The sequence below is a fragment of the Mycolicibacterium helvum genome, from assembly GCF_010731895.1.
Taxonomy (GTDB): Bacteria; Actinomycetota; Actinomycetes; order Mycobacteriales; family Mycobacteriaceae; genus Mycobacterium; species Mycobacterium helvum.
Genome location: NZ_AP022596.1, coordinates 806,056 through 863,726 on the forward strand (window position 1 = coordinate 806,056; position 57,671 = coordinate 863,726).

Here is a 57,671-nt window from a genome sequence, read left to right on the forward strand (position 1 = left end):
GGCACCGCGTAGTTACTCTTGGGTTGTTTCGGCTTCTCCTCCAGCGACACCACCATTCCGCCGGGGTCGAATTCCACGACGCCGTACGCGGACGGCTCCGCCACCCAGTACGCGAAGATCGCGCCACCGTCGATATCGGTGAAGCTCTTGAGCTGGTTGCCCATTCCCGGTCCATAAATCAGGTTGTCGCCCAACACCAGTGCGACCTTCTCGCCCCCGATGAAATCGGCGCCGATGGTGAACGCTTGAGCCAGCCCATCCGGCGACGGCTGTTGGGCGAAGGTGATCGACACGCCGAACCGAGATCCATCACCCAGCAGCCGCTCGAAGCTCTCCGCGTCGTGGGGTGTGGTGATCACCAAGATGTCCTGGATGCCCGCCAGCATCAGCGTCGACAGCGGGTAGTACACCATCGGCTTGTCATACACCGGGATCAGCTGCTTTGAGACACCCAGCGTGATCGGGTGCAGGCGGGTCCCCGAGCCGCCAGCGAGGATGATTCCCTTCATGATGCCGCGGTGATGACGCGGACGCCCATCCCGCGTGTCTCGTAGATGCACAGATCGTCCACCCAGAACCGGCCGTCGAAAACGATCAGCACGCCCCGCTCATCTCGCTCCGTGGAGAGGATCTCGATTTCGGATCGGGTGCGCTTGTTGGTCGGGGTCACTTGCCCACGGAACTTCCAGCTAAATGTCTGGTCCAAAGCAACAGGCTCGAATGCGATTCCGCCGTCGGCCAATCCCGACAACTTGACCGCCGCGCGAGCCGCCTGCTGCATGGCCTCCAGACCGAGCGAGCCCGGCTGCACCGGGTCCTGGAAGAAGTGGGCCTTGAAGAACCATGCTTCGGGTGTGACGTCGTACTCGGCGACCAGTCGGCCCAGACCGGCTTCTCCCCCACCCGGCCAGAAGTTGACTCGGTCGAGAACTTGAAGGCGACCCTGGTCCAGCCATGGGGCACCGGCGAGCTCCGGGGAGGTGTAGGACAGTGCGACCGGAGCCGGCTGTGACAGTGCCTCCAGCGCACCCGGTTTCGTCCGCAAGCCGACCTGGTTCTTCAGCGCCTCCGGGCTGAAGAACCCGAAGGCCGTCGTCATCGTCATGACGACTTCGTGGTCTTGGGTGCAGATGACGTCGAAGAACACGATCGTCGAGCCGGCTCCGTCGGCGAACCGCTCCAGCGTCGACGTCACCCGCAGCGTCCCGACTCGAGCGGGACGGCGTTGCACGACCTCACCACCGTCGAGGTTGCGGAACACCACGTCGTCAGCGCGATTGGCGGCGAACCCGTTATAGGAGGACAGCCAGCCGCACGGCTGCAGCAGGATCTCGATCAGCACCGGCATCGGGACCGCATCGACGTGCGCGTCCGCGAAATACCACTCGCCTTCCGGCACATCGTATTCCGCGACGACGGTGCCACCCTTGGTCGGCACACCCGGCGGGCTGGACACGCTGAGCACCCGCGACATGAAGTGGTAGGGCTCGTCCGGCAGCCGCGGCGCCCGGCGAGTGCCGTCGAACGGTGCGTACAACGCGCCGAACGCATCCGACGGCATGCCACGGCCGCAGGCCAGCAGGGCGCCCTGATCACCGCGAACATCGTTGGTACCGGCCAGGATCTGCACCGGGCCGGGCGCGCCGGGGGGCATCGGCCAGTCCGGCACCAGGCGCATACCGAAGCGCCGGGCGTGGAAGACCTTGAAACCGTCACTGCGGCAGAGCAATGCGGCGAAGACAGTCGGTGTCGGGCCATCGATGATCTCTTCGATGAACACCTCGTAGTCGAGCATGTGGTCGGCGTCCGGAGTCACCTGCCCGCGGCACACGAAGCGCGCCATATCGTCGGGCACCGGCTCGAATCGCCAACCATCGCGCTCGATGGTGAAACCGTAGGCAGCCATTGCGAAGGACAGCGCCTGGGTGGCCGCGTCCGCCATCAACGTCCCTGGCATGCAGGGGTCGTTCTTGAAATGCCCGTCGTAGAACCACATGTCCTTGGGCACCGCGGCGGTCGCGCGCAAATAGCCGCGGCCCCAGGGGCCACCATTGGGATCGAACTCGGCGATCTCGTCGATCAACCGCAGCTTCCCGGTCGGAAGGGACGGTGTCCGCGTGTGGGCGGCCGCCCGCTCGAACCCAGCGCCGAAGCACCGATACGCGTGCCCCTGGGTGAAGGCGTCGAGATCGTCGCGGCTGAATGAACGCTTTTCGGTGACGACGGGGGGTTCGTCACGCACTGCGCCGTCCCGCGGTGCATCGTCGGCGGCATCCCACAACACCCCGTCGGACTCGGCAAGCTCGGCATCGGAGAAGAACCCGGCCTGTCCGTTACGCACCGAGATCATCAGCCGATCACCGATGTAGCAGTCGTAGTGGAAGAAGAACAGACGCGTATCACCGGTTTTCGCGTGGCCGTCGATGTGGATCTCGTAGTGCAGCGTGTCGCCACCTTTGGGCAGCTCGCCCATGAATGTCAGATCGCAACCGAGCAGGCGGTAGACCCGCTCACTGCGGTTGCTGAAATCCGCACCCAACCACGAGGCGAGCAGCAGGTCCGCCTGGCCGCTCTCGATCACCACACCCGGCGACATCCGACCGTTGTGGATGTACCAGGCGTTCGGATCGACATCGGTCTCGGTGACGATGAGGCCGGTACCCATCGTGCCGGGTTCGCCCTCGATGCTCATCACCCGATCCGCCAGGAGCAGCGGTGGCTCCGGCATCCGGACCAGGCGCTCGTACTGGTCGTACTCGGCGAACTTCGGTCCCATGACCTCCGAAACATTGCCTCCTGCAAGGATTTCCAGCTGGTCGCGGGACCACAGCGGTTCCTTGACCGGCGCCGGGCGCTTGGTCGGCGCCGGAGTGGGAGCGCTCCGCGCGGGTGCGGGCTTGACCGTCACCGGCGGTGGCGGCGGTGGCGGCGGTGCACTCGGTGCCGCGGCCGCCGGCGTGGGCGCACTCGCCACGGGTGCGGGTGCGGGTGCGTAAATCACTGGAGCACTGGCCGCGGCCGCAGACACTGATCCCCGCCGCCCAGACACCAGCGCAAGAAGATCGCCGCGCGACTTCAGGAATGACGCGTGGGCCTCTGCTTGCCGATCGAGGAACGCCGAATGCGCATCACTCACCGAGGCAACCAGATTCAGCGCCGCGGCCGTCTGATCGCTGAACGCCGCGGCGGCAGGGACGACCGGTCGGGCGATCGCGGTCCTGGTGTCGGGCACAGACTGCACGACGACCTCCTGGGCGACCACCAGTGGCCCGGGGTGGACCGGCGCGGGCGGCATGACTTGAACATTTCCGTGGTCCACTTCTGGCATGGGCGCGCTTCCATTCTTGGACGCCTCAGGCGTCGGTGCATTCCGGGACGTTTGGGGAGTCGGCACGATATCCGGCCAATGGGCGGCCAACGTCAGCGTGCGGGTGTTCTCCGACGACGCCACCTGGCCCTGGTCACGCAATTGCTGGATGCGCATGTCGAATGCATCGATGTCGACCGGCAGCCCGTGAGCCCACAGCTTGCCGACGGACTCGGCCAGGGCGCGCAGCCCGCGGCGTTCCTGGGGGTCCAGCGCGACTGCCAGATGGGGGCGATCCCCGAGGATTTTTGAGACCGCCGCGGTCAAGATCGCGCGGGGCCCGTGCTCGACGAAGACGCGAACGCCGTCCTCCCACGCTTGAAGCACCGTCGCGGGGAAATCGATCGGTTCGAGGGCTTGCCGGGTGATCGCCTCGGCGGCCGCCTCCCGGGTGGGCACATAGGCACGGTTGACCGCGTTGGTGTAGAACCGGATGTCCGGCACCTCGTGCGTCTCCCGGGTGTGGATGTTGCGCCAGGTGTCGGCGAACGGTGCCATTGCTTCGCAATGGATGACCATGTCCAGGCCAAGGGGTATCGCCGTCGCTCCAGGGACGGCGTCGATCACCCGTCGGCACGCCGCGGGATCCCCGCCGATGACGCAATCGTCGGGTGCCTGAACGATCGTCATGTAGGCGCGCGGCTCGACGGCCAGCGCCGCATCAACCAAGGATCTGGGCGCCGTAATACGCCAGCACTCCCACGGGGCCGGTTGGTCACCCAGCCCCCAGTCGGCCGCCGCCACCCGACATTCGCCGGTCAGCTCATCGCCATACATACCCGACGCCTCGATCTCATCGAGCATCGGTTCCAGGTCGCTCCAGACCCCAAAGGCCATCAGCGAGTTCGTTTCGCCCGACGAAAGGCCGATGGCAGCAGTGGGTTTGAGGCCAAGGACGGTGCGGGAGAACTCGGCCTGCGACTGACAGACCAGAGCACAACCGGTCAGCTGGGTGCGCGGGTCCAGGGTGGTAATCCCGGCACCGTGCAAAGCGCGAGCAAGATCGCCAACACCGGAGAAGCGTTGGGTGAGTGCATCGCCGATCTCGGGCCACGCGAACAACAGATCACGCCCGGCACCCGGGTACGCCGCAGCCGCACCAGTGAACGTGAACGCCAGTTCGCCGGACATCGGTGCGTCGGCGAACGCGATGCCCGGGATGACCGGTAGCTCGCCACGTTCCAGGCGCTGTATGGCCTGCTGCCGAAGCGTGTCCACTCCTGCCTGGCTGTCCCCCACCAACGAACACCGCACCGGCCCGCTGCCACCGGATTCGCCGCGCTGCATCCGGCTCAGCACATCAGCCCTGCTGGCACCGGCGTAACGCTCCGATACCGGGACGACGCCGAGAGCCAGCGGCTTTGGTGCGCCACCGGCGGCAGACACGGTAATACCGTCGGCGCGTCCGCCCAACGCCTCGACCCACACCGCGGCCGCTGTGCCACCCGGTGCCGGCTGCGCACCGGCCCGGTCCACCCGTACCCGCGCCCGCACCGCCTCCGCGCGCGCTGCGATCTCAACGGCAGCGCTGGCCGCATGGGTGCGGCCGAACCGCCCGGAAGCGAAGTTCGGATCCTCAGCGGTCGATACAACGTCAGTATCGATGACGGCGATGATCTCGTCGCCGGCGGCTTCGGCATCGGCGCGCCGCTTGAGGACGAAGGCCACCGCCGCGTCGCCGTGGGCCACGCTGGTGTCTTCAGCCAGTGCGTCCGCCGCTCGTGAATGTGCTGGCTCACAACACATGTCGACCGCGCCGGCGACCACAGTATCGAGTTCGCGATGCCGCAACGCCCGGATGCCGATCTGCAGCGCGGTGATCGCGGACAGTTCCTCGGTGGATACGGTGAAGCCGAATCCGCGGAAGTCGCGCTGCGCGTGGATGCGGTTGGCGGGAATATTCGGCATGGTCCCGATCACACCGTCGGCAGTCAGTTTCGGGGCGGCCTCTTTGTTGGCCTCCAGCCAACGGTCATTGTCGGTGTTCAGCACCCGCAACCGTTGCCGGGCAATGGTGGCATCGCAGCCCATGCCGACGAAGACGCCGGTCCGCTCCGGATCGGTGTTCACGTTACGCAACGCCTGCCCTGCGGCCGCCAGCATCACCGTCTGCTGGCTCAGGCTCCCGGCGAGCTCGTTGGGCGGAAAACCAAGTCCGGCAAGCTCAAGCGCAACGACATCGAGTGGGATGGGCTGCGCCTCTGGCCCCAGCACCCGGCGACGGAACGCGTCTGCGTCGCGTGCGTCGCCAGTGACCACACCAATTCCACAGATCACGATCTCGTCGGTGGGCGGTTGTTGCCGAACGACTGAATCGCGTGGTCCCCGGTAATTCTCGACGATCAAATGAGCGTTGTTTCCACCGAACCCGAAGTTGCTGACCGCGGCGCGCTTGACCGGGCCGTCCCACGCCGTTGGCGTGGTGACCAATGTGAACGGCGTACCGCCGAGCTTGTCGGTCGGCTTCTCGCACAACGTCGGTGGAATGGTCGAGGCCTGCATAGCGGACAGCACATTCACCAAGCTGGCCGCGCCGGACACCGTGATGGTGTGGCCCAGATTTCCTTTCAGCGCACCCAGCTTCAGCGGAACGTCGCCGTAGGCAGCCGCGATGCTCTGCAGCTCCGTAGCGTCGCCCAGCGGTGTGCCGGTGGCGTGACAGTCCACATAGTCGATATCGGCCGGCGTCAGCCCCGCCTGCTCGAGGGCCGACAGCATCGCACGAGTCTGACCTCCCACAGCCGGTGCCAAGAAGCCGCTCTGGCGCCCGTCGTTCGAGAGCCCGACCCCCATGATCACACCAAGGATGTCGTCACCATCGCGTTCGGCGTCGCCGAGGCGCTTCAGCGCGACCAGCGCGGCACCTTGTGCGGGAACCAGGCCGTCGGCTTCCGCGTGGAAGGGACGGGACCGACCCGACGGGCTGAGCGCTTGCAGCGATGTGAAACCCAGATGCAGGAACAGGTCGTCCGAGCCGTTGACCCCGCCCGCGAGCATCAGGTCGGCACCACCGTCGTGCAGGGCATCGCACGCGAGTTTGATGGCGTAAAGCGATGATGCGCAGGCCGCGTCGAGCGCATAGACCGGTCCGGTCATCTCCATCGCACCGGCAACCAGGTGTATCGGCAGCCCCGACGAGAAGCGGTTGCGCGGATCGTCGTTTCCTTGGCCTGTCCAGACAGCCTCGACAAACGCAGTCCCCATCGTGCTGGGATACGACAGGTTGCCGACGATCAGACCGGTCCGCGGCGCCGCGATCGGCCCGCCCAGCGCCTGCTGCGCGCACTGGGCAAGCCAGGCAACGATCGGGTCAAGCTGGTCGAAATCGGGCATTCGCGAGGCGAATTGAGTCAGGTCAAACGATGTCTCGACATAGCCCCCGGTGGCTGACGAAACCCGCAGCCCCTGTTTGTCGCTGGCCAACAGCATTCCGGGATCCACCCCACACCACCGGTCGCGCGGGGTGGGTGTCAGCAGGCAGCGTCCACCCAGCGAGGCATCGAACAGCTCCTCCGGCGTGGCTGCACCAGGCAGTACGCAACTGCGTCCGACGATCGCGACGGGGTCGAACCCGCTCACGCCGACGTGTCCGCGGCGGCGCCCGCAGCGTAGAACTCCACACCCTCGAGCGTTGCGAAGAGCGCACCGTCGGAGGTTTCGTACGCGATATCGAAGTCGACGCGCTTGTCGTTCACCGGATGCGCAGCCAACCGGCAACGCCCGATACGGCCGTCACCGAAGGCACGGTGCAGCAGGACACGACCGATCCGCACCGGCAGCACCAGGGGACGGCCCTGCGCGCTCGCCCATATGATGCCCAGCTGCAGGCCGCCATCGATGCTGGCGGCGTCGATCGCCCAGCCGTTCTGCGGCCAGCCGAGGCCGTCGAGGCTGTTGAGAGTTGCTGTACCACCCGCAGTTCCGAAGCTGCCAAGTTGTTCGATGACGGCGAACTGCGGCCCGTGGAACAGCGGGCCGGCGTATGCCTCGTCGACACCCAGTGGCCAGTCCGACCCCGTTATCTGCGGAACCGACAGTTCTGGTTCGGCGACAGCCGCGGTGTCCACCGTGGCGCGGTAGCGGGCCCGGCCCTCACAATCACTGATCGAGACGGTGTAGGACGAGCCGGCCGGCTCGAAATCGATGGTGAGAGATTGCCGTTCGTGTTCGGCGAACGTGACTCCCGAGAGCACCTGGAAGTCACGGACCACCGGACACGCATCGGCAACGAGCCCACGTGCCGCGCGCAGCATCGCATCCAGCGCGATCACCACCGGCACCACAACCCGGCCGCGGACCTGGTGATCGGTCAGCACCGGCAGGTCCTCGGCCGACACCTCCCATTCCAGGCGTGCCGCGCGAAGCCGCGGCTCGGCCGGTGCGGCTACGACGACCGCGCTTGCCGACGACCGGCACAACGCGTGGTCAGCGAAGAACTGTGCACCCTCGGCGATCGGGATGACACCAACGCCGCCGGCGAGGAACCGGCTCTTCAGCGTCGCGTCAACCATCCCGCCGTCCCACGGCCCCCAGCCGAATGCGCGAACCACGCACTCTCCGTTGCGGCGCACCGACTCACGGGCCGCGATGGCCTCCAGCGCCGCGTTGGCCGAGGCGTATGCGGACTGTCCCGGATTTCCGGCCCGCGCCGCGATCGAGGAGAACAGCGAAATGAAACGCAGCTCGTCGGTCGACGTTGCATCCAGGAGTGCTTCTGCACCAATCAGTTTGGTGGTGAACACCTTGACGAATCCGTCGTCGTCTAGGTCTTCTAGGCGCTTGTCGGCAAGGACGCCGGCACCGTGGACCACACCAACGATCGGCCCGAAGTTCTGCCGAACCTCGTCCAGCACGCCGCGCAGTGCAGCCTCATCCGTAATGCTCGCCGCGAAGTAGCGAGCCGGAGTACCTTGCCGCTCCGCGGACGCCAGTGTGGCGCGGACCTCCCGCGTGGCCAGCAGGCTCTCGGCCTGCGCCCGAGCCTGCGGCAGGCTCAGCTGCTCGCCACGAGCCCGCGCCGATGCTGCCAGCGCGGTGGCGATCTCGGCGGCGGTGGTACCCGATGGCTCGTCAGCAGTGACCTCACGCAGCGGCGTACGGCCAAGGAGAGCGAGTCGCAGGCCGTGACGCTTGGCCAGCGCCAGCGCCGACTCTGCCGTCACACCACGCGCGCCACCGGTGACCACGACCACGCCGCCCGGCACGACGCTGATCGTCTCACCCTCTCCCACCGAAGATTCGATGTCGTCGACGGCAACCAGCCGGGTGCCATCAGCGCGCAGGGCGACCTCGATACCGCTGCCGCCCTCGAGCAGTTCGGCTGTCAGCCGGTCGGCGTCGAGGGTTTCCATATCGACAGCGCGCACCGAAGCATTTGGCCACTCCCAGCCGGCGGTTTTCACCAGGCTCGCGACTCCGACCGGTACGTCTGCGGCGACGAAACGGGCACCTGTCGACTGCACGGTGACGAAAAGCCTGGTTCGCGTACTGCTCTTGGCGACGCTGCGTGCGGCGTGGAATGCCCGCACGTGCACCGCGACACAGTCGTCGGGTGTGCGGGCCGGCGCCAGCGCCGCGAGGCTGATGACAGCACCCGCTTCGGCGGGCGCCTCGTCGACCGTCCGCGCCTGGAGTCCGCGGGCATTCATCGCACGCTCGAGCGCTTCGGCGAAGGCAGGGTCTTCACGGGTGATGAAGACGACGCCGTCGCGCAGGCCTGCCATTGCCAACCCGCTGGGCGGAGCCGCCCGAAGCTCAGTTTCCGTGCAGGACAAGCCGACTGCCGCCGAGGTCGGCGGGGCCGACTGGACTGCGGCGGTCTGCTCCACACGACCGCCGGCAGCGAAGCCGGAGACAGTGTCCACGACGTCCTGCAACGTGCGCAGATTCGACAACTCAGACGCCGGAATCTCCGGAGCACCAGGAAACTTCGCCTGCAACGCCGCCAAAATCTCGACCTGCTTAATCGAATCAATCCCCAGCTCGGCCTCCATCTCCATGCCCAACCCGAGCATGTCAACCGGATAACCCGTCTTCTCCGAAACAATCGACAACACCACATCACCCGCCGGAACTGCCGGAGCAGTCACCATCGGCGCAACTACCGCAGCCGCCGCCGCAGGTGCTGCGAACCCCGCGACGGTGTCCACGACGTCCTGCAACGTGCGCAGATTCGACAACTCAGACGCCGGAATCTCCGGAGCACCAGGGAACTTCGCCTGCAACGCCGCCAAAATCTCGACCTGCTTAATCGAATCAATCCCCAGCTCGGCCTCCATCTCCATGCCCAACCCGAGCATGTCAACCGGATAACCCGTCTTCTCCGAAACAATCGACAACACCACATCACCCGCCGGAACTGCCGGAGCAGTCACCATCGGCGCAACTACCGCAGCCGCCGCCGCAGGTGCTGCGAACCCCGCGACGGTGTCCACGACGTCCTGCAACGTGCGCAGATTCGACAACTCAGACGCCGGAATCTCCGGAGCACCAGGGAACTTCGCCTGCAACGCCGCCAAAATCTCGACCTGCTTAATCGAATCAATCCCCAGCTCGGCCTCCATCTCCATGCCCAACCCGAGCATGTCAACCGGATAACCCGTCTTCTCCGAAACAATCGACAACACCACATCACCCGCCGGAACTGCCGGAGCAGTCACCATCGGCGCAACTACCGCAGCCGCCGCCGCAGGTGCTGCGAACCCCGCGACGGTGTCCACGACGTCCTGCAACGTGCGCAGATTCGACAACTCAGACGCCGGAATCTCCGGAGCACCAGGGAACTTCGCCTGCAACGCCGCCAAAATCTCGACCTGCTTAATCGAATCAATCCCCAGCTCGGCCTCCATCTCCATGCCCAACCCGAGCATGTCAACCGGATAACCCGTCTTCTCCGAAACAATCGACAACACCACATCACCCGCCGACACCGACGGAGCAGCCGCAGGCACGGCAGGCGCTGGCGCCGATGGTGCGACCGGTGCCGGGGCTACGGTTGCCGGCGCGGCGACGGCGACTGGTGCGGCAACCGGTGCGGACGCAACCGGGGCGACAGCCACCGGCGGTACGACGGCCGGCGCCGCGACGACTGGGGCCGAAACCTGCCGTGGTGCAACGCTCGGCAGCGCCCTTGGTGCTTGCGCAACGACCGCCGGATCGCCCACGATCTGGGCCATCATCTGCGTGGACATATCCAGGAAGGCCTGGTGGCTTTGCGTCACCACATCCATATAGCGCTGGTGCTGCTCCGCGGTCTCCTTCTGGATGCTGTCGATGATGCTCCACACGTCGCCAGACAGCGGCGCCTCGATGACCTCCGCCTGTTGCTGAACCACCGAAGCCTGCTGGTGCACCACCGGCGCCTGCTGGACTACCGGCGCTTGCTGCTGGGCCGGCGCCTGGGTCTGCGGCGCCGCAACGGCGGGCGCCTCCATCCGCTGGACCGCCGGAGCCGGAGCCGGCGCAGGTGCTTGTGCCGCTGCCGGCGGCGCACTCTGCACGCGGACCCGGGTGCGCTTCGGCGTGATCGACGTCTTGCCGTCGACGGGCGGGTAAGGCTTGCCGAGGTTCGCTCCCCCGACCTTGACGGCGTGCTTGGGCGCTGGAACGAACTTCTCCGGTTCTTCGTAATGATCGAAGAGAGCGACGAGATCAAGCGCCACACCATCGGCCGCCAATGCGGCCAGTCCACGATGCCAACCGCGGAGGCCGTCGGCCTTCGGGTCGTCGAGGGCGACCGCGATGTGTGCCGATGTGCCCAGGATCTTTCCCACAAGTCCGGTCAGGACCCGGCCGGGGCCAACTTCGATGAAGCGCGTCACCCCGTCGCGGGCCATCGCCTCGATCATTTCGCGGAACCGCACCACCTGCTGGACCTGGTCGCCGAGTTGCTCGGCGACGTTCTCGCTGTACTGCTGCGCGGTGGCGTTCGCGTAGACCGGGAAGTTGGGCTGCCCGATCTTCAACGTCTTCAGATACGCCGTCAACGGTGCGCTGCTCGATGCCACGATCTCCGAGTGGAACGCCGAGGCCACCGGCAGCCGGACCGCTGTCCAGCCCTTCGCTTTCGCCGCGGTCTGTGCCCACGCGATATCGGAGTCGTATCCAGCCAGCACCACCTGGGTGGGGGCGTTGTCGTTGGCGATGACCAGCGAACCCGCCTCACTGGTATCCAGCAGCGCCCGCACGTCTTCGGCGGTCGCCGAGACCGCCAGCATCGCACCGTCCTTGCCTTGGCCGGCTTCGTTCATCAGTGTGCCGCGGGTACGGGCCGTCTCGACGAGACGCTCCGTCGGAAGTACACCCGCCGCGGCCAGCGCAGTAACCTCGCCGAAGCTGTGGCCCGCGGCCGCCGTGGCACTCACGCCGAGGACGTCGAGCAGCGCAAGCTGAGCCAGGCTGGTCGCGGCGATGGCCGGCTGGGCGTTGGCCATCGCGGTGAGCTCTTTCTTCTGTGCGTCTACCGCGGACGCGTCGAATACCGGCTCTGGGAACACAACACCGGGCAGATCGGTCAGATCGCCCTCGAGCCCATCCCATACCGCGAGCGCTTCGGGGAAGCTGATCGCGAGATCGCCACCCATCCCGACGTACTGGCTGCCTTGGCCGGGGAACAGGAATGCCGTCTTGCCTTCGCGGGCCGGCCCGAAGCCGACCGTAATATTGGCGTCCTTGAGCTCGGCGGCCTTGCCGTCGGCCAGCGCGGTGCGCAGCCGTTCTGCAACTGCCGCAAGCGATTCGGTATCCGTCGCCACCAGACCCGCGCGCGCGGGTTGCGCGGCATCGAACTCGTCGGCGGCCTCGAAAGCGATACGGGCAAGGCTCTCGCCAGAACGCGCGGCGGCGACGATGTCCGCGGCCCGCTTCTGCAGATCGGCCTCGGATTGCGCGCTCAGCACCACGAGCTCGCTGGGCAATGCCCGCAACCGCCTGGCGCGGTGCTCGCCTTGGTACTCCTCCAGCGTCACGTGGAAGTTGCTACCCCCAAAGCCGAAGGAGCTGACCGACGCGCGTCGAGGCTGGTCGCTCTTGCGCACCCAGGGCCGGGTCTGTGTGTTGACATAGAACGGCGATTCCTCGATCCCCATCGCGGGGTTCGGGCGATCGACCTTCAACGTCCCGGGCAGTATTGAATGCTGGAGCGCAAGAACGGCTTTGATGAGACCTGCAGCACCTGCCGCCGCCTTGGTGTGGCCGATCTGAGACTTCACCGATCCGAGTGCGATTCGCGCCGAGCCGTCGGTGAACACCGACTTCAACCCGGCGAATTCGGCGACGTCGCCCGCTTTGGTCGCGGTGCCGTGCGCCTCGATGAGTTCGACCGTCGACGGGTCGTAACCGGCCCGTTCGTAGGCACGGCGCAGCGCCTTGGCCTGCCCTTCGGAGCGCGGGGCGTAGACGCTGGACGCGCGCCCGTCGGAGGAGGAGCCCAAGCCGCGAATCACCGCATGGATCTGGTCCCCGTCGCGCTCGGCATCGGCGAGGCGCTTGAGCGCGACCATGCCGACACCCTCACCGATGATCGTGCCGTCAGCGCCATCGGAGAACGGCCGGCAATCACCGGTCGCCGAGAATGCTGGCGTCTTGGAGAAGCACATGTACATCATCACGTCGTTCAGTGCATCGACGCCGCCGGTCAGCACCACATCCGACTCGTGCAGATACAGCCTGTGCAATGCCGACTGCAGCGCCGAAAGCGAACTGGCGCACGCGGCGTCGGTGACGAAGTTGGCACCGCCGAGGTTGAGGCGGTTGGCGACGCGACCGGCGATGACGTTGCCGAGCAGACCTGGGAACGTGCTTTCCTGCCACGGCACATAGTGATCGGCGATGTCCTGGCAGATCTCGTCCGCTTCGCCCTCCGACAGCCCGTTCTCCAGCAGCGCTTTACGCCAGATCGGGCGTTGCATCCGCGAACCCATCTGCACAACGAGTTCGGTTGTCGAAGCGACGCCGAGCACCACGTCCACCCGGTCCAGGTCGACTTCCACGCCTTCACGCTGCACCTGATCTAGCAGCTGTTTTGCCGCGATCAATGCGAGGATCTGTCCGGTATCGGTCGACGGTAGTGCATTGGGCGGCAGACCGAATTTGACCGGATCGAAGTTCACCGGGTCGATGAAGCCGCCGCGCTTGCAGTAGGTCTTGTCCGGCGCCTTGGGGTCGGCGTCGTAGTAGTCGGCGATCAGCCAGTGCGAGGGCGGTACCTCGCTGATGGCGTCACGGCCGGCGGTGATGGTGCGCCAGAAGCCGGTGAGCCCCGACTCGCCCGGGTAGATCGCCGACATGGCGACCACGGCGATCGGAGTGGCAGTGGGCTGGTGCGTGTTGTCAGTCAAGGTAACCCTTATCCGAGGGGACGTGGACGGAAATCAAAGGCGGAAGGCGGCATCGCGACGCCCGAAGCGCGAAGCTGCCCGGCTCGAGTCACGGTCGCCGCACCCTCAAGCAGGTTGAGCGCGATCTGGCGAACCGTGCGTGCCTCCACCGGCTCGAGGAAGCTTCCTCGCACCCATTGGTTGAAGGCTCCCATCGCTGGACCACACCAGATCTGGTAGTCAGCGCGGCGTTCAGTGTTGCCGTCACGCGCCCACTGGGAACCCGTGAACAGGTACCAGCGGAACACCAGGGCCATGCGATGCCTCGGGTCCGCGGCGGCGCGCTCCACCTGGCGTGGGTCGCTCTTGGCGAAGAACGCCTCGGTGTCCGCCCAGATGTCGGCGACACTGCGTCCAAGGACCGTCTTTTCGAGGTTCGCCAGCTCGTCGGCCGGGGCCTCTTCGAGTGCGGAGTAGCGGCGATAGAAATCAGCCAGGCGGTGCCCGCGTTGGGCGAACATTGTGCCGCGCTTGAGAACTTGCACGGTCACGCCCATCTCGAACATGTCGGCGGCGGGCGCCATCGCCACGTCAGTGGATTCAGCGAGCCCCAACAAGCTTCGGGCATCAGGTGACAGGCCACTCTCCACTGCCGACTGGTTGACCGAACCGGTCAGCACGTAGGCGGCCCCGGCGGCGAACGCGGCCGCGACAGCGGCGGGGGTACCCAGCCCGCCAGCCGCTCCGACCCGGGGCAGGACGGGATAGCCATAGGTCGCGGCGATCTCATCGCGCAGGCTGATCAGCCGCGGAAGCAACACGGTCAATGCGCGGTTATCGGTGTGACCACCCGAATCGGCTTCGGCGGTGATGTCTTCCGCGATGGGGATTTGGCTGGCAAGCGCTGATTCTTCTGCGGTGATGCGCCCCTCGGCGACGAGCGCGCTCAGCATCGCTTCCGGTGCAGGCGAAAGGAACTGGCGAGCGACCTCGTCACGAGAGACTTTCGCGAAAATGTGCCCGGCCCGGACGACGTGCCCGTGCGCGTCACGACGCAGACCTTTAGCCGCGTAGAGGACGATCGCGGGGGTGAGTCGCATGAACGCTGAGGCGGACACGTAGCGGACACCGAGGCGATGGAACAGGTCCACTGTCGCTAATTCGACGCCGTCGCTCTGGACGTTGTGGATCAGGTTGGCGCCCCAGCCGCCGGAGTCCCGTCCCAGGGCTGCCTGAATTTCCAGTACGCCGGCTTCGACGGTGGCGAGGTCCAGCCCGGCGCTGCCGTAGAACGCCATCACCCCGGCGCGCACACCCTCGACGGTCATCTGTGGCGTCGCGATGCCGCGGGCCATCTCACCGACGACGTAGGGGAATCGCACACCATGGGTCGCTGCGAAACTGCGCTCGCCGAGCCATTCGGGATAGATCGCCGGCAGCACGGCAAGCAGGCCTTGGCTCAGGATCTCGGAGGTGAGTTGACCGACGCCGTCAAGGAGTACGGCACGCGGCCCTAGCGCCGAGTTCACGACGGCAACCGGCCTGCGGATCGCTGCTAGTGCTTCACCGACGTCGGGTCGATCAACTAGCGCTACAGAGGCGCCGTAAGTCGGATGATAGTTAGCCAAGGTGGCCTGCATGAGGAGGGACTCTAGCTTTACGCGCGCGACAAATCCCGGTTTTAGAACACGTTCACACGCCCGGTGACCTACCCGGCGGTAACTCTGTGCGGATCCTACGCCGCCGTGTACCACGGCCGTTGCCGAAATGACGCGCGGGGGGTCGCTTCTTGGTCACTTACACCGACGCGGGCGCCGGCGGTGCAGCAAATCCGAGGCCGGCCGATTTCACCCAGAGCGGGCATACGCCGATAGTCAAGCCAAAGGTCGGAACAAAGACCATAACCGCGTTCACGGTGTGTGGTTGCCGGCGCGGATAGGCCCGTACGAGCCGACCCGACGTTCGACCAAGCGCCGAGTCAGTAATTCATGCAGGTGTTCGCGACCTGCGTTATCTGCGGACCGATCTGGGCATAGATCATCGCTTGCAGCTGTGGGTTCACCGCTTGCTGCTGCGCCAGCTGCTGCTGACGCTGGTCTACCGGCATGGCCAGGAACTGTTGAATATTGGCCTGCATATCCGGCCGCGCACCGAGCTGTCTGGCCAGCGCCGGAGCCTCCGCATTCAAGGCGGCCGTCACCTGCCCGTAGCTGCAGGACGTGTTAGCCAGCGCCTCCGTGACCGGGTCGGCCGAAGCGGGACCTGCCAACGACAGGGCAATCGCCGCCGACAAGCCGCTGATCGTTACGACACTCCGTAAGCACCGTGCTGAATTCATGGACAGGCGCCCTCTCGTTTGCCAGAACCGGGAGTGGCCGTAGCGGAAGAAGTCAATCACGGTGACGTCAGTCCGTGGATGAAACGCCTAGTTTCTGTAGGTAATACCCAGGTTCACCCCGCCACTCACCGCTCACCTGTGCGGTTGCCGTCGCGGATCCGAGAGCTTTCGCCACCCGAGATAAGTACCGATACGCATCGTCGCGCCATGCTGAAACGCCCCGCTACTCGGGATCGGCCGCGCGGCCTGTAGCTGACCCCCGGTCGTCACGGTGTGAGCGCTGCAATTCCCGTTCGGCATCCTCGAGCGCTTCGCGCGCCGCACGCAACCGGTGCAGCAGATCGTCGGTCTCGTGCTTGGCCCGATCGACCGCACGCGCCTCCTCCATGGAATTCAGCACGATGCCAATGAACAGGTTGAACACCAGGAAGCTCAGAATGACGGTGTAGCTGATGAAGAACAGCACCGACCAGGGCGAGACCTGCAATCCCATCTCGACGTTGTCGGGCAAGTTTTCCAACGTCAACATGATGTACATCGTCAGCATTGCCCGCCCGACGTTCCCGTAATGGTCGGGATCGTGATTGGCGAACAGCACCCAGCCGAGCATCCCGTAGATATAGATGAGCAGCGCCGTCGCCGCGGCGAGGGACGCCACCCCGGGGATGCTCCGGGCGATCGCGCCGATGACTACGCGCAGATCGGGCAGGAACCGGATGATGCGCACGATCCGCGCCAACCGAACCAGACGGAGCAGCATCGCGGTCGAACGCAGGCCCGGCAGGAAGGACGCCGCAATGACGACGAAGTCGAAGACGTTCCAGTGGCTCTTGGCGAATTCGCGGATCTTCCATCCGGCCGCGGTGAACCGGATCAGCAACTCGATGACATAGACCGCGAGGATGACGTTGTAGAGCACATCGAAGACGCCGTGGTAGCCGGCTGCGACCGAATCGAAAGTCTCCAATCCGAGCATTGTGGCGTTGATCACAATCACGATCACGATCACGGTCTCGAACACCGGATTGCTGATCAGCTGCCGGCAGCGTTCGACGACGGCAGGCACAGGCTTGGGCGTTGGCGGTTGGACCGCCGGGTCGCGCGACGCGGATGGCACGGTTAGTACATAGCAAAGGTCTGCGCCCTTCACCCGGCGAACGCCCAGCGTGACATCAACGATTTCGGCCTGATCGCCGCCGCGACGGGATAGCGTCACCGCCATGCGTTCGGTCGGGCGGCGCGGGTTCATGCTGGGCGTCGGCGCACTCGCGGCGGCACCCCTGCTGCCGGGTTGCGGCGGCGCAGAAGAACAGAGTGGCGATCACGTTGTGATCGTGGGTGCCGGCTTCTCCGGTCTGGCGGCGGCTCGGCGGCTGGCCGACGCGGGTGTGCGAGTCACGGTGCTGGAAGCCCGGGATCGGATCGGTGGACGGACCTGGACCGACACCACCCTGGGCGTGCCGATCGATATCGGCGCATCGTGGATCCACGGCACCGAGAACAATCCGCTCACCAAGCTCGCCCAAGACGTCGGGGCCAAAACTGTGCCAACCGATTTCGAGGACTTCGTCCTGATCGAGAATCACCAGAAGGTCGATCCGAAAGCCGCCGCGGCCTCGGTCGCCGATTGGCACCGGATCATCGAGAAACTCGACGAACTCAGCGACGACGCCCGGTCCGGCGAGTCGGTCGCCGACGGCCTGGTCGGCGTCGCGGACCTCGACGACCCGTTGGTCGCATGGAACGTGACCTCCCGTACCTCGGGTGACTATGCAGCCGACCCCGACCAGCTGTCGCTGCGCTGGCTGGGCAGCGAAGAACAGTTCAAAGGCCCCGACGTCATCCTCCCCGGCGGCTACAGCCAGCTTTCGCAGCACCTCGCCAAGGGTCTCGACATCCGCCAGAACACCGTGGTCACCCGGATCTCGCACAGTGGTGAGCAGGTACGCCTGGACACCTCACAGGGGACCGTCACCGCCGACCGCGTGATCGTCACCGTCCCACTTGGAGTGCTCAAGGCGGGAAGCGTCACGTTCGACCCGCCACTTCCCGAGGCCAAGCGCCACGCCATCGAGAAGCTCGGGTTCGGTCTGCTCAACAAGGTGGTCGTCGCCTTCGACAAGCCGTTCTGGCCCGAGCCCACCCCGATGATCGGGCTGGTCGGCAACAACCAACCGGTCACCGATCTGGTCAACGGGCTGGCGTTCGCCGATAAGCCGCTGCTGGTCGGGCTGCGCGGCGGCGAGGCCGCGTGGTCGCGCGAATCACTGTCCGATCAGGCCGCGGTGACCGAACTGCTCACCGCCATAGATGCCCCCACCCCCACTGGATCCATCGTGACACGTTGGGGCACAGATAAATACGCTCGCGGCTCGTACAGCTTCATCGCTGTCGGGTCGAGCCCCGACGATATGCATGCCCTCGGCGAGCCGGTCGGCGAGCGACTGTTGTTCGCGGGCGAAGCCACCAATCCCCAGTGGTTCGGCACCGTCCACGGCGCCTACCTCAGCGGTCAGCGGGAAGCCGACCGGATCCTCGGCTAGTCGTTTCTCGGCGCACGCTGCCAAGAGCCTGCCGGTGTCCCAAACCACTGGCGCTTCCCCGTCTGGCGAGCGCAACCTGGGAGTGGAACCCATGTTCTCCGAAAGGAGATACCGATGACAGCAACTGCCGGCAATATCCCGACTCGCTCGGAAGCGCAGGATCTTCTGGCGATGCTCGAGCGGATGCGGGCCAAACTGGTCATGCAGCGGGCCGAGATGGCCCGACAGTTGCGCGATATGTCCAACCTCGTCGACGGAATCGACCGGCAGCTCGACGACCTGGCGGTCAGCTCGGAATGGCTGTCCGCTGTCGCCAGGCACCCCAGCACCCGGTTGTGGGCGTAGCCCGCCTCGGTTTTCCTGACGCCACCTTCGTTGTTCGATACGGTGAGACATCGGCCGGCGAACATGGGGGCACATGCGCAATCCAATCGGGCGCTTCGTCGCCCACAACTCGGCGGTGACATCGCTCCCATTCGCCGGACTATATTGGGCGCCAACATGTTCAGCTGATGACGGTTGCGGCGCCGGGATGTATTTCAACCGGGAAACCAATCAGTGCGAGTACCACGACGACGTAAACGTGTACATCAACCCGTGCTGCTATGTCGGCCCCGCCGGGGTCGGCCCACCGGGCCCTGGTCCGGTCGGTCCCGGTCCGATCGGGCCGGGCCGGCGTTAGTCGAGGGAGAACGCAATGGCTGAGCGCGACGATGACGGTGACCAAGACCGCCTGGGCGAGCCGACGGAAAGCCAGCCGTCGCAGCGCAACACCGAGGACGTCGTCTTCCCGGAATCGTTCCGGAAATTCTGGCGCACCCTGCTGGGCGCGTGGGGGCGTCGCTGACAGCACGCGTCACCCGGTGTCGTCACATACGATGCTCTCGCCGTGCCACTCGCCTGAGGAGTGATCTTCTGAGTCAGCCACCTGCCGCCGATACAGAGACAGATTCCCTGCCCCGCAGACAGATCGTCCTGCTGGTGACGGCCCTGGTGTTCTCGCTCATGTCATTCTCGCTGAACGCCACCATGCTTGCGCCTGCTGTCCGCGATATCAACGAGACCCTGGGTCACGGCGCATTCGTGGCCATGTCGACGCCGTTCTATCTCGCCGGAGCGATCGCCAATGTGGTGCTGATCCGATGGAGCGACTACATCGGGCGCAAACGCGTGCTGATCGGCATCGTGATCGTGATGTGCATCGGGACCGTCCTGTGCCTGAGCACATCGCTGCCGATCGTAGTGGTCGGCCGGTTCTTGCAGGGTGCCTCGAACATCACTTATGGCCTGGCCTTTCTGATCCTGCGGGCTCGGCTGTCCGGCGCGACCTTCGGCATCTGCTGCGGGGTGATGGCGTCCATCAACGGCGGGGTGGCCGGGGGCGACGCGTTCCTCGCCGGAATCATGACCGACGCCTTCGGCTACCGCTCGATCTTCGCGCTGATCCTGGTCATCGGCCTGATCGCCGTCGCCTTCGTATGGATGTGGGTTCCCGGCGACCAGCTGGGTGCTCGCAGCGAAGGCCGGATGGACTGGATCGGTGCTGTTTTCATCGCGCTGACCGTCGGTGGCATCACGATGTTCCTGTCCAATGGCGGACACGCCGGGTGGACCTCGACGCCCGCGCTGATCTGGCTGACGGTCGCCGTCGTGGCGTTCCTCGCCTTGGTCGTGGCGGACAACCGGGTGGAGCATCCCCTCGTGGGGCTCAAGCACATCCGAACGCGAGAGGCCTGGCCGCTGATCGTTGTCACCATCCTGGTCATGGGGTCGTTCATGGTGGTGCTCGGCTTCATCATCCCGAGCATGGCCGAAGACCCGGATTCCGGCTTCGGCCTGAACGCGACGATGACCGCGCTGTTGTTCCTCACCCCGGCAGCGGTGGTGCAGGTCCTCACCGCACCGTTTGTTGGCCGCTTCGCCGTCCGCATCGGTTTCGTCACCGTGATGCGCGCCGGCATCGTCGCGACGATCGTGGTGATCGCGCTGATGGCGATCTTCGCCGACCACAAGTATGCGGTGGTGGCACTGATGGTGGTCTTTGGATTCACCTGCACCGCAGTGGTTCTCACGCCGCTGAGTTCACTGGGCGTACTACAGGCATCCGACGAGGAGCCCGGCGCCCTACCCGGCATCGCCAATGCCAGCTACGGCATGGGCTTCTCGCTGGGATTCGCGTGGGCCGGGCCGATCGTCGGCTCCGGCACCGATACCTCGTTCCAGCAGGCGTTTTGGACCTGCGTCGCCATCGGCGTCATCGCGCTGGTTTTCAGCTTCGTCCTGCGACCGAAACCGCTTGCTAGCGCGGCTGTCTCCCCCGGCGGTTCGACAGCTCACCAACCATCGCATTGACCGACGGTGGCACCGGGGTAGCGGGATCGCAGTCCGGTGCGCGTTGCGGCTCGCCGTAGATCGTGGCCAACGGGACCACCCCGGCCCATGCCCCGGCGGCGACATCGTCATCGTCGTCCTCGGGCCACCCGTCACCGATCTTGAGCGACCAGTTGTCGCCCGTGATCGGCATCCGCAGCGCCATGGTCGCGGCGAGCTCCTTGCGGGAGCTGGCCCGCAGTTCGGCCACCCGGCCGGGGATGAACGTGTCCGTCAGCGTCTCGAGGTAGGACACCTTGTCGGCGTCGGGGATCGGCTCGAAGGTCCCGAACAGCACCGCACTGCGGAACTGGAAGGAGGATTCGAATCCGCTGCGCGCCACCAGAACTCCATCGAGTGCCGTGACCGAGACCGCGGCGGCCGCACCACCGGCCAGCTGACGCATCCACGGTGAGCCCGTCGATCCGTGGATGACCAGTTCGTTCTCGATGCGGGCGAAGCCGGTCGGAAAGATCACCGGGTGTCCGTCGCGGATCAACGCGATGGTTGCCAGCGGGGTCGCGTCGAGCAGCTCATCGAGCCGGGCGCGCGAGGTGTGCTGTTTCTCGGGTAGACGGCTGACCGTTGTGGATGGTTGCGACATGGCCCTACTGTCGCACGGGCCGCAGCGCGGCGCGCGTGAGGTCGGAACGCGTCGGGTAGCCGTCGATGGCCATGATCAGATCCGCCTCGGCCAGCATCGAGCGCAGCACGTGCACGATTCCGTCGGTGCCGGCCAGTGCAGCGCCGTACGCGTACGGCCGGCCGATGCCGACCGCCTTGGCGCCCACCGTGGTTAGAGCAGTAGATGCCGTCGACGCCGGCGTCGATCGCGCGGCGGGCATCATCAGGATGACAGATACCCTTGAGGATCAACGGAAGCGACGTCAACGACCGCAGCCACGGTAAGTCGTTCCAGGTCAACGAATTTCCAAAGTCGCTGACCCAGGGCAGTACGGCATTGCGCGGATCGGCGTCGATATCGCCGTCGACCTTGGCGCGGAACACCGGGTCGCTGATGTAGTTGGACAGGCACATTCCGCGCAGCTGCGGGAAGTTCGAGGTCGACAGGTCGCGCGGACGCCAGCCCGGCACCCAGGTGTCCAGGGTCACCACGATTCCGGTGTATCCAGCGACTTCAGCGCGGTGGACGAAGCTCTCCGCCATCTCGCGATCGACCGGGGTGTACAGCTGGAAAAGACCTGGGGTGTCGCCGAATTGGGCCGCTACTTCTTCCAGCGGATCCATCGTCAGCGTCGAGACGCACATCGGCACTCCGGTGACTGCCGCGGCGCGCGCGGCAGCGAGGTCGCCGTGTTTGTCGATCGTGCACAAGCCGATCACCCCGATCGGCGCCATGAATACCGGCGCCGGCCAGCGCTGGCCCCACAGTTCGACGGACAGGTCCCGCTCAGTGGCGCCGACCAGCATCCGCGGTATCAAACCCCATTGCTCGAAGGCCGTGACGTTGGCGCGCTGTGTGCGCTCATCACCGGCGCCACCGGCGACATATGACCAAATTGACGGTGAAAGAGCTTGGGCAGCACGGTCTTCCAGTTCCGCGAACGACATCGGCAGACTGGGCAATATGCCGGCGAGGCCCTGAAAGTAGATCTCGAGCTGGTAGTTCCCGTACGGCTGGGTCATGACTCGTCCTTCTAGCGCGAGATCGACGTAATGGCGACTTCTACTCGACTTTCTACGCCGAAATGTCGGTTTGGGCGGAAATCTCACCAACAAGATCCGCGACGCGGCGCAGCTGACCGATATCGGTACTGGTCGGGATCAGGTGCAGCTCGCTGGTGCCGATCTCAGCGAACCCGCGCAACACCGCGACGAGTTCGGCGTCGGTGCCCGCCCAGCCGGTGGTCGGGGCCATCGCCTCGACGTACTCCCGGGGAATCCAGTTCATGTAGTGCAGCAGGTGCTGGGTGACTTGCGCGCGCGGCGCGTCACCGTCGCCGATGGCGAACCAAAACGACGTCGCGAGATGGGGTTTGGGCTTGTCTGCGGCGGCCCACGCATCACGGGCGACGTCGAACAGCTCGCTCTGCTTGTCGAGGTCGAGGTCCAACGAGATTCCAGTGATGCCGTCGGCCCACTGCGCTGCACTACGCAGGGTCTTGGGCCCGGTGGTGCCGACCAGCAGCCGCGGACCGCCGTCGCGGGCAGGCCTGGGCCCGACCGGCAACACCGATTCGGTGACCTTCTCCCCCGCCCACACCCGCTTCATGACCGCCACCCGCTCGGCCATCTCCCGCATGGTCTGGGTCTTCGGGTCGGCGCCGGCGGCGCGATAGTCTTCGTGGCGACCGCCCACGCCGATGCCAACGGTCAGCCGCCCGCCACTGAGTAGGTCGCCGGTCGCCAGCGCCTTGGCCAGCATCACCGGATTGTGCAACTGGGGAACCACCACGGTGGCCACCAACGGCACTCGCTCGGTCCATCCGGACAGCGCGCCCAGCAATGTCAGCGAATCCGGATTAGCGAAGGCGATCCGCTCACCCCAGCACAGCGAGGAGAACGGTCCCTCGTCGATCGTCTGGGCCCATTTCTTGAGGATCTTCGCGTCGACATCCGGTTCCATCACCGGCAGGGTCATCCCAATCTGCACGAACGCGATTCTGGCATGGCGGGCGCGGGCTCCCGCGCCGATCTCATCTACTGAGAGGATGGGTCACATGCCGATTGCCACCACCGCCGTCGCCCACCTGCGGCTGACGGTCACCGACATCAGCGCCTCGCGCCGGTTCTACGAGAGCGTGTTCGGCTGGCCCGTGTTTGCCGCACTGCCCGACGATGCCGACGACGCGACCCGCGAACAACTCGCGTTCCTCTTCGGCGGCGTGATCTACGACATCGGCGACGCGCTGATCGGGCTGCGGCCAACCGGGGCCGGAACCTTCGACGAGGATCGGGTTGGGCTCGACCACCTGGCCTTTCGGCTGCCCAGCCTGGGCGAGCTCGAGCGGGCCGCGGCGCACCTGGACGAGCTCGGCATCGGCCATGAGCCGATCAAAGACATCGGGGTGGCCTACATCCTGGAGTTCCGGGATCCCGACAACATCGCCTTGGAGCTGACCGCCCCCAAGTAGCAGATTAGGGCGCCGGATCCTTGCGAGCCCGGATCGGCCCTGGACTCGGCGGCGGGTTGAGCAGATTGCCGCGCAAGCTGCCCCGGGCGGTGCGCACCGCGACCAGAAGCCAGGTGCTCAGCAACCCGACGTAGGCGATCACGGCGGCCACCTTGAACGCGGGCAGCTGCGTGTGCACGGCCAGCTGCGTGGTGCCCGTGACGAAGGTGCCGACCGGGAAGGTCAGGCTCCACCAAGTCAGCGCAAACGGCATACCGCGGCGCAGCGTGCGAACCGTCAGCGAGGTGGCCAGGGCGATCCACAACACCGCAAAGCCCCACATCGGCACCCCGAAGATGACCGCGAAGGCGTTCATGCTCTGGGCCAGCTCCGGCGGGACGGCCCGGGCTGCGTTCAGGCCGAGAAGCCCTGCCGCGGTGATGGATTGGCCGATCGGGCCGAGCACGATCCACAGCGTGGGCACCCTTGCGGTGCCCGACGTTCCGTAGAGCGCGAGCCTGCTCCAGATCAGAGTGATGATGATGAGCGCGGCCACCAACGACAGCCCGAACATCGCATAGCAGCCGTAGAGCATGGTGGTACGCCCGGTGCCGGGCACCATGTGCGGGATGAGCAACGCGCCATTGGCCGCCGAGACCATCGGCGGCACCACCGGCATCAGCCAGCCGCCGAATGCGGCGTCAGGCTCGACGTTGTGCTGGGTGAACATCAGGAACGGAATACTCACGGCGGTGAACAGGCCCCCGATGGTGCCGGCGATCCACAGCACCCAGCCAAGGTCGACCGCGAGCTGTTCGCCGATGAGTTCGTGACCGATCAGCACGGCGCCGCCGCCAACGGTCATCAACGCCATCGGCGCCGCCCCGTAGAAGTGCGCCATCTGCGGGTTCCGGGCGTGGGTGCGGGCGACCGTCGGATGCCGCAACCAGTGCACGCCCACCAACGCGAGCAGCACGACCAGCAGCACTGCGGCGAACACCCAGACCACCTCGGCGAAGCCGCGCAACCCCCACAGATGGATCGGCAACGTCGCACCGGCGGTCGCCACGATTCCGGTGCCCATAACCGATGCGAACCAGTTGGGTCCGATATTGCCGAGCATCTCGACCCGGCCATGCGATGTTGCCATAAGCCAGAGACGGTACGGCATACGCCGACCGCAATTGGGGATGCCGGCGTTGGTTGCACGGTGTTGCCGAAAGCGCTTGAGCGGTAAGGGTAATGGCAATTTCACTGAACCACACCAGGCCGTACCGCTCCGGGGCCGGCTAAGGCATGTATCAGCCGCTGTGGCCGCGCCGATCTTCCTGGCCCAGGTAGTCGTGGGCAAGCCCGGCGACGTGGTCGGGCAGTTGACCGCTGGCCACATCGGCCAGGCTGGTTTCCTCGAGTACCGAACGCATACTGGCACGCAACGCCCGCCACACATCGGTCAGCGCCGCCGTCGGTCCGCTGTAGGGCAAGTCCCCCAGGCCGATGTCGCGCACGCTCGCCAACGGCCCGTCGATACAGCGCAAAACATCGGCGATGCTGATATCCGCGGCCGGGCGGCCCAACTCGTAGCCGCCGTCGCGTCCGCGGTGGCTGCGTACCAGCCGGTCGGTACGCAGGTCGGACAGGATGTCGACCAGGAACTGTGCCGGGATGCCCTGCGCTTTGGCTAGATCGTCGGTCTTGACCAGCGCACCGGTATCGACGGATGCGAGCTGGATCATGGCGCGGACGGCGTACTCGGCCTTCGCTGACATCCGCATGCCGCGAATTCTGCCACTGTCCGCTAGGCAGCCGCCCCAGCTAGTGCCGATGCGGCCGTGCCGGCTTCGGCGGCGCCGCGGCCTTGGGCAAGGCATTGCCGAGGTGCTCCAATGCGTCACGCGCCTGGTTCAGCGAGTCACGGACCTGGCTCAGCGTTGCCTCGGCGCGCTGCCGCAACGGGGATTGGGGAGCCTTCTTATGCGGGACGGCCTTGTTGCCGTCGCTGAGGTCGGTGGCGCCATTGACTGTCGCGTGTTTCGTTAGGCCCGGGTCAGTTCGGTCGGTGGAGGCTGCCGGCTTGGTGGTGACGGTGGTTCCGCGACCGTGGCCCAACGTGGCCTGTGACGATGTCGTGCGGTCGACGGGTGCAGGTCGCGTGACGGGCACGATCCGGGGCGGGGCTGGCACGGACCGCCGAAGGCGATCGGCCAGCTCGGTCAGCTGCTTGCGGACTTCGGTGCGGATCTCCTGGACGGCCATCGACGGCGGCGCGAGGGGCGCCGCCACCGCCCGCAGCGCTGCGGTGATGGTGGTGTCGACACCATGGGTCAATGTCGCCAGCGTCTCTGCGATGCGCTTGGGTGAGGCCGGGGCAATCGTTCCGGCTTCGTTGGTGACTTCGACCGCCTTAACACTGACGTAGCCGACGTAGTCGCCGACCGACGTCACGGCGTGCCGCAGGGCGCGGTCATCGATGGTTGCGGCGGGCAGGTTGGTCGCGACGACGTTCGTCAGAGCGCCGCTGAGCAGGTCCGCGACCGCCTTGGGCAGCACGGACGGCGGTGGAGGCGCAGCAGGCGCCGACGCTGCGTCCACGACGGGCCGGACCCGGGACGCTTCCTTAACCGCTCGACCGCTGAGCAAGGTGACGTTAGTGACAACGCCGGCGACCGATCTCTTGAACAGGATCGCCGGACCCGAGTCGGCGGGATTCCGCGCGAGCGCAGCGAATAGCGCCCGGTCGAGGGCGGCGTTGGACACCGCGCTGTCGCCCGAGAGCTTCACCGCGGGAACGCGAATATCCGAGGGCGGCGCCGAAACCGGATTGGCAACCACGACGGTCGCGACGACAAGCGCCATCCCCGTGGAGAAAATCGCGCCAATGCCGCGCCGCACGATGGCCCCCTCCCGGCAATTCCAGGCCTATTGCCAGCTTAAGAATACCTGAGAAAAAGCTAAGAAAGGAGGCTCAATTCCGGGATATTCAATTACACGCATTTGACGCTTACGCAAGACAAGGTGCCCCTTCCTTTCGCAAAGAAGGGGCACCTTGTTCCGTGCTTGTTTAGCGCAGTGGACTACTCCTGCGGACTAGTCGGCCGAACCCTTGGCCGCGGCCCTCTTGGAACCGGCGACACCACTCTTGGCACCCGACGTGGTCGACTGACTCTTAGCGTGAGTGCCGCCAGCTTTCCCACTGGTGGACGTCCCGCTACCACCGCCGGAATTTCCGTTGCTGACGCTGGCGCCACCCGCGGCCGACGACTCCGGCACGGCAGCCGCGCGCAGCGCCGATGCCGACGGGCTCGCCGCAGCGGCGGCGGGCGGCGGAACCGGCGGAGCCGATCCGGTCTGCGACAGCGCGGTCGCGATGCCGTGAACGGCAGCCTGAATCTCACCGCGGATACTTGGCACCACCGTGCTCGCCCCGGTTTGCACGCCAGCCCCAACGGTCAGGTTCAGGATTGTTCCCGGAATGCCCTTCGGCCCGAGGAATCCGTCGACAGCAGCGTTCCAGGCTTCCTCCGCATTGCCGTTCGTGAGGCCGGTGATCACGTTCTGGACCACGGTGCTGAATGCGCCGGCGAGCACCGTTGCTTGCCCAATAGAGCTCTGAACAACCAGGTTGACCAGCGTGGGAACCGCATCGAGTAGGGCGGTACCCCTGGCGACCGCGTTGTCCAGCATGTAGCTGCCACTGGCGAGCGCAACCGCGCCGGCATTGACGAACGGAGTTACGATCGCGGCCTGCAATGTGGCGACCGCGCCGGGGATATCCCCCGACAGCGCCTGCTGGGTGGCCGTGACGAACGCCCCCGGCAGATTCCACACCGCTTCGCTGCCAATCAACGCTATCGTCGTCGCGGCGTTCGCCGCGCTCTCGAGAGACGCCGCCCCGTTGTACCCGAGTTGACTGATGATCGGCAGGCGGTCATTGATCACCTGCGGGAGCAGACCGACGGCGTTGAACTGGTAGCCGACCTTTGCAATGCCGACGCCAGTGGCGTCGAAGAGCCCGCCGAGGTCGGTGTAGCCGGCAGTGGTGTTATCAGCACTCAACAGCCACTGATTGAGGGAGTTTAAAGTACCGATGAGTTCGGACAGCGGGCTGTCGAAGCCCGCCAGCGTGACCTGAGCGGCAGACGGCAGCTGCAGGTCGGGCAAGGCCAGATTGGCCTGCGTTACGGGTGTCATTGCAATGGCACTGGCGCCGACGATCGCGGCGGTTCCCGCAATGAGCTGAGAGCGTAAGGAAATTTGCATTTCGATCCCTTCCGGGCGTGGATCAACACTGATGAAGCTAAACGTACCTGAGAAAAACCTGAGGGAAAGCAAAATTGACGCTTTTGTGCGCAAAAATTTTTGCGCGCCTGTCAAAAGTTTTGTCCGGTTAACTACTTGTTAACTCAATTAGCATCAATGACATCGGCAAACAGGTAGCCATAGCGCCTGACAGCAATCTTTCGGGACCCCGCGATCGGCGCGTAATCAGCTGCTGCGCCGCACGTTGACGCGCGGGCTGGGTGATTTCTCTCAGGTTTCGAGCAAGCTTTTCTCAGCTACAGCCCACGTTGGTCGAATCAGCCTGGGATGGCCGCCGCATTCGGGACCACGACAGCGAACAGATCCGTCAGCGCCGCGAGGCTCGCCACCTGTAACGCCGCCGCCGCCACGTCGCTGCCGTCGACACCCGGCAGCGATCTTGTCGCGGTCGCAGCGGCAACCACCGTCGGCGCGTACCCAAGATTGAACGCTCCCCTGGCCGTGGAGTTCACACACATATGTGTCATGAATCCGGCGATAATCAGGTTTCCAGCGCCGAGCGACTTCAGCTGTTCGTCCAGAGCGGTCTGCACGAACGAGTTCGGGTAGTTCTTGACCACCACTGACTCCCCATCGCGGGGCGCGACCCGCGCCACGATGGCACCACTCTCACCCGTGATGTCGTACAGCGATCCCGGACCATCGTCATGCTGGACGTGGATGACCGGAATGCCGGCCGACCGGGCCCGATCCAAGAGCGTGGCGGCCTCGTCCAGCGCGGCCTGCACGCCCTCGAGCTCCATCACGCCGCTCGTATAGGTGTTCTGGCAGTCGATCAGGACCAGGGTCGAAGCGGCCAGGCTTGGCGGCTGCAGGGGCAGACCCGCCAGCGCGCGCAGGGTGGTGAGTTCCGTCATGCCGCAACGCTACTGCGTCGCAGCCAGCACCGCCTCGGCATATTCGGGCCGGCACACGACAACGTCGGGAAGTAACGGGTCGGGCCGGTTGTACTGAAGCGGCGATCCGTCGATGCGCGAGGTGTGCAGCCCAGCGGCCCGGGCGACGGCCACCGGGGCGGCCGAGTCCCATTCGTACTGCCCGCCGGCGTGCACATAGACATCCGCGAGACCCTGCACCACCGCTGCGACTTTCGCTCCGGCAGAGCCCATTTCGACAAGTACACCCCCCAGTGCATCGCGCACCTGCAGGGCGACCGCGGGAGGTCGCGTCCGCGACACCACGATGCGCGGGACAGCCGGTCCGGGCGGCGGGCCCGGCACCGCCGGGGTGGCCAGGGTGGTGTTCTGGGCCGGCAGCGCCACCGCGCCGGCGATGAGTTCGCCGTCCTCCCACAACGCCACGTGCACGGCCCAGTCCTCGCGATCGAGCTCGGAGAACTCGCGGGTGCCGTCGAGCGGATCCACGATCCACACCCGCTTGCTCCGCAGCCGAATCGGATCGTCGGCGCCCTCTTCGGACAGCACGGCATCGTCGGGCCGGGCCTGGGCCAACGCTTCCATGAGGTAGTCGTGAGAGCGTTTGTCGCCGGCCGCTTTTCGCTCGGCACCGGAGGCATCGGCGAGTTCGGCTCGGACGTCGAGCAGTAGCTTGCCCGCCTGAGTGGCCAGCGCGGCGGCCAACTCGTGGTCGCTCACTGTTCGCCCTCCAACAGATCCACAACCTGCTGGGCCAGCTCGTCGCAAGTGTGCTCCGGGGTGAGCCGCAGATCGGGGTTCTTCGGCCGTTGATAGGGGCTGTCGATCCCGGTGAAGTGGGTGATCTCCCCCGCACGGGCCTTTGCGTAGAGCCCCTTCGGGTCGCGGCGCTCGCAGTCTTCCAGTGGGGTGTCGACGAAGATCTCGAAGAAGTCCACATCCTGGTCGACGTGGACCTTGCGGGCCAGCTCCCGGTGCTCCTCCAGCGGACTGATCACCGGCACCAGGACTGTCAGACCGGCGTCAGCCATCAGCGTGGCGATATGGGCCAGCCGGCGCAGATTCTCGGCACGATCGGCCATCGAGAAGCCCAGGTCGGCATTGAGTCCGTGGCGCAGGTTGTCGCCGTCGAGAATGTAGGCGGGAGAACCATGTTCGAGCAGCTTCTGCTCCACCAGCACCGCGACCGACGACTTACCCGAACCAGACAAGCCGGTGAACCACAGTGTGCGCCCCTTGGTCAGCCTGTCACCGGAGGTCACCAGAGACTGATGGCGCACCGTGTTCGGCGACGCGGTGCGACTGGCAGTCGGGGCCGTATCGCGAACCATCCCCGCGGCGACCGTCACGTTGGTGTCGGGATCGATCAGGATGAACGATCCGGTGGCCGCGTTGCGGGAGTATTCGTCGAGCAGCAGCGGCACCTGGGTGCGCAGGGTCACTCGGCCGAGCTCGTTGAGCTTCAACGCCGTTGCGCTCTTGTCGCGGTGCAGCGTGTTGACGTCTAGGCGATAGCCCAAAGCGCCGACCCGGGCCCGGGTGGTGCGGGTGGTGTGTTTGATGATGTAGTCGCGCCCGGGCTCCAGAGCGGAATCGTCGGCCATCCAACACACCGTGGCATCGAATTCCTTTGTGGCCATTGGCTGATTCTGCGGCCTGGCCAACAAGTCACCGCGTGAGATATCGATATCGTCGGCCAGACTGATCGATACCGCCATCGGCGGGAACGCTTCGTCGACGGGACCGGTGGGACCGTCGATCGTGGTGATGCGACTGGTCTTTCCGCTCGGCAACACAACGATCTCGTCGCCGGGTCGTATCACGCCGCTGGCAACAGTACCGGCATAGCTGCGATGGTCGGCGTGTTCGACTGTCTGCGGCCGGATCACGTATTGCACCGGGAAGCGCACATCCACCAGGTTGCGGTCGCCGGCGATGTAGACGTCCTCGAGGTGGCTCAGCAGCGGCGGGCCGTCATACCAGGGAGCCTTGTCCGACTTGGTCACAACGTTGTCGCCGTTGAGTGCCGACATCGGGATGGTGGTGACGTCGTGGATGTCCAGCCGGGCGGCGAACGCGTGGAACTCCTCGCGGATCCACTCGAAACGCTCACGGTCCCAATCGATGAGGTCCATCTTGTTGACCGCCAGCACGATGTGCTGCACACCCAGCAGCGAAGCCAGGAACGCATGCCGGCGAGACTGCTCGAGCAGGCCGTGACGCGCATCGACGAGCACGACCACCAGCTGCGCGGTCGACGCGCCGGTGACCATGTTGCGGGTGTACTGGATGTGCCCCGGGGTGTCGGCGATGATGAATTTCCGCTTGGCCGTGGCGAAATAGCGATATGCGACATCGATGGTAATGCCCTGTTCGCGCTCGGATCGCAACCCGTCGGTCACCAGCGCGAGGTCGGTGTAGTCGTTGCCGCGCTCGCGCGACGTCCGCTCGACGGCAGCCAGCTGGTCTTCCATCACGGCTTTGGAGTCGTAGAGCAACCGGCCGATCAGGGTCGACTTACCGTCATCGACGGACCCGGCGGTGGCAATTCGCAATAGCGTGCTCATCAGAAGTAGCCCTCCCGCTTGCGGTCTTCCATGCCTGCTTCGGAGATTCGGTCGTCGGCGCGGGTGGCGCCCCGTTCGGTCAGTCTCGAGAGCGCGGTCTCGGCGATCACCTCGTCGACGGTGACCGCCGTGGACTCCACGCAGCCGGTGCACGTGACGTCGCCGACGGTGCGGAACCGCACCGCGGTCTCGAACACCGGCTCGTCGGCGGCCGGCTGCATGAATTCGTGGACGGCCAACAACATTCCGTCGCGCTGGAAGACCGGCCGGGTATGGGAGTAGTAGATCGCCGGCAGGGTGATGCCTTCAGCACCGATGTAGGCCCAAATGTCGTATTCGGTCCAGTTCGACAGCGGGAAGACGCGGATGTGCTCACCCTTGCGATGGCGGCCGTTGTAGAGGTTCCACAGTTCGGGTCGTTGGGCTTTAGGGTCCCACTGACCGAACTCGTCGCGGAAGCTGAACACCCGCTCTTTGGCGCGGGCCTTCTCCTCGTCGCGGCGGGCACCGCCGAAGGCGGCGTCGAACTTGTTCTCGCGGATCCCGCGCAAAAGCGTCACGGTCTGCAGCGGATTGCGCGACGGGCCGTTGTCCACCACCCGGCCTGCGTCGATGTCCTCTTCTACGCTGGCGACCACCAGCCTCAGCCCGTATCGCTCGACGAGCTCGTCGCGGGTGGAGATCACCTCGTCGAAGTTGTGACCGGTGTCGACGTGCATCACCGGAAACGGCAGCCGCCCGGGGGCGAAGGCCTTGATCGCCAGGTGCAGCATCACGATCGAGTCCTTGCCACCGGAGAACAACAGCACCGGCCGTTCGAACTCGGCGGCGACCTCGCGGATGATGTGGATTGCCTCGGCCTCAAGCGACCGTAGGTGGCTCAGCTCGTATTGCCCCGGCTTGGGGCGTTCGACCACCGGACTTGCCATTGTTTCCTCGTAAAGTTGGTAGGATTGACCAGAATTACAAAGCTAGCCTGGAATCTAACGAGTCAACTGGATGAAGTCAAGGGTTAAACGCAGGAGACGCGGTCGCAGGTCAGGCAGCTATTTGCCCGATGCTAAAGGACGACCTCGTTGAGTTTTCCGGTCGCGACATCGAAGACGAATCCGCGCAGCGACTCGTGTTTGGTGACGAACGGGCTGTTCTCGATGCGCCGCAGCGACTGGCGCACGTCTTCCTCGACATCGCCGAAAGCCTCGGCCGCCCACTCCGGCTTGATGCCGGTTTCTTCCTGGATGTCGCGCTTGAACGCGTCGTCGGTGAAAGTCAGCATCCCGCAGTCGGTGTGGTGGATGAGGATGATCTCTTTAGTGCCCAGCAAGCGCTGACTGATCGTCAGCGAGCGAATCTCGTCGTCGGTAACCACGCCGCCCGCATTCCGAATGACGTGTGCCTCACCATCTTTGAGACCAAGGATCCGGTAGACGTCCAGCCGGGCATCCATGCACGCCACGACAGCGAGATGCTTACTTGGCGGTAGCGGCAGCGGCCCCGTGAAATTCTTCGCGTATTCGACATTGTTGGCCAGGTATTCGTCGGTGACGCTCACTGCGCGATGATATCGCCCGCCACTGCCGCCCCCTTCAACAGCTGCGATTTCGGCGCGAAAACCGCCGGTAGGCGAACGAAAGCGCGCCGAAATCGCTCAGGACATCACATCTAGGGCGCTTCGGGCGGTTCCGCGGTGACCGGCGGAGTCGCCACCTCAGGCGACACAGTTGCCTCCGGCGCCGTCGACTTCGTCGTCTCCCCCGTGGCCATTTCGGAGGTCACCGGAGCGGTGAACGTGCCGGGGTCGGAGACGATCATGTCCCCACCCCGCTCGGTAACCGCCATCGCCAACGCGCCCATGGCCACGATCGCACTGCCGCCGACCACGGCGGACAGCGTTTTGATGTTCTGCATCTCGACACTTCCAATCGGTCTCGGTCGGTGTTTCACAGACTGGCTTCCCTGTCAGCCCGCTGACAATTGGTTAACCGTGACCTGTGTAGCCGAAACCTCCCTGCCCTGTCGGCGGGGCAAAACTCCAGGCCGCCGGCCTGCTATCGCGGCTCCACGCTCGGCGACGGACTCGCCAGGCCACCGAGGAGCTGGACACCATCGGCAGAGAGGCGTGAAGCGCAACCCGATTGCTTGCCCACGCACCGCGCCGATAGACGCACCGGGTCTTCCCGTCGTTTCCCCCCGGCATCTCCTACCCTGTGCTGCATGCACCCTGCGGCCGAGCGCGCCCGATGACGCGATTCCTGGCGCGCCGGCTGCTCAACTACCTGGTGCTACTGGCGTTGGCGTCGTTCCTGACGTTCTCGCTGACCTCGCTGACGTTCACTCCGTTGAACAGCCTGCTGCAACGCAATCCGCGGCCGCCCCAAGCCGTCATCGATGCCAAGGCCGCCGAGCTCGATCTCGACAAGCCGATACCGCTGCGCTACGCCCACTGGGTGGCCGGTGCGGTACGCGGTGATTTCGGCACGACGGTCACCGGCCAGCCCGTGGCCGACGAACTGTGGCGCCGTATCGGGGTCAGCCTGCGGCTGCTGATCATCGGCTCGGTGCTGGGCACCGTGATCGGCGTGGTGGTCGGCGCCTGGGGCGCGATCCGGCAGTACCGATTATCCGATCGGGTGATCACGCTGCTGTCGCTGCTGGTGATCAGTACGCCGACGTTCGTCATCGCCAACCTGATGATCCTGGCTGCGCTGAATATCAATTCGGTTCTGGGACTTCAGATTTTCGAGTACACCGGTGAGACGTCGCCCGACGCCGTCGGCGGACCCTGGAACCAGTTCATCGACCGGCTGCAGCATTTGATCCTGCCCAGCGTCACGCTGGCGCTCGGCGCGATCGCCGGTTACAGCCGCTACCAACGCAATGCGATGCTCGACGTCCTCGGCCAAGACTTCATCCGCACCGCGCGGGCGAAGGGTCTGACTCGGCGGCAGGCCCTGTTCAAGCACGGGCTGCGCACCGCCCTGATCCCGATGGCGACATTGTTTGCCTACGGCGTCGCGGGTTTGGTCACCGGTGCGGTGTTCGTGGAGAAGATCTTCGGCTGGCACGGCATGGGCGAGTGGGTGGTTCAGGGCATCGCCACCCAGGACACCAACATCGTCGCGGCCATCACGGTGTTCTCCGGTGCCGTCGTGCTGCTGGCCGGGCTGCTCTCCGATGTTATCTACGCGATCCTGGATCCGCGGGTGAGGGTGACATGACGGAAACGGACACCTCCGCACGCTCCGGGGTCAAGTCTGAGGAGTTCGCCTCCCGACGCACCCTGGTGCTGCGCCGGTTCGCGCGTAACCGGGCGGCGATGGCCTCCCTGATCGTGCTGGCTCTGCTCTTCATCGGCTGCTACGCGTTGCCGCCGCTGCTGCCCTGGTCGTACACCGAGCTCGACTTTCACGCACTACAGGATCCGCCCAGTACCGATCATTGGTTCGGCACCAACGCATTAGGCCAGGACCTGCTGGCCCAGATTCTGCGCGGCATGCAGAAATCGATGCTCATCGGGGTGTGCGTAGCGGTCATTTCGACGGGTATCGCTGCCACCGTCGGCTCGATCGCCGGCTACTTCGGCGGCTGGCGCGACCGGACGCTGATGTGGGTGGTGGATCTGCTTCTGGTGGTGCCGAGCTTCATCCTGATCGCGATCCTGACCCCGATCACCAAAGGCTCTGCGAACGTCGCGCTGCTCATCGTGCTGCTGGCCGGGTTCAGCTGGATGGTCAGCTCCCGGATGGTGCGCGGTCTGACGATGAGCCTGCGCGAGCGCGAATTCGTCAAGGCTGCACGGTATATGGGCGTGTCGAGCTCGCGGATCATCAGCCGTCACATCATCCCCAACGTGGCGTCGATCCTGATCATCGATGCCGCGCTGAACGTCGCCGTCGCGATCCTGGCCGAAACCGGTTTGAGCTTCCTGGGTTTCGGTATTCAACCCCCGGACGTCTCGCTGGGCACCTTGATCGCCGACGGCACCAAGTCGGCGACGACGTTCCCGTGGGTGTTCCTGTTCCCGGCCGGGGTGCTGGTGCTGATCCTGGTGTGCGCCAACCTCACCGGTGACGGACTTCGCGACGCCCTCGACCCCGGTAGCACCAACCTGCGGCGGGGCCGCAGGAAGAAAACGAAGTCATGAGCGACACCCTGCTGGAAGTCACCGACCTCGCCGTCAGTTTCCCCACCACCGGCGACGATCTCGCCGCGGTACGCGGCTTGACCTATCAGATCCGGCCGCGCGAGGTCGTCGCGATGGTCGGCGAATCCGGCTCGGGTAAATCGGCAGCGGCGATGGCGGTCATCGGTTTGCTGCCCGAATACGCCACGGTGTCCGGCTCGGTGCGGCTGGCCGGCCAGGAACTGCTCGGTCTGTCCGACGCCGAGATGTCGAAGATTCGGGGCCTGCGCATCGGCACGGTGTTCCAGGACCCGATGTCCGCGCTCACGCCGGTCTACACCGTCGGCCAGCAGATCGCTGAGGCCGTCACCGTGCATCACCGCGATATCGGCAAGCAGGCGGCGCGTACGCGTGCCGTCGAACTGCTCGAGCTCGTCGGCATCGCCCAGCCCGAGCAACGCGCGCGGGCCTTCCCGCACGAACTGTCCGGCGGTGAACGGCAGCGGGTGGTGATCGCCATCGCTATCGCCAACGACCCCGACCTGTTGATCTGTGACGAACCGACGACCGCGCTCGATGTAACCGTGCAGGCGCAGATCCTCGAGGTACTCAAGACCGCGCGCGACGTTACCGGTGCGGGCGTGCTGATCATCACCCATGACCTGGGCGTAGTCGCCGAGTTCGCCGACCGCGCACTGGTGATGTATGCCGGGCGTGCGGTCGAGGTAGCCGGCGTCGGCGACCTCTACCGTGATCGCCGAATGCCTTACACTGCAGGCCTGTTGGGCTCGGTGCCCCGCCTCGATGCACCGCAGGGCACCCGGCTGGTTCCCATCCCCGGCGCCCCACCCGCGCTGGTGGACCATGCGCCGGGCTGTCCGTTCGCACCACGCTGCCCGCTGGTCATCGACGAGTGCCGAACCACCGAACCGGCATTGCGCAGCGTCGGCCCCGCCCATTCGGCGGCGTGTATTCGCACCGAGGAGGTCATGGGCCGTACCGCGGCGCAGATCTACGGCGTGTCCACCCAGCCGGCAGCGGTCGAGGGCGACGCCGAGTCCGACGTCGTGATCAAGGTCCGGAACCTGGTCCGGACCTACCGGCTGACCAAGGGTGTGGTGTTCCGCCGCCAGATCGGCGAGGTCCGTGCTGTCGACGGCCTCAGCTTCGACCTGCCTCGCGGCGAGACGCTGGGCATCGTCGGCGAATCGGGGTCCGGGAAGTCGACCACCCTGCACCAGATCCTCGAGCTGTCCGCGCCGCAATCCGGCTCCATCGAAGTGCTCGGCACTGACGTAGCCACCCTCACCCCGGCGCGCCGACGTGAACTGCGCCGGGATCTGCAGGTGGTGTTCCAGGACCCGGTGGCCTCGCTGGATCCCCGGCTGCCCGTGTCAGACTTGCTCGCTGAACCGTTGCAGGCCAACGGCTTCAGCAAGACGCGCATCGACTCCCGCGTCGCCGAGCTCTTAGAGATCGTCGGCCTTCGGCGCGCCGACGCCACCCGCTACGCGCAAGAATTCTCCGGCGGTCAGAAACAGCGTATCGGCATCGCCCGCGCGTTGGCGCTGCAACCCAAGATCCTGGCTCTCGACGAACCGGTGTCGGCCCTCGACGTGTCCATCCAGGCCGGCATCATCAATCTGCTGCTGGACCTACAGCGCGAATTCGACCTGTCGTATCTGTTCGTCTCGCACGATTTGTCGGTGGTCAAGCACCTCGCGCACCGCGTCGTCGTGATGTACCGAGGAGCGATGGTCGAGTACGGCGATGCCGACGACGTTTTCGCCAACCCACAGCACGACTACACCAAGAAGTTGCTGGCCGCTATCCCGCAACCGGATCCCACTCGCCGCTAGCATCAGTGGCGTGACTCGATCGATCCGCCGGCACGCCGGCCGAATGGCAGTGCTGGCAGTCGTCGCGAGTCTGGTGGTGGCCGGCTGTTCGAGCGGCAAGCAGGATGTCCCCTCCGCCGGCGGCAACGCCGAACTCGGCGCGACCAGCGATATCAACCCGCAAGACCCGGCCACGCTGCGCAACGGCGGCAATCTGCGGTTGGCGCTGACGTCGTTCCCGTCGAACTGGAACACGCTGAACATCGACGGAAATGACGCCGACACCGGCGGAATACTAAGGCCGACCATGCCGCGCGCATTCGTGATCGCCGCCGACGGTTCGATGAAGGTCAACACCGACTACTTCACCAGCGTCGAACTGACCAGCACCGACCCCCAGGTCGTCACCTACACGATCAATCCGAAGGCCGTCTGGTCCGACGGCACGCCGATCACCTGGGAGGACATCGCCTCCCAGATCAACGCGACCAGTGGCAAGGACAAGGCCTTCGCGATCGCCTCACCCAACGGCAGTGACCGCGTCGCATCAGTCACCCGTGGTGTCGACGACCGCCAGGCCGTGATCACCTTCGCCAAGCATTACGCCGACTGGCGCGGCATGTTCGCCGGCAACACGATGCTGTTACCGAAGAGCATGACGGCCAACCCGGATGTGTTCAACAAGGGGCAACTCAATGGACCCGGACCGTCCGCAGGCCCGTTCCTGGTCTCGTCGCTGGACCGCACCGCCCAACGCATCGTGTTGAGCCGGAACCCGAAGTGGTGGGGCACCCCACCGTTGCTGGACTCGTTCACCTTCCTGGTGCTCGATGACGCAGCGAGAATTCCGGCGTTGCAGAACAATACGATCGATGCCACTGCGCTGGGCTCATTGGACGAACTCACCATCGCCCGGCGGACGCCGGGTATCTCGATCCGGCGTGCGCCGGGGCTGAGCTGGTATCACTTCACCTTCAACGGCGCGCCGGGTTCGATCCTGTCCGACAAGGCGCTGCGGCTGGCCGTCGCCAAGGGTATCGACCGGCAGGCGATTGCCGATGTGACGCAACGCGGTCTGGTCGACAAACCGGTCCCGTTGAACAACCACATCTATGTGGCGGGCCAGAAGGGGTACCAGGACAACAGCCAGGTGGTGGCCTTCGACCCTGAGAAGGCCAAACAGGAGCTCGACGCGCTAGGTTGGAAACTCAACGGGCAGTTCCGGGCGAAGGACGGCAGGCAGCTGGTCATCCGCGACGTCCTCTACGATGCACAGACCACCCGCCAGGTTGCGCTCGTCGCGCAGAACAGCCTGGCCCAGATCGGGGTGAACCTGCAGATCGATGCCAAGCCCGGCAACGGGTTCTTCACTAACTACGTCATCCCTGGTGACTTCGATATCGCCCAATTCTCATGGGTGGGTGATGCGTTCGCGCTGTGCTGCCTGAACCAGATCTACACCACCGGCGCCGAGAGCAACTTCGGCAAGATCAGCAGCCCCGATATCGACGCCAAGGTCGAGCAGGTGCTCAACGAACTCGACCCGGACAAGGCGCGCGATCTGGCCAACGAGCTGGACAAGCTGATCTTCGGCGAGGTGTTCAGTCTGCCGTTGTTCCAATCGGCCGGCAACGCCGCGGTGCGCAGCAATCTGGCCAACTACGGCCCAGCTGGGCTGGGCGACTTGAACTACAGCGCAATCGGATTCATGAAGTAGCCGGCTTCGAGAAGTCGGGCAGCGTGCGCGCCACCGTCCGCGGGAGTACCGCGGGCAGCGCGCCCTCGACGCGCGCCGCCACAGACATCGCCGACACCATCAGCCGCACCGCGGGACTACTCGGTATGGCGTCCAGTGCCGCTTCCTGCGGTCGCAGCGTGTCGATACGTCCGATCGAGGCCGCCTCGGCGATCCGCAACGCCGCCCGCTCCTTGGTGTCGAGCACACTGTGACCAGTAGTCGGTAGCCGCACCAGCACCGATCCGGGGATGAGCCCGGCCACGCGCTCGGCGACCGCCGGCGGCGTGATCAGGTCCCGACCGCCTGAGATCACCGCGGTGGGCCAGCTGAATTTCGGCATCTCGGCAACCAGATCGAACGGTTCGGCCTCGAAGCGCGGGGCCGCCCCGACCGCGAGATCGCGCATGGCGACCGCTGGGTCCAGCGGCAGCCCGTCCGGGTCGGCCGCATAGTTGAGCTCTCGGAATGCGATCCGCTCGACCAGGTCGGTCTCATTGCGGTACGGCGCCTTTCGGCCCACCATCAACTCGCCGAGACGGCCCATCGTCTTCCATACCAGGGGACGTCCGCCCAGCAGTAGTTCGAGCTGACGGTCCAGCAGGCGGGCACCACCGAACCCGTAGACGGTCGCGGCGAGCTGAGCGGCGGCCGGGGTCATCACTCCCGCGTCGACCAACCGCCGCACCTTGTCGGCGACCTCCTCGGTGTCTCGCTGACCGTGCCAGAGCACGCTGCGAATGTTGCGCCGGACCACCTCGATGTCGTCATGATCGAGCAGTGGGGAATCCAGGATCATCGCGTAGACCCGGGCCGGGTGGCGTACCCCCACACCCGCGGCGATATAGGTGCCGTAGGACGTTCCGTAGATGATCGCGCTGTGCACCTGGGCGTCGTCGAGCACTGCGGCAACATCGTCGACGACCTGCTCGATGGTCAGCGCCTCGGGTGGCAGGTCCGCACCGACGTCGTCGTGGCGCGACATTCCGATACCCCGGTGCTCGATCATGATTACGTCCAGGCCCTCGGCGGCGGCGCGCCGGCGAAGCCCGCGGTAGAGCGCGATCGAGGCGGCCCCCGGCCCGCCGGGGATGATGACCAGCGGATGTCTGGTCTTGCGGCCGGTGCGCACGTAGTAGAGGTCAAATTCGTCCGGTCCGCCCGGCGTGACCGGCCGTCGAACCGGACGAACGCCTGGCAGTGCCGCCAGTTTCTCGTGGGCGCGGCGCCGCTTCTCGTTCAACGTCATCGCGGCTGGCCCATCATGGCTTGATTGTGCCTCGCCAGGGACCGGAATGGAATGCGCCCTGTTGGACCCCTCTTAGGTTCGGGGTGAGCCAAAGCAGTGTCGGTCGAGGCGGCCGTCGGTAGAACGGGGCAATGACCACAGTGGAGCCTGCCAACCGCATCCTGCCCGGAACCCCCGAGTTCGCCGATCTGCTCGCCCAGATCAGATCTGGGGCCAAAGACCGAGACCTCAACGACGAGAACCCCTTTGACCAAGTAAATGCGCTCAAAAAATCCGGTTTTGGTACGTTGCGCCTGCCCGCCGAGCTTGGCGGTTCGAATTTCACTGTCCGTCAATTATTTTCGACAGTGATCGATGTCGCCGCGGCTGATCCCATTGTGGCGCATATCTTCCGCACGCATTTCTGGTTCGTCGAAGAGCGGCTGCGAACCCTCAATGACGGCCGGTCGCGTCAGTGGTTGACCAAGGTCTCCGAGGGCAGAATCGTGGGCAACGCCTTCAGCGAGAAGGGCTCGAACGCCGTCGGCAGCCTGGTGTTCAACACCCGGTTGCTGCCCGTTCCTGGTGGCTTCCGCCTCACCGGGGAGAAGTACTACAGCACCGGAACCCTCTTCGCCGACTACCTGACCGTGACGGCCACCACCGACCACGACTCGGTGGCCACGGTGATCGTGCCCGCCGATCGTGACGGTGTGCGACTGGTCGACGACTGGGACGGCTTCGGCCAGCGCCGGACCGGTACCGGAACGACGGTGTTCACCAGCGTCGACGTGGCACCTGACGAGGTATTGACCGACACGCCGTACGACGCCGACCCGGTTCCGACGGTCCAGTACGCGGCACTCCAGCTCTACATTCACGCCGTGGTCGCCGGTGTGCTCCAGACCATCGTGGACGACGGTGTCGAACTGCTGCGGTCGCGTACGCGCAGTTTCAGCCACGCGGTCGCCGAGAGCCCGGTCGACGATCCGCTCTATCAGCGTCAGCTCGGTGAGCTGGCCAGCACGGCCTATATCGCACGAGCAGCGGTGCTCGACGCGGCATCGGCCATCGAGGCGGCGACGGAGTCTGTGCTCGATGGTGTGCCCGACGCCGACCTGGCCGCCGAGGCCCAGCTCAAGGTCGCCAAAGTGAAGGTCCATCTCGACGACGTCGCCCCGGAGGCTGCCACCCGGCTGCTCGAACTCGGCGGAGCCAGCGCGGCCAGCCGTCAGCGCAACTTGGACCGGCACTGGCGCAATATTCGCACCATCACCCTGCACAACCCGGTGGCCTACAAGGCCAGGGTGATCGGCCAGAACCTGTTGCACGGCACCCCGATTCCGGCCAACGCGTATTTCTGATCACGCCCGGCGATTCTGGCGCGCCGAACTCGGTGTGGGTATACCCGACGAGCCAGCGTCCCGCCTGAAGGCATCAGTGTTAGGGAACAAAGTCCTCAACTGAGCCCGGAACGTTCTGGTCGGCACCGCTGCCGCCGTACGTTGGTGGCGGAGTAGATCATGACCGAATTCCTGCGCAACACAGACGCGTTCACCTGGTCGATGGAAGCCGATCCCCGGCTGAGATCCACGGTGGTGACGCTGATCTTTCTCGACCGGTCCCCCGACTGGGACCTGGTACGCAACCGGTTCGAGATGGTCAGCAGTGAGCTGCCGATGTTCCGCCAGCGGGTGGTGAACTCACCGCCGCCGGCGCCGCCCCGGTGGGAGCACGCCCCGGATTTCGATCTGGACTACCACTTGCGCCGGGTATCGGCTCCGCAGCCCGGCGACCTCGCCGGTGTGCTCGAGATGGCCCGGCTCGCGGCCATGGCCGACTTCGATCGGGCACGGCCGATGTGGGAAGTCACCCTCATCGAGGGTCTCGACGACGGCGGCGCGGCCGTGCTGTGCAAATTCCACCACGCCCTGACTGACGGCGTCGGCGGAGTTCAGATCGCGATGACGCTATTCGACCTGACCGTAGAGCCTCGGGACGCCGAGCCGGTCCCCGCCGAACTGACCACGCTCGCGCCCAGGCTATTGGCGGGTTACCGCGACTCCGTACGCTACGAACTTGGCTGGGTCGGCAAAGCCGTCACCGACTCGGTGATGAACGCTCCAAAGCTGTTGTTCAACACAATTCGGCAGCCGCTGCGGACCGCGGGAGCGGCCGGTGCGCTGGCCGCGTCGATATACCGGACAATTCGCCCGGTGAACAGGACCGGCTCGCCGCTGATGAAGGAGCGGACGCTGGTGCGTCGGCTGGGCGTGCTCGACGTCCCGATGCCACGCCTGCGCGAAGCCGCGCACCGAAGCGGCGCCGCACTCAACGACGCTTTCGTCGCGGGAGTTGCCGGCGGCCTGCGCCGTTATCACGACAAGCACGGGGTCGGAGTCTTCGACCTGCACCTGACGATGCCGATCAGCCTGCGCACTGACGACGACGGGATAGGCGGGAACCGAATCACCCTCATGCGTTTCGACGTGCCGGCCGGGATAACTGATCCGGCACGCCGGATAAGCAGCATCCACGAATGCACCAACCGGGTACGCAAGGAAGAGTCGTTGCCCTACACGCAGGCGATCGCCGGCGTGCTCAACGTGATGCCGCGTTGGTATATCGGTTCGATCCTGCGTCACGTCGACTTCGTATGCAGTGACGTGCCAGGTGTTCCGCTGCAGGTGTATCTCGGTGGCGCGCGGGTGCGCAAGCAGTACGCGTTCGGCCCGACTATCGGCGCGGCGGTCAACGTCACGCTGCTGACGTACCAGGACACGTGCGCGCTCGGCATCGATGTCGATACCGGTGCAATCCCTGACTACGAGGCGTTCTACGACTGCCTGGTGGCCAGCTTTGACGAAGTGCTGGCGCTGGCCGACTGACGGTTCTCAGGCAGTCAGTTCGATCACGTGGGCGTCCTGCACGCCCAGGTATCGGGTCGGTGTGCAGGTGAGAACGATGACCTGACCGTGGTCGCCCACGGTGTCGAATACCGCACCCATCTTGGTCAGCCGCTCGGGATCGGTGAAGCCCAGCGCGTCGTCGATGACCACCGGGACGGCGTCCTCCGACGCGACCAGCGCCGCACCGGCCAGCCGGGCCAGAATGCCAAGTTGTTCCTTCGCACCACCCGACAGTGAGTCATAGGGAACGGTGCGACCGTCCAACGTACGGTTGCAGATCCGCAAGTCGCTGTCGATCTCGACTTCAAAGGTGGGCCCGAAGACCGGGCGGCCAAGCCGTTCGATCTCGGTGCGGAACGGCGCGACGTAGCGGGCTCTGGTGGTGTCCCGGTGCCGGGCCATGACCGACCGCAACAGCTCGGCCGCCCTGGCGCGGCGGGACACTCGCGAATGCTCGGCGAAGGCGTGCTCCCGGGCGATCTGGGCGGCGTCGAGACCACCCTTGCGTCCCTCGTTGCCCATCACCCCAAGTTCGACGGTGATGTCGTTGAGCGCCTGCCCAACCCCGGCCTGCTCACGGTCCAGATCAGTGGCCGCACTGCTGGCCGCGGCCAATTCGGCTTCCACCGCAGTAGGATCGGCCGCCGCATACCGCTGCGCCAGCTCTGCGACCCCGGTGGCAGCCTGCCGCTGAGCGTCGGCATCAGCGGCGGCCTGCTCAGCGACCTGCTCGTCGCCCACCAGCGCCCGCTGGGCCGTGAGACGCCCAGTCGCGGAGTCGAGCTCAGCGCCAGCATCAGCTAGCTTCGAGCGCAGAACCGTTGCTGCGGTGCTCTTTTCGGTTAGTTGCACATTGGCACCCGCCACCGCCCGCTGGTGCAGATCAGCTTGGGCGCGGGCATTCTCACGCGCCTCGATGGCGCCGACGAACGCAGCACGCGCAGCGGCAGCATCGACGCCTGCGGCGATCAGTGCTGGCGATATCGCCGCACGCAGGGATGCCAGCCGCGCGCGCATCTGAGCGACCCCTTCGTCTTCACACAGCCCGGCCAGGGTCGCGGCCAACTGATCGCGGCTGCTGGTCAATTCCCGTCGGCGGCGGTCGATCACCCGCGCGTCATCCGGCGAATCGGACCCGCCCTGTTGCAGCGATTCAGCCAGAATTCGTTGTGCTGCTTCGAGTTTGGCCTGAGCACCTGATGTGGTGGCGCCGGGGTCGATCCGCACACTGACCAGTCCGGGCAACTCCACGGTGGTGGGCGACGAGCTCACCGGTGTCCAGCGCTCCCCCGCGGACAGCGTGATGGTCTGCTCACCGACGGTCAGCTCCAGGTCGGCGGCCGCGGTGAACTCGACCGTGGCGGCGGTCAGCGCGAGCTGAGCCTCGATGCGCTCGACCAGCGCCGCAGCCGACTCGATATCGGCCATCACGTCACCGGTCAACCTGATCTGCCCGAGCTCCCGGTTGAGCTCGGCCAGCTGTTGCTCGACCGACTCGATACGGTCCAGGCGGCCGGTGAGTCGCTGCGCCTGCTCGCTTCCGGCCAGCGCGTCCACCACCCGGCGGGTCTCGTCGACTGCCTCCTGGGCAGCGCTCAGGGCGATTGCCGATTCCGCCGCTGCCGCGCAAGCCATTTCGACGACTTCACGCGCGGTGTGCTCGGCCTCGATGGCCGCGGCCAACTGCGATCGCACATCGGTGACGGCCACGGTGCGTGCGGCCACATCGTCGCGCAGCCGCACGCGTTCGGCCAGCGCGGCGCTCGACGCGGCGCAGGTTCCCTGCGCCGCGGTCGCGACGAGCTCGGCCTGCCGCAGCTCGCCGGCAAGCTCGGCCACCGCGCCGGCCGCCGCCCGGGCGGCGGCCAAGCGCGCGACGACGCCCTGCCGGCGATCGGCCAACCCGGCCTGCCGCTCGGCGAGTTCGGCATGCCTGCGGACCCGTTCGTCGACTTCGGCGACCGCGGCGGCACACCGGGCCACATCCTGGTCGGCAACCCGCAGCTGGGTGATCGCGGCCCCCCACTCGCCCGTCGGCCGGCCCGTCGCGGTGAAGTACCGACCGTATTCGGCGTCGATCCGTTCGATCAGAAGCGGTTCGGTGCCCGATAGGGCCGCGTCGTCACCCGCCGCCAGGTCAAGGGCACGCGACAGCGCATCGCATTCGGACAGGTCCGCCGCCGCGGTCGAGCCGGTCTGTAGCACCCGCTGCGCATGCCACAAACCGGTGTCGACGGTCTCACCAAGCATGGCCAGCACCCGGTCGTGAGCCTCATCCCCGGTCAGCTGCTCGCGGCGCGGCGCCAAGATGGTCAGTTCAGTTTCGCACTTCTTGTGGAAACGCTTGCGATACACGAAACGGTATGGACCCGTGCTGATCTCGGCGGTGACCTCGGAACCGACATCGGCGTGCGTCGGCTTGACCTGCTTGACTTCCTTCTTCGTCGAGCGGTCCTTGGACTCCAGGAGCAGATCGAGCGCCTCGATCATCGACGTCTTGCCAATCTCGTTGGCCCCGCACACGACGACCACCCCGTGGTCGGGAAATTCGATGTCGCGGTGTGCGATTCCGCGGTAGTTGGTCAGGACCAGCCGGTGCAGTTTCATGCCGCATTCCCCCCGGCCAGCCGCAGCAACAGCCCTAGCGCACCCTGGGCGTCCGCGGCGGCTTCGCCGTCGCCGGCGCGGGCGGCCGCAACCAGTTCGTCGACCGCGGCCGCGGCGAATCCCCCGATTCCGAGGTCGTCGAACTCGCCGTCGGCAGGCATCACCGCGATGCTGGTGTGCCGCTCCCAGGTGCCCAGCCAGGCGAACAGCCGCACGTACTTGTCCAGGCAGGCATCCAGCGCGGCGCGGTCGGTCACGGTGAGCGACCCAGTCAGCCCGAGCCGCACGACCGTGCGCTCCTTATCTGGCAACAGGTCGAGGTTGAGGTCGAGATCGGCGATGTCGCGGCTGTCGTCGACTTGTCGGTGCAGCGTGACAAACCGCCACCGTCCGATGTGGTGGGATTCGACGGTCACCGGATGGCTGGGGTCGGCCTCGTCGACGTCGACCACCAGGACGTGCCCCGGGTCAGCCTCGACGTCATCAAAATTCGTCACCTCGGGCGAACCCGAGTACCAGACCCGTCCGCTGTCGCCGACGCGGGTGCGAGAGTGCTTGTCCCCCAGGGCGACATAGTGGACCGCTCCGCGGTCGACGGCGTCGGACAGCGCCGCCATCCGGATCAGTGACGGCTTACCGGGGTCTGGATCGAGCACGTCGACGCCGCCGTGGGCGACGAGAATGCGGGTGGTGCCGTCGGCGGGCAGATCGGCCAGCACCGCAGCGGCCAGGTCGACAGTCGGCGCCTTCGTGCGCCAAGGCGCGACAACGAGCTGTACACCGGGGCGCACATCCCAGACTCCGTCGCGATCCAGCACGATCACGTTGTCCGGGCATTCGGCCTTGAACAGTGCGCTGGTGTAGACCGACGACGCGTCGAGCGGGTCGTGGTTGCCCGGCAGCAGGTACACCGGAACGCCGATGGCTCGCATGGCTTCCAACGACTGGCTGATCACCTTGGGGGCGAGCTGGTTGTGCTCAAAGACGTCGCCCGCCACCACCACGAACTCGGCCGAGACCTGCGTGGCCAACGTGCCGAGACCCACCACCGCGTCACGCCGGGCCGCCGAGTAACGAGGCTGGGCTTCACCTTCCAGGAAGTGCCGCGTCATGCCGAGCTGCCAGTCGGCTGTGTGCACGAAGCGCATTTCCTCGGGCCCTTCTCTGTCTCATCGGCGAGTGCTGCGGCGAGTGTATGGCTCGGTGCCGACAAGTCCGCGGACCTCGACCGGCATGTACCCGAAGCGTTTAGCCTTACGTCCGTGACCGCGCCACAACGCACCCTGATCCTGATGCGCCACGCCAAGTCGGATTACCCCAACGGCGTGGCCGACCACGACCGGCCACTGGCTGCTCGCGGCATCCGGGAGGCCGGTCTGGCGGGCGGCTGGCTACGGGCCAATGTGCCGGCGATCGGCCAGGTGCTGTGCTCTTCGGCGACCAGGACCCGACAGACCCTGGACCTTGCCGGGGTCACCGCGCCGGTGACGTACTCCGAGCGGCTCTATGGCGCCACTGCGGGAACGATGATCGACGAGATCAACCAGGTCGGCGACGATATCGCCACCCTGCTGGTCGTCGGCCACGAACCCACGATGAGCCACGTGGCTCTCGGCCTGGCCAATCCGGCGAGTTCGGACTCCCACGCCGCCGAACGCATCGCGGCGAAGTACCCGACATCGGCCATCGCCGTCTTGCGGGCGACAGGCAGCTGGGCCGGCCTACGGCTCGGCGGCGCCGGGCTGACCGCGTTCCACGTGCCGCGCTAGTTGGTCTTCGCGCAAGCGGCTCATCCGCGCTAGTCAGGAGTTCGTCGCCAACGTCAGCTCCATCAACTTGATGGCCTGACCGCATGCGTCGATTCCGGGTGCCTGCGGGTTGACCCACCACCCCACGACACCACCGGCGTCGCTGGCGACTCCGCAGCCGCCGTTGGGATCGTTGGTCCGCATCACGATCGACGGCACACCCGCGATCGACCGGTTCTCCAGTTGGTATTTGAGGAACTGGCCCACGGCCCGCTCGTTGTCGAGGCTGCCCTGCTCGTACCAGAACCGGGTGATGTCGACCAGACCGGCGGGGTTGGCCGCCTGCCAGCGGCAGACCGCGCCGACGAAGGTGCTCTGAATGTCAAGCGGATCAGCACCCACCGTCTTGGCCAAGATGTCGGTGGTGAGGACGTCGCACTCCTTGAGCAGGTTCGGGTACTGCTGCGCGGAGTTGTCGTTGCGCGGTGTGGTGCCCGACCCCGATTTCGCTGCCGTGCCGGCCACCGTCTTGGCGCATCCGCTGACCAGCACCAGGGCGGCGAGCACCGCTACCGCAACGGCGACGAACCGGCGCGGGCTCATTTGGAGTTCACGATCGATTGCCGGGTCAATTCCTTGGCCACGTCGCAGGCCGGCGGGAACGGCTTCTCGGCGAAGCTGACCGACCACTCGATGAAGTCGTCGTTGAACTGGATTCCGACCTCGCACAGGTTGTCTCCCAGAGTCGGATCGGTGCCGACCGCGATGAATCCGCTGTGGCCCTCGATATTGATGTCCTCGACGCTGGTGCGCGACAGCTCCTCGGTCTTGCGTTCGCGCCCGATCGGGCTACCCCGGTACCAAGTGAAGGAGAAGTGCGGCCCCAGAATGCCGCCGCCGGCCAGCCACTGGCAGCCGATGGAGTTCTTCGCCGTAGTCACCAGGCCGGTCACACGGGTCTGCTCGGCCATCGTCTGGTCGCTGATGCCACCACACTCGGGGAACATCGGGCCGTGTTTGGCGTTGCCCGGCTGCGGCCCGGGAGCCTGCGAGCCCTGGGTTTGGCTCGGGCCGCTGCCCGAGTCCGAGCATGCGCCGATACTGGCGGCGATGGCTACAACTCCGGCAGCCATCACGAGTTTGCGCGTCGCTGTCATGCGCACCTGCTGCGGGTCACAGCATGCACTGTAGCGGCCACCCCCCGCCACAACCACCGACATGCCGCTTGACCTGCCGCTTTGCCGAGATTTCAGGTGGGCGAAGGCGACAGGGTCCGGGCAACCGGGTTTCAGGGCGTGTGCGACAGTAGCGAAATGCTCCTGGCGCTGCTGAGACAGTATGTTCAGCCGTACCGGCGGCTGGTCGCAGCGGTGATGGTGCTGCAGACCATCAGTACGTTGGCCTCTTTGTATCTGCCCACAGTCAACGCCGCGATCATTGATGACGGCGTGGCCAAGGGCGATACCGGGCTTATCGCGGAGTTGGGCCTGGTCATGCTGGCGGTGACTGGCCTTCAGGTGGTGTGTGCGATCGGCGCGGTCTACTTCGGCTCGCGCACCGGCATGGGTTTCGGTCGCGACCTGCGCTCAGCGATGTTCCACCACGTCACCACGTTCTCCGAGCAGGAGACCGCTCGGTTCGGGGCACCGTCGCTGCTGACTCGCACCACCAACGACGTCCAGCAGATTCAGGTGCTGATCCAGATGACGACCACCATCCTGGTGACCGCACCGATCATGTGCGTCGGCGGCATCATCATGGCGATTCACCAGGACGCCGGGTTGTCCTGGCTTCTGGTGGTGAGCGTTCCGGTGCTGGCGTTGTCCAACTACTGGATCGTCTCGCGCATGCTGCCGATCTTCCGCAGCATGCAACGGCTGATCGACGGCATCAATCGGGTAATGCGCGAACAGCTCTCCGGCATCCGGGTGATCCGGGCCTTCGCCCGCGAACCCTTCGAACGCGAGAGGTTCGCCGTCGCCAATGCGGCGGTATCCAACACCGCTTTGGCTGCCGGCCGCTGGCAGGCACTGATGTTGCCGGTCACCACCTTGACCATCAACATCTCCAGCGTCGCCCTGATCTGGTTCGGCGGCCTGCGCATCGACAGCGGACACATGCAAGTCGGCTCGCTGATCGCCTTCCTGTCCTACTTCATGCAGATCCTGATGGCTGTGTTGATGGCCACCCTGATCCTGGTGATGCTGCCGCGCGCCTCGGTGTGTGCCGAACGGATCACCGAGGTGCTGGGCACACAAACCGCGATCAGCTGCCCGGCCTCGCCGCGGCGCCCCGAAGGCAGCATCCGGGGCGCGATCGCCCTCGACAATGCGACGTTCCGTTACCCCGGGGCGGAGCGCCCTGTCCTGGAAGATGTTTCGCTGACCGCACTGCCCGGCACGACGACCGCGATCGTCGGCAGCACCGGCTCCGGCAAGTCGACGCTGGTGGCACTGATCTGCCGGCTCTATGACGTCACCGACGGCATGGTGCGCATCGACGGCATCGACGTGCGCGACTACGACCCCGAAATCCTCTGGTCGACACTCGGTTTGGTGCCGCAGCGGGGCTATCTGTTCTCCGGTACCGTCGCCGACAACCTAGCGCTCGGTGCGTCGCCAGGACAGGTGGTAACCGAGGACGACATGTGGTCGGCGCTGCGAGTGGCGGCCGCCGAGGACTTCGTGCGCGCCCATCCTGATGACTTGAGCATGCGGGTTGCCCAGGGCGGCATCAACTTCTCCGGCGGTCAGCGTCAACGGCTGGCGATCGCGCGCGCGGTGATCCGGCGGCCCGCGATCTATCTGTTCGACGATGCATTCTCCGCCCTGGACGTCCACACCGACGCCCGGGTCCGCGCCGCGCTTCGCGAAGTGTCCGCGGATGCCACGGTGATCATTGTCTCCCAGCGCATCTCGACTGTCGCCCACGCCGACAACATCGTCGTCATAGACGGCGGCCGGGTGGTCGGAGCAGGCACCCATCACGCGCTGCTCGCCGAGTGCGAGACGTACGCGGAGTTCGCCGACTCTCAGTCGGTGGGCACTGGTGTCGGGGGCGAGCGATGACCGGGCCGACATTCCGCGGCGGCGGGATGCGCGCGATGACCCAGGATCCCCGGCAAGCCCGCTCGCGCGACTTCACCGGATCGGCGCTCCGGTTGATCCGGCGGCTGACCCCGCAGCGGTGGCCGACCGCGGCGGTGATCGCGTTGTCGATCGGTGGAATCGCGGTCGGTGTCATCGGCCCCCGCATCCTCGGGCATGCCACCGACCTGCTGTTCAACGGTGTCATCGGCCGCCAACTGCCGGCTGGTATCACCAAAGACCAGGCGGTCTCCGCTGCTCGGGCCCGCGGCGACAACACCTTCGCCGACTTGTTGTCCGGAACCAACGTGGTGCCCGGTCGCGGTGTCGACTTCACCGCGGTTGCCCACACCCTACTGCTGGCATTGGCACTGTATGTCGTTGCTGCGCTGCTGATCTGGGCGCAGGCCCGGATACTCAACGTGATCGTGCAGCGCACGATCACGGCGCTGCGCGCCGAAGTCGAGGACAAGGTCCACCGGTTGCCACTGTCCTACTTCGACTCCCGACAGCGCGGTGAGTTGTTGAGCCGCGTCACCAACGACGTCGACAATATCCAGTCGTCGGTGTCGATGACCATCAGTCAGCTGCTGACCTCAGTACTGACCGTGGTCGCGGTGCTGGCGATGATGCTCAGCATCTCCCCACTACTGGCGTTGATCACCGTCGTGACAGTTCCGTTGTCGCTGTGGGTGACCCGGGTGATCGCGCGCCGCTCGCAGCGGATGTTCATCGCCCAGTGGACCAACACCGGTCGGCTCAACGCGCACATCGAAGAGACCTACAGCGGATTCACCGTCGTCAAGACATTCGGGCACCGCGCCGCCGCCCAGGAGAAGTTCCGCGACGCCAACGACGACGTCTACCACGCGAGTTTCGGCGCGCAGTTCTTCTCCGGTCTGGTGTCACCGGCGACGACGTTCATCGGGAACCTCAGCTACGTCGCGGTAGCGGTGGTCGGCGGCTATCAGGTCGCGACCGGCCAGATCACCTTGGGCAGCATCCAGGCCTTCATCCAATACGTTCGCCAGTTCAACCAGCCACTGACCCAGGTCGCAGGCATGTACAACACCTTGCAGTCTGGGGTGGCCAGCGCCGAGCGGGTCTTCGATTTCCTCGATGAGCCGGAGGAATCACCGGACGTGCCAACGACGTTGCCGGACAACGCGCGTGGCCGCGTCGAGTTCCAGAACGTCTGGTTCAGCTATGTCCCCGGGACTCCGGTGATCGAGGACCTGTCGTTGGTCGCCGAACCGGGCAGCACGGTGGCTATTGTCGGACCCACCGGCGCCGGCAAGACCACCCTGGTCAATCTGCTGATGCGGTTCTACGACGTCGACGCCGGACGGATCCTGCTCGACGGCGCCGACATCACCGGTGTGAGCCGGGAAGCACTGCGCTCCCGAATCGGGATGGTGTTGCAGGACACCTGGCTGTTCGGCGGCACCATCGCCGAGAACATCGCCTACGGCAAGCCCGGGGCGGCCGAGGACGAGGTGATCGAAGCCGCGCGCGCGGCCTACGTGGACCGGTTCGTGCACACCCTGCCCAACGGCTACCACACTCGGGTCAGTGACGACGGCGGCAATATCAGCGCCGGCGAAAAGCAGCTGATCACCATCGCCCGGGCGTTCCTGGCCCGCCCCCAGCTGCTGATCCTCGACGAGGCCACCAGTTCGGTGGACACCCGAACGGAACTGCTGATTCAGCACGCGATGACCGAATTGCGCCGGGAGCGAACCAGTTTCATCATCGCTCACCGGCTCTCGACCATCCGCGATGCTGACAACATCTTGGTGATGGAGGCCGGGCGGATCATCGAGGCGGGCAACCATGCCGAGCTACTGGCCCGACGGGGCGCCTACTACAGGATGACGATCGCCTGACGATGCGGGCAGGATCAGCCGACACCTTCGAGGATGTCGGTCTCGGTGTGGCCGATACGGTCGATGACCTCAGGCCTGACCCGCTTGACCCGGAAGAACCACGCCAGCGCGACCGCCACCGTGGCGAGGAAGAGATAAGGAATGACGTTCAACGGGAACGCGGGCACCGGGTAGACATTGGCGAAGAAGGTATATGCCATCGCCACCACCGCGACAATGGCCGCGGTCCACACCAACCGGTTCGGCATGCCGGCGCGCTTGGTGTAAGCCACGCACGCAATGGCAACCAGTGCATAGGCAACCATGTAGCCGTAGGTCCCGTACGTATCGACCCAGACCACGATGTCCATCGGATGGACACCGAGGCACAGCAGCACAATGTCCAGCGCGACGGCGGCCGGCCCGGCGATGAGCAGTACTCGGTGCGGGGTGAGATGCCCCTCGTGCGTGCGGCCGAACCGCTCGGCGACGACACCCTCCTTGCCCATCACGTAGACGATCCGACCGACGACGTTCAGCGGTGCCACCACGACCGCGAAGAACGATGCACCCACGCCGAAGGTCAGAATCGGTGTGAACCAGGACGGCATGCCGATCATTGTGGCGATGTCCTGCAGCGGACTTGCACTGCTTGCCAGCCCGTCGTGCAGCAGTGCGATCTGTGTGTAGGCGGCGAAGACGTACAACACGCCGACCACGACCGCGCTCCAGATGATGGCCCTGGGGATCGCGGTGTAGGGATTGCGCGCTTCACGGCCCAGCGCGTCGGCGGACGAGAACCCGACAAAGCCCAAAATGCCCAGGACCATACCCGCGGCGACTCCCTGCATCGGGACGCCGCTGAGGGAGAACTGCGACGGGTCCCAGGCGGCCGGCCCCGCCCACACCAAAGCCAGGACAAGCAGGATCGTGATGATGGTGACCGAGACGAGCTCGAGCACCAGAGACACTCGCGCGGACAACCTGATTCCCCGAATCGTGAACAGCGTGGCTAGTCCGCCCAGAACGATCGCGAGCGCGATTTGCCAGCCGACGCCCTGTGCCGGCAAGCCCAGCAGCACCAGGAAGTCGCTGGCGTAGGAGACCGCACCGCCGAGCGAACCCGCCGCGATGCCCCAACAGCCGATCAGCAAGGTCACACCGGCCAAGTAGGCGCCGAACGGTCCGAGGCCCTTGGCGACGTAGGTATAGAGAGAGCCGGCCGACGCATTACGGCGCGCGAACACCACCACGCAGTACCCGACCGCCAAGATCACCACGGTGGCAAGTGCGAAGGACAGCACGGTGCCGTTACCTGCGCTGACGTAGATCGCAGCGGCGGTGAAGGCGATCACCGCGCTCGGTGCGATGTTGGCGATGGCCTGGGCGGCGAGTTCTGGACCCGACATGACGCCGTGGCGAAGTCCCGCATCGGTAGGCGTTACTGCGCCAGTGGTATTCGACATGATGGACGCTCCAGCAGTTCTCGGTGATGGGGTGAGTTAGGGGATGAGCAAGGTACGAAGTGCTTCGCCGGACTCCAGGTCGTCGAAGGCGGCGGCGGCTTCCGCCAACGGGCGCCGGGCCCAGATCAGCGGGTCGAGTTTGAGCTGGCCGTCCATGTACCGGTCGACCAACGCCGGGATATCGATCGAGGGACGTACCGACCCATAGTTGGACCCGAGAATCCGCTGGTCGGCCTCGGCCAGCACCAGCGGTTCGAACGACGCTTTGGCCCCGGTCCGCGGCAGACCCACGATCACCGCGGCTCCGCCCAGGCCGAGCATCTGAATGGCCTGTTCGGTGGTGCTCGTGTGGCCGAACGCGTCGAAGGCATAGTCGACCCCGTCGGGAACGAGGGCGAAGAGTTGCTCCACGGCGTCGCCGAGCGACGCATCGATGCGGTCGGTGGCCCCGAATTGCATTGCGAGCCGGGTCTTGTCGGCCAGCACATCGATCGCGATGATGCGCTCGGCACCGGCCAGCTTGGCCCCCTGGGCGACGTTGAGTCCTACTCCGCCACAACCGATCACCGCGACGGTCGCCCCCGGTTCCACCGCGGCGGTGTTCAGTACCGCACCGACTCCGGTTGCGACGGCGCAGCCGACCACAGCGATGACATCCAGGGGGGCGTCGTCGCGGACCTTGACGGCGCCGGATGCCGGGACCACGACCTCCTCAGCGAAAGACGAGACTCCCAGGTAGTGGTGCAGCGGGGTGCCATTGCGAGACAGCCGCGATGTGCCGTCGAACAGGACGCCCTTCGGGCCCACGATGGTCGCCACCTTCTGACAGCGCGCTTCGTGCCCGGATCGGCAATAGCGACATTGACCACACGGCGGCACCCAGGACAGCACCACATGGTCGCCGACAGCCAGCGAGGTCACGCCCTCACCGAGCTCGACAACCACCCCTGACCCTTCATGGCCCATCACCAGCGGCGCCGGCGCGTCCCAGTCGCCCCGCTTGACGTGCAGGTCCGAGTGACAGACGCCGGCCGCGGCGATCCGCACTCGAACTTCGCCCTCCTTCGGCCCGGCGAGGTCGACATCGGTGTGCTCGATGGGGCTGTGTTGGTCTCGAAAGACGATTGCTTTCACAAATTTCCTTGTCGGCGTGTCGACGTGCAGCGAACGCACCGAATGTTAGGGAACCAGCCACCACCCCGTCACTGTGAAAATGTGTGGATTTGATCGGCATTTTCATCATTCTGTACACTCCCCCGATGGCGTACGACGTGCGCGCCGTGGCGGCCTTCCTCGGATCTGAACTCGCCGTCGGTGCGGTCGATGCCGGTGTCACCGTCGGGGAAGCAATCACGCTCGACCGGCTGGTGGTCGGCAGTCCCCCCGGTTTCGCCGGTTTGGTGATCGGCGCTCCTGCGGAGTTTGCCGCGGCCCTCGACAACGAAGAACGGTTAGCGCCACTGGCCACCTGCGTGGCCGTGGTGGCAGGAGCGGAGGCTCCAGCCCGCCTTGTGCAGCGACTGGCGGAGGCACAGATCAGCGCGATCTTTGTTCCGGGCACCCCGGCCGAGGTGGTCTACCCAACCGTGGTCGCCCTGATCGCCGCCGATCAAGCCGCCGAAGACCGCCGTGTCACAACGGGTACCAAGGTCCTGACACAGGTTGCCCGGCGCGGCGGCGTGGTCGCGGTCGTCGCGGAGATGGCTCACCGAATCGACGGCTGGGCAGTCTTACTCGACGCGCGCGGTGAGGTCATCACGACCGCGGGGGCGGGAAGTCTGCATGTGCGGGATGCGGTTGCCGTGGCGTTCCACCGGCAGGTGCGAGTCCGGCACACGGGATTGCAGGTTCACCCGGTCGGGCAAGGCGAGGACATCAGTGCCCACCTGGTCATCGGCGCCCGCGGTCCGACCAGTCGCAGTCGCGACCTCGCATCGCAGGCGGCCGCCCTGTTGGATCTCCTCCTCCGCACCGCGGACAACCCCGCTACCGAGCGGCTGGGCCGGGAGGTGATGCTGGCGACCTTGCTGCGGGGTGGCTCGGACGCTTCGGCGCTACTGCGGCGGTGGGGCGTGCACGAACGATCGCTGACCGCGTTCGCGGTGGCGTCGCGATCGAGGGCCATCGACCCAGAACGCCTCGCAATCCGCTGGCTGGACGATCTCGGGGCAATCCATATCGTTGCCGAGCAAGGGGGCAAGGTGCTCGGGTTCATTCGCGACGAAAGCGCCGCTGACCTGGCGGCGATAGTGGAAGGGCTGAGCACCGATGCCCGCATGCCGCTTCGGCTGGGCCTGGGCTCCCCCGCCAAGGCGCAGATGCTGGCACGCTCGGCAGCAGAAGCCACCCAAGCGCTGGAAGTGGCGGTGGTGGATGCCCGGCCGGTCGTCTGGTATCGCTCGCTGGCAACAGTGAGCTACGTACTGGAGAATCTGGGCGACGGCCCCATAGCGCGTATCGCAGCGGTGCTCGACCCACTTCGAGATGAGGAGGGCCGGCACGGCGCATTGCTCCGGACGCTCGAGATCTACTTGGCCGAACATGGTGTATGGGGTTCGGCCGCAACCCGGTTGGGAATTCACCGCCAGACGCTGACCAGCCGAATCCAGCGGGTCGAAGCGCTGACCGGAATGTCGATGGCGAACCCCGACGACCGCGCGACCGCCTGGCTCGCCATCCGCGCCTTGGACACTGAAAGTGAAGCGCGCCAATAATTTTCCAGTCTCATCGCCGATGACGAGGTGACCTATAGCCCGGGGCCTTCGGCGCGCAGGTCGTCGACCTCGGACATCGCCGAACGCAGCTTGGCCAGCCACTCGTCGGCATGCTCACCGACCAGACGTACGCACCACGCGAGTGCATCCGATCGGGACCGGGCCACGCCCGCATCGACCAGGGTGTCGAGCACCTGACGTTCAGGCTGCTTGAGGCGGGTCATCACCGGAACGGCGATGTGGGTGAACAGAATTCGTTCCGGACCGTCGGAACCTACCGCTCCGATTTCTACGCCCCAGGAGACTTTGCGGCCGTACTTGTCCTGGGCCTCCTCGGCGATACGGATCCGCTCGGAACGGGTGTCCTCGCGGAACCGAGATGCCCGCCCGGAGGCGCGTGCTTCACTGTCCGGCTTCTCGCCTGCGTCGGGCAGGCGCCCGATGACGGTGATCTCCTCGCGGTCGACGATCACCGTGGGGTCTCCAGCGAACCATTCATCGGGGAGACGTCCGGCGAACCACTCGCCGGCATCGGTGGCGTCGGGCTGGTCGGCCTGTTGCCAGCCGCCGGGGCGACCGGGC

Annotated in this window: 41 protein-coding genes and 1 pseudogene (2 of these 42 only partly in view); 15 read left to right on the top strand and 27 right to left on the bottom strand. The window is 65.9% G+C overall.

Annotated elements, in window-relative coordinates; all coding sequences use genetic code 11:
• From rfbA to G6N38_RS03565, 6 genes are all read right to left on the bottom strand, one after another.
• A protein-coding gene (gene rfbA / locus G6N38_RS03540; protein WP_163746275.1) for a glucose-1-phosphate thymidylyltransferase RfbA crosses the window boundary here: on the bottom strand, positions 1 to 509 show its 5' portion. It extends 361 nt beyond the left edge of the window; only the first 509 of its 870 coding nucleotides appear in the window; it begins with the start codon at positions 507 to 509; its stop codon lies off the left edge, out of view.
• The gene (locus G6N38_RS03545) at positions 506 to 6,946 is read right to left on the bottom strand and encodes a beta-ketoacyl synthase N-terminal-like domain-containing protein (RefSeq protein ID WP_163746276.1); all 6,441 of its coding nucleotides are present in this window, start codon (positions 6,944 to 6,946) and stop codon (positions 506 to 508) included. Before G6N38_RS03545 ends, rfbA begins: the two co-directional genes overlap by 4 nt.
• Positions 6,943 to 13,704, bottom strand: a complete 6,762-nt coding sequence (locus G6N38_RS03550; RefSeq protein WP_163746277.1) for a type I polyketide synthase — start codon at positions 13,702 to 13,704, stop codon at positions 6,943 to 6,945. Before G6N38_RS03550 ends, G6N38_RS03545 begins: the two co-directional genes overlap by 4 nt.
• A gap of 8 nt (positions 13,705 to 13,712) precedes the next feature.
• The gene (locus G6N38_RS03555; protein ID WP_246227666.1) at positions 13,713 to 15,212 is read right to left on the bottom strand and encodes a PfaD family polyunsaturated fatty acid/polyketide biosynthesis protein; all 1,500 of its coding nucleotides are present in this window, start codon (positions 15,210 to 15,212) and stop codon (positions 13,713 to 13,715) included.
• Positions 15,213 to 15,661: 449 nt separating this feature from the next.
• On the bottom strand, positions 15,662 to 15,976 hold the full coding sequence (locus G6N38_RS03560; protein WP_246227668.1) for a hemophore-related protein: 315 nt from the start codon (positions 15,974 to 15,976) through the stop codon (positions 15,662 to 15,664).
• Positions 15,977 to 16,244: 268 nt separating this feature from the next.
• Positions 16,245 to 17,270 (bottom strand): ion transporter, encoded by a 1,026-nt coding sequence (locus G6N38_RS03565; protein WP_246227672.1) that lies wholly within the window; start codon positions 17,268 to 17,270, stop codon positions 16,245 to 16,247.
• Here G6N38_RS03565 and G6N38_RS03570 point away from each other — a divergent pair.
• The 4 genes from G6N38_RS03570 to G6N38_RS03585 all read left to right on the top strand — a co-directional run bounded on the left by G6N38_RS03570 (position 17,242) and on the right by G6N38_RS03585 (position 20,916).
• Positions 17,242 to 18,564: a flavin monoamine oxidase family protein gene (locus tag G6N38_RS03570; RefSeq protein WP_163746279.1), complete on the top strand. Its 1,323-nt coding sequence runs from the start codon at positions 17,242 to 17,244 to the stop codon at positions 18,562 to 18,564. The genes G6N38_RS03565 and G6N38_RS03570 overlap by 29 nt on opposite strands.
• Positions 18,565 to 18,678: 114 nt before the next feature.
• Positions 18,679 to 18,909 carry a hypothetical protein gene (locus G6N38_RS03575; RefSeq protein ID WP_163746280.1) on the top strand — a complete coding sequence of 77 codons (231 nt, stop codon included), beginning with the start codon at positions 18,679 to 18,681 and terminating at the stop codon, positions 18,907 to 18,909.
• Positions 18,910 to 19,261: 352 nt separating this feature from the next.
• Positions 19,262 to 19,411 carry a hypothetical protein gene (locus tag G6N38_RS03580; protein ID WP_163746281.1) on the top strand — a complete coding sequence of 50 codons (150 nt, stop codon included), beginning with the start codon at positions 19,262 to 19,264 and terminating at the stop codon, positions 19,409 to 19,411.
• 134 nt (positions 19,412 to 19,545) lie between these two features.
• Complete coding sequence (locus G6N38_RS03585; RefSeq protein WP_246227674.1) at positions 19,546 to 20,916, top strand: MFS transporter; 1,371 nt, start codon at positions 19,546 to 19,548, stop codon at positions 20,914 to 20,916.
• Here the strand turns inward: G6N38_RS03585 and G6N38_RS03590 are convergent.
• From G6N38_RS03590 to G6N38_RS03600, 3 genes and pseudogenes are all read right to left on the bottom strand, one after another.
• Positions 20,864 to 21,538 carry a pyridoxamine 5'-phosphate oxidase family protein gene (locus G6N38_RS03590; RefSeq protein WP_163746282.1) on the bottom strand — a complete coding sequence of 225 codons (675 nt, stop codon included), beginning with the start codon at positions 21,536 to 21,538 and terminating at the stop codon, positions 20,864 to 20,866. The two genes, G6N38_RS03585 and G6N38_RS03590, sit on opposite strands and share 53 nt — an antisense overlap.
• A 4-nt stretch (positions 21,539 to 21,542) precedes the next feature.
• Positions 21,543 to 22,506 (bottom strand): annotated as a pseudogene (locus tag G6N38_RS03595) (alpha-hydroxy-acid oxidizing protein).
• 127 nt (positions 22,507 to 22,633) lie between these two features.
• Positions 22,634 to 23,536: an LLM class flavin-dependent oxidoreductase gene (locus G6N38_RS03600; protein ID WP_163751778.1), complete on the bottom strand. Its 903-nt coding sequence runs from the start codon at positions 23,534 to 23,536 to the stop codon at positions 22,634 to 22,636.
• A gap of 79 nt (positions 23,537 to 23,615) precedes the next feature.
• Between G6N38_RS03600 and G6N38_RS03605 the strand changes: the two genes are divergently transcribed.
• Positions 23,616 to 24,029, top strand: a complete 414-nt coding sequence (locus tag G6N38_RS03605; RefSeq protein ID WP_163746283.1) for a VOC family protein — start codon at positions 23,616 to 23,618, stop codon at positions 24,027 to 24,029.
• Positions 24,030 to 24,033: 4 nt separating this feature from the next.
• Here G6N38_RS03605 and G6N38_RS03610 read toward each other — a convergent pair whose 3' ends face one another.
• The 10 genes from G6N38_RS03610 to G6N38_RS03655 form a co-directional block, all read right to left on the bottom strand.
• Positions 24,034 to 25,158 (bottom strand): TDT family transporter, encoded by a 1,125-nt coding sequence (locus G6N38_RS03610; RefSeq protein ID WP_246227676.1) that lies wholly within the window; start codon positions 25,156 to 25,158, stop codon positions 24,034 to 24,036.
• 151 nt (positions 25,159 to 25,309) lie between these two features.
• Positions 25,310 to 25,783, bottom strand: coding sequence for an Rrf2 family transcriptional regulator (locus G6N38_RS03615; RefSeq protein ID WP_163746285.1), 474 nt, complete (start codon positions 25,781 to 25,783; stop codon positions 25,310 to 25,312).
• A 40-nt stretch (positions 25,784 to 25,823) separates the two neighbouring features.
• Complete coding sequence (locus G6N38_RS03620) at positions 25,824 to 26,900, bottom strand: hypothetical protein (protein ID WP_163746286.1); 1,077 nt, start codon at positions 26,898 to 26,900, stop codon at positions 25,824 to 25,826.
• A gap of 195 nt (positions 26,901 to 27,095) precedes the next feature.
• On the bottom strand, positions 27,096 to 28,382 hold the full coding sequence (locus tag G6N38_RS03625; RefSeq protein ID WP_163746287.1) for a hypothetical protein: 1,287 nt from the start codon (positions 28,380 to 28,382) through the stop codon (positions 27,096 to 27,098).
• Between the two features lie 203 nt (positions 28,383 to 28,585).
• Positions 28,586 to 29,185, bottom strand: a complete 600-nt coding sequence (locus G6N38_RS03630) for a cysteine hydrolase family protein (RefSeq protein ID WP_163746288.1) — start codon at positions 29,183 to 29,185, stop codon at positions 28,586 to 28,588.
• A gap of 9 nt (positions 29,186 to 29,194) precedes the next feature.
• Positions 29,195 to 29,923, bottom strand: coding sequence for a 3'(2'),5'-bisphosphate nucleotidase CysQ (locus G6N38_RS03635; RefSeq protein WP_163746289.1), 729 nt, complete (start codon positions 29,921 to 29,923; stop codon positions 29,195 to 29,197).
• Entirely contained in the window at positions 29,920 to 31,770 is a 1,851-nt protein-coding gene (cysN, locus tag G6N38_RS03640; RefSeq protein ID WP_163746290.1) for a sulfate adenylyltransferase subunit CysN, read from the bottom strand. The genes G6N38_RS03635 and cysN overlap by 4 nt, the downstream gene beginning before the upstream one ends.
• Complete coding sequence (gene cysD / locus G6N38_RS03645; protein ID WP_163746291.1) at positions 31,770 to 32,699, bottom strand: sulfate adenylyltransferase subunit CysD; 930 nt, start codon at positions 32,697 to 32,699, stop codon at positions 31,770 to 31,772. The genes cysN and cysD overlap by 1 nt, the downstream gene beginning before the upstream one ends.
• A 131-nt stretch (positions 32,700 to 32,830) precedes the next feature.
• On the bottom strand, positions 32,831 to 33,322 hold the full coding sequence (locus tag G6N38_RS03650) for a beta-class carbonic anhydrase (RefSeq protein WP_163746292.1): 492 nt from the start codon (positions 33,320 to 33,322) through the stop codon (positions 32,831 to 32,833).
• A gap of 110 nt (positions 33,323 to 33,432) precedes the next feature.
• Complete coding sequence (locus tag G6N38_RS03655; RefSeq protein WP_163746293.1) at positions 33,433 to 33,678, bottom strand: hypothetical protein; 246 nt, start codon at positions 33,676 to 33,678, stop codon at positions 33,433 to 33,435.
• Between the two features lie 332 nt (positions 33,679 to 34,010).
• Between G6N38_RS03655 and G6N38_RS03660 the strand changes: the two genes are divergently transcribed.
• The 4 genes from G6N38_RS03660 to G6N38_RS03675 are packed head-to-tail and all read left to right on the top strand — an operon-like array spanning position 34,011 to position 39,448.
• Positions 34,011 to 34,988, top strand: coding sequence for an oligopeptide ABC transporter permease OppB (locus G6N38_RS03660; protein ID WP_163746294.1), 978 nt, complete (start codon positions 34,011 to 34,013; stop codon positions 34,986 to 34,988).
• Positions 34,985 to 35,914 (top strand): oligopeptide ABC transporter permease OppC, encoded by a 930-nt coding sequence (locus G6N38_RS03665; RefSeq protein WP_163746295.1) that lies wholly within the window; start codon positions 34,985 to 34,987, stop codon positions 35,912 to 35,914. Before G6N38_RS03660 ends, G6N38_RS03665 begins: the two co-directional genes overlap by 4 nt.
• Positions 35,911 to 37,752 (top strand): oligopeptide ABC transporter ATP-binding protein OppD, encoded by a 1,842-nt coding sequence (locus tag G6N38_RS03670; protein WP_163746296.1) that lies wholly within the window; start codon positions 35,911 to 35,913, stop codon positions 37,750 to 37,752. The genes G6N38_RS03665 and G6N38_RS03670 overlap by 4 nt, the downstream gene beginning before the upstream one ends.
• Before the next feature lie 43 nt (positions 37,753 to 37,795).
• Positions 37,796 to 39,448 carry an oligopeptide ABC transporter substrate-binding protein OppA gene (locus tag G6N38_RS03675; protein ID WP_163751779.1) on the top strand — a complete coding sequence of 551 codons (1,653 nt, stop codon included), beginning with the start codon at positions 37,796 to 37,798 and terminating at the stop codon, positions 39,446 to 39,448.
• On the opposite strand, the gene G6N38_RS03680 is transcribed toward G6N38_RS03675, so the two are convergent.
• Positions 39,438 to 40,715: an alpha/beta hydrolase gene (locus G6N38_RS03680; protein WP_163746297.1), complete on the bottom strand. Its 1,278-nt coding sequence runs from the start codon at positions 40,713 to 40,715 to the stop codon at positions 39,438 to 39,440. The genes G6N38_RS03675 and G6N38_RS03680 overlap by 11 nt on opposite strands.
• A gap of 131 nt (positions 40,716 to 40,846) precedes the next feature.
• Here G6N38_RS03680 and G6N38_RS03685 point away from each other — a divergent pair, with 131 nt between their 5' ends.
• Both G6N38_RS03685 and G6N38_RS03690 read left to right on the top strand, forming a co-directional pair.
• A complete protein-coding gene (locus tag G6N38_RS03685) occupies positions 40,847 to 42,058 on the top strand; it encodes an acyl-CoA dehydrogenase family protein (protein ID WP_163746298.1) in 1,212 nt (403 codons plus the stop codon).
• A gap of 159 nt (positions 42,059 to 42,217) precedes the next feature.
• Complete coding sequence (locus tag G6N38_RS03690; RefSeq protein ID WP_163746299.1) at positions 42,218 to 43,582, top strand: wax ester/triacylglycerol synthase domain-containing protein; 1,365 nt, start codon at positions 42,218 to 42,220, stop codon at positions 43,580 to 43,582.
• 6 nt (positions 43,583 to 43,588) lie between these two features.
• On the opposite strand, the gene G6N38_RS03695 is transcribed toward G6N38_RS03690, so the two are convergent.
• Positions 43,589 to 46,210, bottom strand: coding sequence for an AAA family ATPase (locus G6N38_RS03695; protein ID WP_163746300.1), 2,622 nt, complete (start codon positions 46,208 to 46,210; stop codon positions 43,589 to 43,591).
• Positions 46,207 to 47,358, bottom strand: a complete 1,152-nt coding sequence (locus tag G6N38_RS03700) for a metallophosphoesterase family protein (RefSeq protein WP_163746301.1) — start codon at positions 47,356 to 47,358, stop codon at positions 46,207 to 46,209. The genes G6N38_RS03695 and G6N38_RS03700 overlap by 4 nt, the downstream gene beginning before the upstream one ends.
• Positions 47,359 to 47,472: 114 nt before the next feature.
• Between G6N38_RS03700 and G6N38_RS03705 the strand changes: the two genes are divergently transcribed.
• Complete coding sequence (locus G6N38_RS03705) at positions 47,473 to 47,979, top strand: SixA phosphatase family protein (RefSeq protein WP_407662918.1); 507 nt, start codon at positions 47,473 to 47,475, stop codon at positions 47,977 to 47,979.
• A gap of 33 nt (positions 47,980 to 48,012) precedes the next feature.
• On the opposite strand, the gene G6N38_RS03710 is transcribed toward G6N38_RS03705, so the two are convergent.
• On the bottom strand, positions 48,013 to 48,561 hold the full coding sequence (locus G6N38_RS03710; protein ID WP_163746302.1) for a DUF3558 domain-containing protein: 549 nt from the start codon (positions 48,559 to 48,561) through the stop codon (positions 48,013 to 48,015).
• Positions 48,558 to 49,115, bottom strand: a complete 558-nt coding sequence (locus G6N38_RS03715) for a DUF3558 domain-containing protein (protein WP_163746303.1) — start codon at positions 49,113 to 49,115, stop codon at positions 48,558 to 48,560. Before G6N38_RS03715 ends, G6N38_RS03710 begins: the two co-directional genes overlap by 4 nt.
• A gap of 156 nt (positions 49,116 to 49,271) precedes the next feature.
• Here G6N38_RS03715 and G6N38_RS03720 point away from each other — a divergent pair, with 156 nt between their 5' ends.
• Both G6N38_RS03720 and G6N38_RS03725 read left to right on the top strand, forming a co-directional pair.
• Complete coding sequence (locus G6N38_RS03720; RefSeq protein ID WP_163746304.1) at positions 49,272 to 51,026, top strand: ABC transporter ATP-binding protein; 1,755 nt, start codon at positions 49,272 to 49,274, stop codon at positions 51,024 to 51,026.
• Positions 51,023 to 52,930 carry an ABC transporter ATP-binding protein gene (locus G6N38_RS03725; RefSeq protein ID WP_163746305.1) on the top strand — a complete coding sequence of 636 codons (1,908 nt, stop codon included), beginning with the start codon at positions 51,023 to 51,025 and terminating at the stop codon, positions 52,928 to 52,930. The genes G6N38_RS03720 and G6N38_RS03725 overlap by 4 nt, the downstream gene beginning before the upstream one ends.
• Before the next feature lie 14 nt (positions 52,931 to 52,944).
• Here G6N38_RS03725 and G6N38_RS03730 read toward each other — a convergent pair whose 3' ends face one another.
• On the bottom strand, positions 52,945 to 54,375 hold the full coding sequence (locus G6N38_RS03730) for an APC family permease (protein ID WP_163746306.1): 1,431 nt from the start codon (positions 54,373 to 54,375) through the stop codon (positions 52,945 to 52,947).
• Positions 54,376 to 54,411: 36 nt separating this feature from the next.
• Positions 54,412 to 55,509, bottom strand: coding sequence for an alcohol dehydrogenase catalytic domain-containing protein (locus G6N38_RS03735; RefSeq protein WP_163746307.1), 1,098 nt, complete (start codon positions 55,507 to 55,509; stop codon positions 54,412 to 54,414).
• A 125-nt stretch (positions 55,510 to 55,634) separates the two neighbouring features.
• On the opposite strand from G6N38_RS03735, the gene G6N38_RS03740 reads away from it, so the two are divergent.
• Entirely contained in the window at positions 55,635 to 57,089 is a 1,455-nt protein-coding gene (locus G6N38_RS03740) for a PucR family transcriptional regulator (RefSeq protein ID WP_163746308.1), read from the top strand.
• 32 nt (positions 57,090 to 57,121) lie between these two features.
• Here the strand turns inward: G6N38_RS03740 and G6N38_RS03745 are convergent, their stop codons facing one another.
• Positions 57,122 to 57,671 carry the 3' portion of an ATP-binding transcription factor AbmR gene (locus G6N38_RS03745; protein ID WP_163746309.1) on the bottom strand. 26 nt of this gene lie beyond the right edge of the window, so the window shows 550 of its 576 coding nt (coding positions 27–576); its start codon lies beyond the right edge, outside the window — the gene reads right to left on this strand; the stop codon is at positions 57,122 to 57,124.

Coding starts and splice junctions, on each gene's coding strand:
- G6N38_RS03690 (WP_163746299.1), top strand. CDS start 42,218: ATGACCGAATTCCTGCGCAACACAGACGCGTTCACCTGGTCGATGGAA.
- G6N38_RS03590 (WP_163746282.1), bottom strand. CDS start 21,538: ATGTCGCAACCATCCACAACGGTCAGCCGTCTACCCGAGAAACAGCAC.
- cysD (WP_163746291.1), bottom strand. CDS start 32,699: ATGGCAAGTCCGGTGGTCGAACGCCCCAAGCCGGGGCAATACGAGCTG.
- G6N38_RS03720 (WP_163746304.1), top strand. CDS start 49,272: ATGCTCCTGGCGCTGCTGAGACAGTATGTTCAGCCGTACCGGCGGCTG.
- G6N38_RS03565 (WP_246227672.1), bottom strand. CDS start 17,270: ATGAACCCGCGCCGCCCGACCGAACGCATGGCGGTGACGCTATCCCGT.
- G6N38_RS03615 (WP_163746285.1), bottom strand. CDS start 25,783: ATGCGGATGTCAGCGAAGGCCGAGTACGCCGTCCGCGCCATGATCCAG.
- G6N38_RS03685 (WP_163746298.1), top strand. CDS start 40,847: ATGACCACAGTGGAGCCTGCCAACCGCATCCTGCCCGGAACCCCCGAG.
- G6N38_RS03700 (WP_163746301.1), bottom strand. CDS start 47,358: ATGCGCTTCGTGCACACAGCCGACTGGCAGCTCGGCATGACGCGGCAC.
- G6N38_RS03675 (WP_163751779.1), top strand. CDS start 37,796: ATGGCAGTGCTGGCAGTCGTCGCGAGTCTGGTGGTGGCCGGCTGTTCG.
- G6N38_RS03710 (WP_163746302.1), bottom strand. CDS start 48,561: ATGAGCCCGCGCCGGTTCGTCGCCGTTGCGGTAGCGGTGCTCGCCGCC.
- G6N38_RS03680 (WP_163746297.1), bottom strand. CDS start 40,715: ATGACGTTGAACGAGAAGCGGCGCCGCGCCCACGAGAAACTGGCGGCA.
- G6N38_RS03730 (WP_163746306.1), bottom strand. CDS start 54,375: ATGTCGAATACCACTGGCGCAGTAACGCCTACCGATGCGGGACTTCGC.
- G6N38_RS03605 (WP_163746283.1), top strand. CDS start 23,616: ATGCCGATTGCCACCACCGCCGTCGCCCACCTGCGGCTGACGGTCACC.
- G6N38_RS03670 (WP_163746296.1), top strand. CDS start 35,911: ATGAGCGACACCCTGCTGGAAGTCACCGACCTCGCCGTCAGTTTCCCC.
- G6N38_RS03610 (WP_246227676.1), bottom strand. CDS start 25,158: ATGGCAACATCGCATGGCCGGGTCGAGATGCTCGGCAATATCGGACCC.
- cysN (WP_163746290.1), bottom strand. CDS start 31,770: ATGAGCACGCTATTGCGAATTGCCACCGCCGGGTCCGTCGATGACGGT.
- G6N38_RS03665 (WP_163746295.1), top strand. CDS start 34,985: ATGACGGAAACGGACACCTCCGCACGCTCCGGGGTCAAGTCTGAGGAG.
- G6N38_RS03715 (WP_163746303.1), bottom strand. CDS start 49,115: ATGACAGCGACGCGCAAACTCGTGATGGCTGCCGGAGTTGTAGCCATC.
- G6N38_RS03630 (WP_163746288.1), bottom strand. CDS start 29,185: ATGACGGAACTCACCACCCTGCGCGCGCTGGCGGGTCTGCCCCTGCAG.
- G6N38_RS03655 (WP_163746293.1), bottom strand. CDS start 33,678: ATGCAGAACATCAAAACGCTGTCCGCCGTGGTCGGCGGCAGTGCGATC.
- G6N38_RS03570 (WP_163746279.1), top strand. CDS start 17,242: ATGCGTTCGGTCGGGCGGCGCGGGTTCATGCTGGGCGTCGGCGCACTC.
- G6N38_RS03580 (WP_163746281.1), top strand. CDS start 19,262: ATGGCTGAGCGCGACGATGACGGTGACCAAGACCGCCTGGGCGAGCCG.
- G6N38_RS03660 (WP_163746294.1), top strand. CDS start 34,011: ATGACGCGATTCCTGGCGCGCCGGCTGCTCAACTACCTGGTGCTACTG.
- G6N38_RS03740 (WP_163746308.1), top strand. CDS start 55,635: ATGGCGTACGACGTGCGCGCCGTGGCGGCCTTCCTCGGATCTGAACTC.
- G6N38_RS03575 (WP_163746280.1), top strand. CDS start 18,679: ATGACAGCAACTGCCGGCAATATCCCGACTCGCTCGGAAGCGCAGGAT.
- G6N38_RS03600 (WP_163751778.1), bottom strand. CDS start 23,536: ATGACCCTGCCGGTGATGGAACCGGATGTCGACGCGAAGATCCTCAAG.
- G6N38_RS03695 (WP_163746300.1), bottom strand. CDS start 46,210: ATGAAACTGCACCGGCTGGTCCTGACCAACTACCGCGGAATCGCACAC.
- G6N38_RS03725 (WP_163746305.1), top strand. CDS start 51,023: ATGACCGGGCCGACATTCCGCGGCGGCGGGATGCGCGCGATGACCCAG.